Source organism: Streptomyces sp. Ru73, from assembly GCF_002920575.1.
Classification (GTDB): Bacteria; Actinomycetota; Actinomycetes; order Streptomycetales; family Streptomycetaceae; genus Streptomyces.
On record NZ_PQSQ01000068.1, the window covers coordinates 1 to 44,233 of the forward strand.

The following is a 44,233-nucleotide window of genomic DNA, read 5'->3' on the forward strand; positions in this document are numbered from 1 at the left end:
GTCGGTCGTCGCCAACCTCGTCGCCTCCCTGCGCGCCCAGGGCGACGGCGGCCTGGACCACTCGGCCCTCCTCCGCGGCGTCGAACGCCTCTCCGGCCTCCCCGTCCAGAGCTGACGGCCGAAAGAAGGACTACGGAACGCCGCCCGGTTGCGTGGCCGGGCGGCGTTCCGCTGCGTACGGGGACGGGTGCCCCCGCCGCCCCCGTACACTGAGCCAACGTTCGTTCAGTCCGGCGCGCGCCGATCGCGCGGCCGCCGGGTTCCGTCAGGAGGGGGCGCCGGTGCAGCCTGCCGGTCAGAGGGCCATTCTCGACGCCGCCCGGCACGAGTTCGCCGGACGCGGGTACGGTGCGGCGTCCATCCGTGACATAGCCCGGCGGGCCGGGGTCAGCCTCTCCGCGATGTACCACTACTACTCCGGCAAGCAGGAACTGCTGCACGCCCTGCTGCACGAGAGCAGCGTCCAGTACTTCGCCTCCTGTGACGAGGAGCTGGCGCGGGCCGGAGAGGACGCGGGGGAGCGGCTGGCGGCCCTGGTCCGGGCCACCGTCCGCTACCGCGCCGAGCGCCGGCTGGAGAGCAGCCTGCTGCTCACCGAGTGGCGCCACCTCTCCGAGGACCGGCTGAAGGAAGCGCGGCAGCGCCAGTACGACGGCTCGCGGCTCTTCCACGAAGTCGTCGACGCCGGCGTGTCGCAGGGAGTCTTCCGTACCCCGCACCCGGAGGACGCCCGGCGCGGGGTGATCGCCATGTGCAACGCGGTGGCCCAGTGGTACCACGAGGGCGGTGACGTCGGCGTGGACGAACTCGCCGAGCGCTACGTGGAGTTGGCGCTCGTCCTGGTCGAGTACCGGCCGGCCGGCAGCCTTCCGCGCCGGGCCCGCTGACCGCCCCGGGCGACCCCGCTTAACGACCGTTCAACTCTCTTTCCCGCCCCGGTCTGCTCCTTCGCGCCGTGCCGTCTGGTCAGATGTCCGACTCGCCGGACGGTTGTTCCCGGTAGAGTCCCGCCGCGTGCGGTCAGCCGTGGGGGGAGGGGCTCCTGTGCCTAAATATGAAGAACTGGTGGCGTGGGCCGGTGCCGGACACGTCGTCCGGGCCGATCCGGACGCCGTGGCGGGGTGGCGGATACCGAAGCGGCAGAAGGAGTTACTGGTGACCACCGGCATACCGGTGGTGGACAACCTCATCGGCACGGCGTGCTTCCAGCACGAGTCCGAGCCGCAGCTGCGCACCCGTGACGGCCGGCTGCTGTACCGATTGACGCAGAACTCGCACGGCAGCCGGTCACCCGCCCTGACCTGGGCGTTCGGTGTCGATCCCGGCTCCGGCGCGGTGTACTACGTGCTGCCCGACGGGGAGGCGTGGTTCGCCAACTCCTCGATAGAGCTGTGGCTGCGCACGCTGCACCACTACGGGCTGCACGTCAGCCGGTCGGCGGTGCTCAACGACCCGCACAGCGACGAGGACGCGGCGGTCGCCGAGCTGGGGCGGCTGGCCGTACAGCTGAAGGCCATCGACCCGCCGGCCTTCGACGGCGTCGTCGGCTACATCTGGGTCGAGTTCCTGGAGAGATGGCTCTGGTGAACCGGTCCCGGTGAGCGACGGCCACGCCAGGACGCGCGGCCCCCGCCGGACCGGCCGATCAGTCTCGGACCTTTAGCGGTCCCTTTGCGCCGACTTGCCGCCAGGTGTCCGGCTCGGGCGGCAGCCGTCGCCCGAGCGCCCCGCCCCGCGGTCCGCCATGGCCGGCCGCGCGCGCAGCCCCGCCGACCAGCGGCGTCCCTCCGGGGCCGGTCCGCGTGTCCGGCCCGCCCGTGCCGTGCCCCCGCGGGGACGGCAGCGGCGGCGGGTGCGCGGGAGCCATCCGGGGAAACGGGGTGGTGCATGGGACGGATGGGCCGCTGCGTCCCTGGTCCCGGCAGGCGTGGTAGAGCGACGCGGCTCAGAGGTCCCGGAGCTGCCGCCCGCTCCCTGGACAGGACTTCGGTGCACCCGTAACTTAACGATCGTTCGTCAACAGAGGCGCCACAGGGCTACGGAAGGGGACCTGTCGTGCAGCGGACGGTGTTCAACGAGGACCACGAGGCGTTCCGGGAGACCCTGCGGAGCTTCATCGCCAAGGAAGTGGTCCCCGTCTTCCCCTCCTGGGAGGAACAGGGCCACCCCGACCGGGAGTTCTACCGGCGCCTCGGCGAGCTGGGCGTCCTCGGCATCCAGGTGCCCGAGGAGTACGGCGGCGGGGGAGAGGCGAGCTTCAAGTTCAGCGCGGTGGTGATGGAGGAGACCGCCCGCGCCGGCGTCTCCTTCGGCGGATACTCGGTGCACGCCAACCTCATCCTGCCGTACCTGCTCGCGTACGCCACCGACGAGCAGAAGCGCCGCTGGCTGCCCCGCTTCGCCTCCGGCGACATGATGACCGCCATCGCCATGACCGAGCCCGGCACCGGCTCCGACCTGGCCGGCATGCGGACCACCGCCCGGCTCTCCGCGGACGGCCGCCACTACGTCCTCAACGGCGCCAAGACCTTCATCACCGGCGGCGCCCTCGCCGACCTGGTGCTGGTCGTCTGCCGCACCTCGCCGCCCGACCCGGACGACCGCAGGGCCGGCCTGTCCATCCTGTGCGTGGAGTCCGCGAGCGAGGGGTTCGCCGTCGGCCGGAAGCTGGACAAGATCGGCCTGAAGTCCTCCGACACCGCCGAACTCTCCTTCACCGACGTCCGCGTGCCGGCGGAGAACCTGCTCGGCGAGGAGGGGCGGGGCTTCACCTACCTCACCCACAACCTCCCGCAGGAACGCCTGTCCATCGCGCTGGGCAGCACGGCGGCGGCCGCCGCCGCGGTGCGCTTCGCCACCGAGTACGTCAAGGAGCGCACCGTCTTCGGGAAGAGCGTCGCCTCGTTCCAGAACACCAAGTTCGTGCTCGCGGAGTGCGCCGCCGAGACCGAGGCGGCGCAGACCCTCGCGGACCGGGCGCTGGAGCTGAACGACGCGGGTGAGCTGAGCGCCGCCGACGCCGCCAAGACCAAGCTGTTCTGCACCGAGGCCGCCGGTCGGGTGATCGACAAGTGCCTGCAGCTGCACGGCGGTTACGGCTACATGACCGAGTACCCGATCGCGCGGCTGTACGCCGACACCCGGGTCTCGCGCATCTACGGCGGCACCAGCGAGGTCATGAAGACGATCATCGCCAAGTCGCTCGGCCTCTGAACCGCCGCACGCCCCCTACCGGAAGGCACCCGCATGCAGACCACCGGAATCTCCGCCGTCGTCACCGGCGGCGCCTCGGGCCTGGGCCGCGCCACCGCCGAGCGGCTGCGGGCCGGCGGCGCCGAGGTCGTCCTGCTCGATCTGCCCGCCTCCGACGGCGAGTCCGTCGCCAAGGAGACCGGCGCCGTCTTCGTGCCCGGCGACGTGACCAGCGAGGACAGCGCCGCCGAGGCCGTCGCAGCGGCCGCGGCCCGCGCCCCCCTGCGAGTCACCGTCAACTGCGCCGGCATCGGCGGCTCCGTACGCGTCGTCGGCAAGGACGGCACGGTCGACACCCTCGAACGCTTCACACGGATCGTCCAGGTCAACCTCGTCGGCACGTTCAACGTGCTGCGCCTGGCCGCCGCCGAGATGGCACGGAACGAACCGGTCGACGGCGAGCGCGGCGTCATCATCAACACCGCCTCCGTCGCCGCGTACGAGGGCCAGATCGGCCAGCACGCGTACTCCGCCTCCAAGGGCGGCATCGTCGGCATGACGCTGCCGCTCGCCCGGGACCTGGCGGCGCGCGCTATCCGGGTGATGACCATCGCGCCGGGCCTCTTCGACACCCCGCTGCTCGGCCGCGCGCCGGAGCACGTCAGGGAGGCGCTGGGCAAGCAGGTGCCGCATCCGCGGCGGCTCGGCACGGCCGGTGAGTACGCGCAGCTCGCCGAGGCGATCATCGCCAACCCGATGCTCAACGGCGAGGTCATCCGCCTGGACGGCGCCATCCGCATGTCCCCGAAGTAGCCGCTCACCAGCCCCCCTTCCCCCTCCTTATCGTCAGGACGGAGCTCCCCATGCGCGACGCCGTCATCGTCGACGCCGTACGTACCCCCATCGGCAAGGGCAAGCCGGGCGGTGCGCTGTCCGGCGTGCACCCCGTCGACCTGTCCGCACACGTACTGAACGCGCTGGCCCGGCGTACCGGGCTGGACCCGGCCCTGGTCGACGACGTGGTCTGGGGCTGCGTCTCCCAGGTCGGCGAGCAGGCGGGGTGCATCGGCCGGTACGCCGTGCTCGCGGCCGGCTGGCCCGAGTCGGTGCCGGGCGTGACCGTGGACCGGCAGTGCGGGTCCTCGCAGCAGGCCGTGCACCAGGCCGCCGCCGGCGTCATCGCCGGCCAGTACGACATCGCGGTGGCGGGCGGCGTCGAAGCGATGTCACGGGTCCCGATGGGTGCAGCGCGGGCCGGGAACGAGTACGGCAGGCCGTACGGGCCGCTGGTCGCCGAGCGCTACGACCACGTCCGCTTCCACCAGGGCATCGGCGCTGAGATGATCGCCGAGGAGTTCGGGCTGTCCAGGACCGAGCTGGACCAGCACGCGCTGGACTCGCACGAGAAGGCGGCCCGCGCCCTCGACGAGGGCCGCTTCGCCGGGCAGCTCGCGCCCGTCACCGTCCCGGACGGGGACGGCGGCGAGCGGGTCGTCGACACCGACGAGGGCGTGCGCCGCGGCGGCACGCTGGACAAGCTCGCCGCCCTGACGACGCCGTTCAAGGAGGACGGGGTGATCTCGGCGGGGAACGCCTCGCAGATCTCAGACGGCTCGGCCGCGCTGCTGATCACGACCGGCGAGGTCGCCCGGCGGCACGGCTGGACGCCGATGGCCCGCATCCATACGGCCGTACTGGCCGGCGTCGACCCGGTGACCATGCTCAAGGGCCCGATCCCGGCGACCGAGAAGGCCCTGAAGCGCGCCGGTCTGTCGATCGGCGAGATCGGCGCCTTCGAGATCAACGAGGCGTTCGCCTCCGTGTCGCTGGGCTGGCAGCGCACCGTCGGCGCCGACTACGACCGGCTCAATCCCAACGGCGGTGCCATCGCCCTCGGTCACCCGCTGGGCGGCTCCGGCGCCCGCCTGATGACCACCCTCGTCCACCACATGCGCGACAACGGCACCCGCTACGGCCTCCAGGCCATGTGCGAGGGCGGCGGGATGGCCAACGCGACGGTGCTCGAACTGCTCTGACGCGGGCGGCCGGGCCGTGCGCGTCGTGGGCGGTCCGGCCGTTCCGGTCAGGCAGCGCCGGTCGGCGGCCCCGGTCAGTGGTCCCCGTCGGCGGTCCCGGCCGGCGGTCCCGAGTCCCGGTCAGGCCGGCGCTGCCGGTGTCCAGGTGGCCGGCCGTTCCGGGCCCGCCGGGTGTTCGGTGACCTCGCCGCGGCCGGCGAGCAGCTTGAGGTGGGCGAGGGTCTCGGCGAGCGCGAAGCGGCGCTGCTGGCGGCCGAACTCCTGCCAGGTACGGGACCACTTCAGCCGCGCGGCGACCTGCCAGGCGGTGGCGCCGGGGGTGGCGGTGACCGCGGCCAGCGTCTCGGCCAGGCGCTCGGTGTGGTGCCGCGCGATGTGCGCGAGCCGCTGGTCCAGCTGCCGGAAGCGGTACTCGTGCGCGGGCAGCACCTCGGCGACGTCGTAGCCGGTCAGCTTGTCCAGGGAGCGCAGGAAGTCCGCGAGGGGGTCGCCGGTGCTCTGCAGCAGGTACCCGATCGACGGCGTGATCCGCGGGAGTACATGGTCGCCGGAGAACAGCAGCTGCCGGTCGGGCCAGTAGAAGCAGGAGTGGCCGGGGCTGTGCCCGGGCGTCCAGACGACCCGCAGGCCGAGGCCGGGCAGGGTGATGCGCTCGCCGTCCTGGAGGAGCACGTCGGGGCGCGGCGCGCGGAGCAACCGGTCGGGGGCGATGGCGTCGGCGGTGGCGTCCGCGTCGGCGGCCGGCATGCCGTGCCGGGTGAGGTGGCCGACGTAGCCGCGCCGCCACTTGTCGTACGTGTCCAGCTCCGGGCCGGCCGTGCGGGCGTCCAGTTCGTGCAGCGCGACGTACGCGCCGGAGGCCTCGCGGACCCGCCCGGCCAGGCCGAGGTGGTCGGCGTGGTTGTGGGTGACGAGGACGGCCCGGACGTCGCGCACGTCGTACCCGGTCTCCGCCAGGCCGTCGTTGAGGGCCTGCCAGGAGATGTCGGCGTCCCAGCCCGCGTCGATCAGGGCCAGTCCGTCGCGGAGTTCGAGGGCGTAGACCAGGACGTAGCGCAGCGGATTGTCGGGAAGCGGGACGGGGAGGGACCACAGGCCGTCCCGGACGCGTTCGACGGGCGGCAGTACGCCGTCCTGCCAGGCGCGCCACTGCACGGTGCCGGTGATCTCGGCTGTTGCGTCGGCTGTCACAGGAGCCCGGTCCCTTCGATGTGCCCGAACGACGGCGAACGAGCGTTAAGTTTACAGACCAACCATCGGCTGGGGCAGGGGGCGGGATGATCTCGTCCGCCGGGAAAAGCCGGGCGGCCGACGGGCTTTGGACCTTCTGACGGGACCTGGACAGGCCCGGGCATGCCGCCTTAGCTTAACGATCGTTCGACTTCCTGCGATCTCCGTGCCCATCGCGCCCACCGTGCCGTCAGGAGCCGTCATGTCCGATGTGGTCCGCACCGAGTACGCCGACGGCATCGCCGTCCTCACCATCGACCGCCCGGAAGCCCGCAACGCGGTCAACCGGGCCGTCTCCGAAGGCATCGCGGCGGCCCTGGACGAGCTGGACGCCCGCGACGACCTGGCCGTCGGCATCCTCACCGGCGCGGGCGGCACGTTCTGCGCCGGCATGGACCTCAAGGGGTTCCTGGCCGGTGAGCGCCCCAGTATCGAGGGGCGCGGCTTCGCCGGGATCACCGAGGCGCCGCCCCGCAAGCCGCTGATCGCCGCGGTCGAGGGCTACGCGCTGGCCGGCGGGTGCGAGGTGGTGCTCGCCTGCGACCTGGTGGTGGCCGCCGAGGACGCGCAGTTCGGCCTGCCCGAGGTCAAGCGGGGGCTGGTCGCCGCGGCCGGCGGACTGCTGCGGCTGCCGCGCCGGCTCCCGTACCAGGTGGCCATGGAACTCGCCCTGACCGGCGCCTTCCTGCCGGCTCCGAAGGCACATGCGTACGGGCTGGTCAACCGGCTCACCGAACCCGGCGGTGCGCTGGCCGGCGCGCGGGAACTGGCCCGCGAGGTCGCCGCCAACGGACCGCTCGCCGTCCAGGTCTCCAAGCAGGTGATCGCCGAGGCACCTTCCTGGCCGGCCGGGGAGACGGCGGACCGCCAGCGCGCCCTCGTGGAGCCGGTGTTCGCCTCGCAGGACGCGAAGGAGGGCGCCCGCGCGTTCGCCGAGAAGCGCCCGCCGCGCTGGACCGGCCGCTGAGCCGACGCGCGACCGGCCGCTGAGCCGACCGCGCGACCAGCTGCTCGGCCGACCGCGGGGCGAGCCGCTGAGGCCGCCCCGCCCCGCACCCGAACGCACCCTCCCGCCACCGTCGGCAGCCCCGAGGTACCGCCCGCAGCCACCACCCGCAGACCGCAGAGCCCGACACCCCCGAGGAGTCGCACCGTGCCGCGTACCGCACTGGCCTACCCGTCCCTGCCCGCCGGAGCCGTGCTCGCCGGGGCCGCGCGGCGCTGGCCCGACCGGCTCGCGCTGACCGACGGGCAGCGGAGCCTGACGTACGCCGAGCTGTACGACCGGGCGCTGCGCTGCGCGCGGGGCCTGCGCGAACACGGCATCGCACCGGGCGAGACCGTGCTGCTGATGATCCCCAACACCCCGTGGTTCTCCGTCGCGTACTGGGGAACGCTGCTGGCCGGCGCGGTCGTCAGCCCGGCCAACCCGGCCCAGCCGGCGGCCCCGCTGGCCGCGCAGCTCGCGGACTCGGGCGCCCGCGCGGTGCTCGCGTACCCGGGCGCCCTGCCCTCCGTGTACGCCGCCGACGGGCCGGGCGTGCGCTTCACCGCCGTCGTACCGGGACCGGGCGGCCCCGTGGCGCCGGACGCCCTCCCCGAGCCGCCGGCCGGCCGTACCGTGCTGTCCGCCGACGACCTCCTGGCGCACGGCACGGCCGAGCCCGCGCACCGCGCCCCCGACGACCTGGCGCACCTGGCGTTCACCGGCGGCACCACCGGCCGGTCGAAGGCCGTCCGCGTGCTGCACCGCAACGTGATCGCCAACGCCGCCCAGGCCGTGTGGGTACGCGCCGCAGGACGGCTGTACGACGACGGCGGCGTGCTCGGCGTCGTGCGCGACGAGGCGGCCGCGACGCCGCACCACTCCGTGCCCGGCGCCGAGTCGACGCTCGCCGTCGCCCCGCTCTTCCACGCCATGGGCCTGATCGGAATGGTGGCCCAGACGGTCATCGGCACCACCGCCGTCCTGCACACCCGCTTCGACCCCGCGCGCTACCTGGCCGACATCGAAGCGCACCAGGTGGGATCGGTCGGCGGCTCGCCCACGATGTACCGCGCGCTGCTGGCCTCCCCGGCGAGCGCCGGGCGCCGCCTGAAGAGCGTGCGCAACGTCAACTCCGGGGCCGCGCCCATGGACCCCGAGACCCGGCGGCGGCTCGCCGGGCTCTTCCCGGAGGCGGTGTACACCGAGGGGTACGGGCTCACCGAGGCCACGATGGCGCTCACCATGTGCCCGCTGGACCCCGCGGCGCGGACGCCGCACGGCACGGTCGGCGTCGCCCTCCCGGACACCGAGCTGTCGATCCGCGACCTGCTCGACCCGGCACGCGAGCTGCCGGCGGGGGAGACCGGCGAACTGTGGGCGCGCGGCCCTCAGATCACCGACGGCTACGAGGGGCACCCGGAACTCACCGCCGGTCAGTACGCGGACGGCTGGCTGCGCACCGGCGACATCGGGCGCCTGGACGAGCGGGGCCACCTCTTCCTCTCGGGGCGCGCCAAGGACATGCTGATCTACAAGGGCTACAACGTCTATCCGCTGCACCTGGAGGACATCCTCGCCGGGCACCCGGCGGTGGCGGCGGCCGCGGTGATCGGCGCGCCCGCGGGGGAGGCGGGCGAGATACCGGCGGCGTACGTGGTACTGCGGAGCGGCGCGACGGCCACGGCGGGCGAGCTGATGGCGTACGTCGCGGAGCGCGTCGCGCCCTACCAGCGGGTGCGCGAGCTGCACTTCACGGACGCGCTGCCGGTCTCGGCGGCCGGCAAGGTGCTCAAGACGGCGCTGCGCGAACGGCATGCCGCACGCGGCGCCGAGTAGCGGCCGGCCGCTGCCGCACAGCCCGTCGCGAACTCCCGAGATCGCGGCGGCCGGTCCGCGCCGATGCGGCGGCGGTGCATGGCCGCTAGCGTCATGGCGTATGCAGACGACTCTGTACGGCGCCGACGTGGTGCTGCGTCCCGCGACGGCGGACGACGTTCCCGCCCTGGCCGCGATCAGGGCCGAGCCCGAGGTGTACGCCCGATGGCGGGGCGGTGCGGATCTGGTGGCCGCGGTCGCCGACGACCTCGCCTCGTCCGGTCAGTACTCCTACGTGATCGAGTACGGGGGCCGGATCATTGGCGCGATCCAGTGGTCGGAGGAGTCGGATCCGGACTATCGCCATGCGAATATCGACATCTATCTGACGTCCGCGCTGCACGGCCGGGGACTGGGTACCGATGCCGTGCGCACGCTCGCCCGCCACCTGCTGACGGAGCGTGGTCATCACCGGATCACGATCGACCCGGCGGCGGACAACGAAGCGGCGATCCGGAGTTACCGGAAGGTGGGCTTCCGGCCGGTCGGGATCATGCGGCGCTACGAGCGCGGCCCCGACGGCACCTGGCACGACGGGCTCCTGATGGACCTCCTGGCCGAGGATCTGACGGGCTGAAGGCTGCCTCGGGTGGTCCGGACGGGGCTGTCACCCGATGCCTCTGGCATATGCCGAGCGGCTGCCGGCCGCGGTCGGGTGTGGTCCCGATGGCGACAGGGCGTGAAATGAGCGCTGTCGACTTCGGTCGAGGAAGGGGGAATTAAGTTCATCATCGATCAGGACGAGCTGTTTCGCGGTGCTCCACGACAGATATATGCGTAGTTGAATGGAGCGTCACACCGCTCGCCGGGCGGGCGGCCACCCGGTCGGTTCGGCGTGCGCGCGCGGAACCGGAACCCGTCGGGCGGAAGTGACGTGGAGTGGCGCGAGGCAACTGCGGCAGTATGCGCGGTCATCGGCCGGAGGCGGAGAGGAACGATTTTTCCCATGCATGATGTGACACGTTCGACCCCTTCCGCTGAAACGATTCCCCGCTACGCTCGCTCCTCCCCGCACCCCGTCGGCCCGGTCGCCGGCGGACAACCGGAATGCCCCCTCGTCCCGCTGATGTCGAGAGAAACGAGCCCCGCGCGATGATGTACACCGCCAGGACCGCCTTCGGCGACTTCGACCAGGCCCTCGCCCTGGAACCCGGGCGCTACGAGAGGGCCAGGCGCCGGCACCGCCAGATCACGGCGGCGCTGAAGAACGCGGGCCTGATCGAGAGCAGCTGCCTCCAGGGCAGCTTCGCCCGCAAGACCCGCATCGCGCCGCTGGACGACGTCGGCATGGTCATGGTCTTCCACCGGCGCTTCGCCCGCCTCGTCAAGCGGCCCGGCGGTGCCTCCGACGCCATGGCGATGCTCTGCGACGCGGTCACCGAGGCGTTCCCCGGCTCCCGGTTCGGCGACGACGACCGGACCTCGCGCGCCCTCCAGATCACCTTCCCCGACCTGGACGTCACCTTCGGCCTGACCCCCGCGCTCGCCGACCCGCGCTGCACCGACCTGCTCACCGCCGACTGGGAGCGGGACAGCTGGGAGCGCTCGACCGTCCGCACGCTCAACCGCGTCATCGGCCGCCACGACCACGCCACCGACGGCCGCTTCGTCCACCAGGTCCGGATGCTCAAGGCGTTAAGGACCGCCCACCCGGCGCTGCGCGAGACGCGCGGGCTGCTGTGGGAGGCGCTCGCGTACGAAGCGGTCTCGGGCCCGCGTCAGCACACCGACGCGATCGCCACGGCGCTCGCGCACGCCGCCGAGGCCGTCTCCGGCCCCGTCCTGGACCCCACGGGGACCCAGGACCTGACCGAGGACTGGACGGCGGACCTGCGCAGCGCCCGCGCCGAGGTACTCGCCGCACTGGCCGCGCAGGCCGCCGAGGCACGCCGCAGGGAACGGGACGGCGACCACGCCGGGGCCATCCGGATCTGGCACGGCGTCTTCGGCGACCCCTTCCCGGCCACGGCAGCCGGCCGCGCCGAGCCGGCGGCCGGCGGCGGACACCGCACCACGCGCAGGCGCGGCGCCCCGAGCATGCGCATCCGTGCCTTCGGCTCCTTCACCGCGCGCCCGGTGACCTGGTCCGTCTTCGCCGGTGCCGCCCGCACGGCGCCGCCGGCGAGGTGAGGCCGGCCGGCGGCCCCTCCCCGAGAGCGGTACGCCCCGCCGGCGGTCCGGCGACCGAGGACGCGCCCTGCCGCGCCGCGCCCGGCCCGCCACCCGCGCCGACGGACCGGCGGCGGGGCACCGCGCAGGCCGTCAGCCCTGCGGCAGGTGCGCGCACCGGGGCGCCGCCCCGTGCGCCGCGGACGTGTCCGGGGCCGGTGCCGGAGCGGTCACGAGCGCCAGGTCGTTGGCGTCGGTGAAGTACGGCCGGACCCGCGCCCTGGACGCGCCCTCGCCCCGGTACGCCGACGGGTGGGAGTCGATGTCCTTGCGGGCGACGATGTCCCCGCCGATCCGCCCGATCCGTACGGCCATGCCGCCCGGCAGCACCAGCCGCAGGTCCCAGAACTCCCGCTCGCGCGGCGTCGTCCCGGCCACTCGCCCGGTGAAGTCCTCGTGCGGCAGCAGGCAGCAGAAGCGGCCCGCGCCCAGCTCGGTGGCGGGCAGCCGCAGCACCGTGGGACGTTCGCCGCGGCGCGTCGCGGTCACCACCGAGTCCGGCGTCAGCACGGCGCCCAGCAGCTCGGCCTCCACGTACGTGACCGAGGGACCGACCGCGACCCACACCGCCTCCGCGTGCGCGGCGCGCTGCCACACCCGCACCGTCAGCCGCCCGGTGTCGGTGGCGTACGGGATCCAGGACCGCACCGCGCCGCCGGCCACCTCCGGGCCCCGGCCGACCAGCGCGGCCCGCTCGACCATCGTGGACCGCACGTGCCGCTGCGCCCCGTCGGCCCGCCGCCGCACCCACACCTCCCAGTGCCCCTCGGCGAGCGGCATACGGGCCAGCCGCAGCCGGACCCGGTACGGGCCGCCCCGGCCCTCCCGGACGGGCGGCGGCAGCGGTACCCGTACCTCCTCCGCCGAATTGCGGCGGCGCAGCAGCAGATCGGCCGGGCCGGTCAGGCCCGCCGCGGGGAACGTCAGGTGCAGGGCGCCGTCGTCGGCGACCGCGCAGCGCGCCACGGGGCGCAGCTTGCGTGCCGTACCGTCGGCCCGCGCGGCAGCGGCGGGGGAGATCCGCCGCACCACACCGAGCAGCGGCACGGCAGTCACCGGCCGCTGCAGGAGGGGGCGTACCGCGCGTCCGGCGAGCGCCCGGCCGGCCCGCAGCAGCCCGCCCCGCCCCGCCGCGCCGGAGCCTCCGCGCAGCGCATGCGCCCCGTGCGGCTTCGGCCGCGCCGGCGTCCCGCAGCCCTTGCCGGTCCGTGCGGCGAGGTCCTCGAAGAGCTTGAGGTAGGCGTGTGCGACGGCCGAGGGCGCGTAGTCGAGCGCCTTGGCCCGGGCGGCGGCGGCCATCGCGGAGCGCCGCTCGTCGTCCGCGATCAGGTCCAGCAGCGCGGCCGCGAACTCCGCGGCGTTGCCGGGCTGGACGAGCAGCCCGTCCACCCCGTCGGCGATGATCTCGCCGGGCCCGAACGGGCAGTCGGTGGCGACCACCGGGAGCCCCGCGTGCATCGCCTCCACGATCGTCATCCCGAAGGACTCGCCGTCCGAGGAGACCGCGGCGATCGAGCCCTTGGCCCACTCCGGCTCGATCGGCGCGTGCGCGCCCATCATCGTGATCTGCTCGGACAGCCCCAGCTCGTGGATGCGGGCCCGCAGTGCCCGTGCCTCGGGGCCGCGCCCGTACAGCCGCAGCTTCCAGTCGGGGCGCTGTTCCACGACGCGCGCGAACGCGTCGATCAGCAGCCGGTAGTTCTTGATGCGGATCAGCCGGCCGGCCGCGACCACCAGCTTGTTCCGCCCGGTGGAGGGCGAGACGTCCGGCTGCGGCACCGCGTTGGGGATGCAGCGGATCTCCGTGGCGACGTCCGGCAGCGCCTCGCGGTAGATCCGGGCGTCCTGCCGGGAGACCGTCACGAAGGCGTCCAGGTGCGCCACCGCGGCGTTCTGCACCGCCCGCAGGTCGGCGCGGTGCATGTCGTGGGTGAGGTGTTCCTGCCCGACGAGCAGCGCGCGGGCGGGCCCGAACCGGGCCAGGTAGACGTTGATGCCGGGCCGGGTCCCGATCACCACGTCCGCTTCGGTGTCCCGCAGGTAGCGCTCGATCCGCTCGTCCACCAGCGCGCTGCACAGCTTGAAGGGGCCGTCGCAGGCGGGGTAGACGCGCGAGGGGTTGCCCTTCGGGTCGTGCGCCGGGTCGAAGCCGGGCTGGTCCCGGCGGGCCTCGACCAGCGGCACGATCCGTACGCGCGGGTGGACGGGCAGGGCCGGCGTCGCCCGGGACCGGATCATCGAGACGATCTCGACGTCGTGCCCGGCCTCCGCCAGGGCGCCGGAGAGGTTGACGGTGGAGCGGATGGTGCCGCCGATGCCGTAGAGGTTGAAGAGGAGGAAGCACACCTTCAGCCGGCGGGCCGCCCCTCCAGGGGGCGCCGGACGCGCCGCCGTTACCGGAACCATGCCTGACACGACCACGTCGTCACGCTTCTGCACAGAACTGGAGAATATGGCGCTAATTGTGACTCTATGAGTTTTCACGACTGCGTGTCGCGAACTCGACCCCCAAACGGCCGGTACCCATCGGGCCTGGTGGCGGGCGGTGCGGGGGTGTATCAGGCCAGCCGCTGGGAGAGTTCGGCGGCGGTGGTGCGCACGGTGCGGGCGATCGCGTCGAGGTGCGGCGCGATACGCGCCGTCGGGCCCGCGACCGCCAGGCAGGCGACCAGCCGGCCGTGCTGGAAGACGCCCCCGGCGGCGGCGCTCACGTCGGGCAGCGTCTCGCCGCGGTTGTACGCCACGCCCTCGGCGGCGACCCGGGACAGCTCCTCGGCCACCTCGGCGCGCCGCCCGGCGTCCGGAAGGCGGTCGCGCAGATACGCGTCGCGGCGGGCGGGGGAGCGGTGCGCCAGGACGACCTTGCCGGTGCTGGTGGGGTACAGCGGGCGGCGGGTGCGCAGCGGCGCCGAGTACCGGATGACCTGACGGGACTCCACGACCTGGAGGTAGACGACCGTGTCGCCGACCGGCCCGGCCAGCATCACCGTCTCGTCGAACTCCTCGCGCAGCCGTTCCATCGCTGGCCGGGCCAGGTCGGCGAGGGCCGGCGGCGGTGCGGACAGCAGGGCCGCCACCGCGGGCCCGAGCGCGTACCCGCCGTCGTGCTCGACCAGGTAACCGCTCGCGACCAGCCCGCCGACCAGGCCGTGCACCGAGGACTTGGGCGCGTCCAGCACCTCGCAGAGGGCGTTGAGCCGCACGCCGCTGTGCGCTGCGGCGGTCTCCAGGATCGTCATCACGCGGGTGACCGTGCGGTGTTCCTTCATCGCGGCATTATCGCCCGCCGAGGGGCGCGTGGAGCCCGTCCGGCTCCCTTGACGGCCTCGGTCCACAGTCCTACGTTGTGCTCGCATACGAACCATCGTCCGTATATACGTACGCAATGAGGGGCCGTCAGGCCCGGAAGGTGCGTGCAGGATGGATTTCGACCTCACCGGAGCGCAGCGGGACATCCGCGACGGCGCCCGCGAACTCGCCCGTTCCTTCGACCCCGCCTACTGGGCGGACCACGACGAACGGGCCGCCTTTCCCTGGGAGTTCTACCGCGCGTTCGCCAAGGCCGGCTGGCTGGGCATCGCCGTACCGGAGGAGTACGGCGGCGGTGGCTGCGGCGTGCAGGAGGCCGCACTGCTCCTGGAGGAGGTCGCGGCCTCCGGCGCCGGGATGAACGGGTGCAGCACCATGCACCTCACCATCTTCGGCCTTAACGTCCTCGCCCGGCACGGCAGCGAAGCGCTCCGTCGCGAGGTGCTGCCCGCCGCCGCCTCCGGCGACCTGCACGTCTGCTTCGGCGTCACCGAACCGGACGCGGGCACGGACACCACCCGCATCACCACCTTCGCGCGCCGCGACGGCGACCACTACGTCATCGACGGCCGCAAGATCTGGATCACCAAGGCAGGCGACAGCCAGAAGATGGTGCTGCTCGCCCGCACCACCCCGCGCGACCGGGCCGCGAAGCCCACCGACGGTCTCTCCGTCTTCCTCGTCGACATCGACCGCACCGCCATGGACATCCGGCCCATCCCCAAGATGGGCCGCAACGCCGTCACCTCCCACGAGATCGCCATCGACGGGCTGCGGGTCCCGGACGCCTGCCGCATCGGCGACGAGGGTGCCGGCTTCCGGTACCTCCTCGACGGGCTGAACCCCGAACGCATCCTCCTCGCGCACGAAGCCCTCGGCCTCGGCCGCGCGGCGCTGGACGCCGCCACCCGGTACGCCAAGGAGCGCGTCGTCTTCGACCGGCCCATCGGCCGCAACCAGGGCATCGCCTTCCCCCTCGCCGAGGCGCTGACCCGGCTGGACGCCGCCCGGCTGATGGCCCGCAACGCCGCCTGGCGCTACGACCGGGGACTGAGCTGCGGCCGCGAGGCCAACATGGCCAAATGGCTGTGCGCGGACGCCGGTTTTCAGGCCGCCGACCGGGCCGTCCAGACCCTCGGCGGGATGGGGTACGCGAGGGAGTACCACGTCGAGCGGTACTTCCGGGAGGCGCGCCTGCTGCGGCTCGCGCCCGTCAGCCAGGAAATGGTCCTCAACTACGTCGCCGAACACGTCATGGGCCTGCCGCGCTCCTACTGACCCGACCCGCCGCGTCCCCCGTGACCCCCTGGAGGCATCCATGCGTCCGCTGGACGGCGCCACCGCGCCCCTGGCCGGCATCACCGTACTCAGCGTCGAACAGGCCGTGGCCGCACCGCTCGCCACCCGCCACCTCGCCGACCTCGGCGCCCGCGTCATCAAGATCGAGCGACCGGACGGCGGGGACTTCGCGCGGCATTACGACGCGGCCGTGCACGGCCAGGCAGCCCACTTCGTCTGGCTCAACCGCGGCAAGGAATCCGTCACCCTCGACCTGAAGACCGACGCCGGGCGGGACGCGCTCCTGCGCATCGCCGCACACACCGACGTCTTCGTCGAGAACCTCGCACCCGGCGCCGCGGCACGCCTCGGCTTCGACGCGGACACCTTGCGCGCCGGCCACCCCGAGCTGGTCGCCGTGTCGATGTCCGGATACGGCAGCAGCGGCCCGTACCGCGACAAACGCGCCTACGACCTGCTCGTCCAGGGCGAGACCGGCCTCGCCTCGGTCACCGGCACGCCCGGGGCGGCCGCCAAGACCGGCATCCCCGTCGCCGACATCGGCGCCGGCATGTACGCCTTCTCCGCCGTCCTCGCCGCACTGCTGCGCAGGGCACGCGGCGGGGGAGGGGCGCACGTCGAGGTCTCGATGTTCGACGCGATCACCGAATGGATGGGCCACCCGCTCTACACGACCAAGTACACCGGCACCCCGCCGCCCCGCTCCTCCCTCGGCCACGCCGCGATCGTCCCGTACGACGCGTACCCCACCGCCGACGGCCCCGACCTGCTCATCGGCGTACAGAACGACCGCCAGTGGCGGCGGCTGGCCACGGACGTACTGGGCCGTCCCGACCTCGCGGCACACCCCGACTACGCGACGAACATCGCCCGCTGCCGGAACCGCGCCACCGTCGACGCGACCGTGGGCGAGGTGACCGCGACGCTGCCGACGGCCGACCTCGTCGCCCGCCTGGACGCGGCCGGCATCTGCAACGCGGCGCTGCACACCGTCCATGGCCTCATCGCCCACCCCCAGCTCACGGCCCGCGACCGCTGGCGCACCGTCAGCACGCCCGCAGGGCCCGTCGATGCCGTCCTCCCGCCGATCACCTTCACCGACACGGAAGCCGCGATGGGCCCGGTCCCGGCCCTGGGGGAACACACGGAAGCGGTCCTGCGGGAATTCGGGGCAGCGTAGTCGGACGGGTGTTGTATACCGGCAGTCGCTTCGCCGACGTATCGGCACGCTGCCAACAGTCATTTCTTCGCTTCTCTGGCGCATCCCTTGTTGTCTTCCTGCCCCTTGGTATACAAAGTCGCTGCCCGCCCGAAGAGCGCTCGCCAAGGAGCCACCATGTGTGCTGCACCGCTGCCGTCCCCCTCGTCCCCCGGCGGAGTGTCCCGCCGTCATGTGATCGCCGGCGCGGCCGCCCTGGCGGGCACCGCCGCCGTCGCGTACCCCTCCGCACCCGCGTACGCGGCCGCCGGCGGGAAGCCCGGCGGCACACCCGGCGGGCCCGTCGTCTTCCGCAACGTGCGGCCCTTCGGGGCCGCCACTGCCGTGGACCTGACGGTCGTCAACGGCAGGATCACGGACCGCCCGGCCCCGGCCGGCGCCGAGGTCGTCGACGGCGGCGGCCGGATCGTGCTGCCCTCCCTGGTGAACGCGCACGTCCACCCCGACAAGACGACCTGGGGCGGGCCGTGGGTGTCCCGCAAGCCGGCGGACGGCATCGCGGACTACGCCGACCAGGACGCGGAACTGTTCCGCACCCAGCGCCGACCCGTCGGAGAGCGCGCCTACGGGCTGATGGCGCGCGCGGTCGCCACCGGCACTCGTGCGATGCGCGCGCACGCGGACGTCGCGCCGGAGTACGACCTGGCCTGCGCCGAAGGCGTGGCCGCTGCCAGAGACCGGCTGCAGCACGCCCTCGACGTGCAGATCGTGGCGTTCCCCCAGCACGGCGTCATCCGGAAGCCCGGCACCGCGAAGCTGCTGGAGGAAGCCGCCCGCGCGGGCCTGGTGGACATGATCGGCGGCATCGATCCGATCGGCTTCGACCACGCCCTCGACGAGCAGCTCGACCTCCTCTTCGGCATGGCCGACCGGCACGGAGTGGGCCTGGACATCCATCTGCACGACCGCGGTGAGGACGGGCTCGAGCCGCTGCGCGGCATCATCGACCGGACCCGCGCGCTGTCGCTGCGGGGCAGGGTGACGGTGAGTCATGTCTTCTGCCTGCCGGGCCTGAGCGACCGCGAGCTCGGAGCCGTCGCGGCCGACCTGGCCGAGCTGGACATCTCGCTGACGACGGTGGCGTACTCGGAGTCGACCGTGCTGCCGATCGCGCGGCTGCGCGAGTACGGCGTCGCGGTCGGCCTCGGCACCGACGGGGTGCGCGACGCGTGGAGCCCGTTCGGCAACGGGGACATGCTGGACCGCGCACACCAGCTGGGCCTGATCACCGACATCCGCCTCGACGAGGAGCTCAACGACTGCTACCGCGCCGCCACCGACGGCGGCTCCGACGTCATGCACCTGCCGCACGCGGACCTGCAGCCCGGCGCCCCGGCCGACTTCCTCCTCGTACGCGGCGAGTGCCTGCCCCAGATCGTCGTGGACACGCCGAAGCGGGACATGGTGGTGCACGGCGGGCGCGTGGTGGCCCGCGACGGTGAGCTGGTCCACTAGCGGAAAACCCGTGGTCGGAGCGGCGGGCGTGTGGAAAAGTCCGCGGCGTGACGGACACTGACGACATATGCATCACACCGGTCGCCGAGCGGCCCTCGCTGGCCGCCCGGCTCTACGAACTGGCCGACACCTGGCCCGCGTTCGTGGCACCCGAACCCGTGGCGAACGCGCTGCTGGGCCGGGTCATCGAGGACTTCCCCGAGTACTGCGTGGTGGCCACGGACGGCGACCGGGTCGTGGCACGGGGGCTCGCCGTGCCGTTCAGCGCGGCGCTCGACGGCCGGGAGGAGGCGCCGGACCAGGGGTGGGACCGGGTGCTGGTGTGGGCGTTCGACGACCGGCGGCACGGCCGCGCACCGACGGTCGCCAGCGCGCTGGAGATCACGGTGGACACCGGGTACCTCGGCCGTGGCCTGTCGTACCGCATGCTCGCCGCCCTGCGCGACGCGGCCGGCCGGCAGGGCCACGACGTGCTCATGGCCCCGGTCCGCCCGACGGCCAAACACCGGGAACCCCGCGTCCCCATGGCCGAGTACGTCCGCCGCCGGCGCCCCGACGGCCTGCCGGAAGACCCCTGGCTGCGCGTCCACGTCAAGGCCGGCGGCACCATCGAGAAGATCGCTCCCGCCTCGATGACGGTCAGCGGCTCCCTGGCCCAGTGGCGCCAGTGGACCGGCCTCCCCTTCGACCGCGACGGCGACATCGAGGTCCCCGGCGCCCTGACCCCGGTCCACTGCGACACCGCACACGACCACGCGGTCTACGTCGAGCCCAACGTATGGGTCCGGCACGCCGTGCGCTGACGGCGGCTCTCGCGAACCGCCGCACCGACGGCCATGGCGGCGCTGACCGCGGCACCGGCCGCGCAGACCGCGATCGCCGGATTGACGTAGGACGGCACGAGGTCGTAGTGGGCGTTGCAGGGCCGGGACATCGGGAACACGGACTCGCGGGAGAACTCCGGATCCCAGTCCTGCCCGTGCTGGTGGTGGCAGGTTTCCCCGATGTCCCAGGCGAACATCGCCCACCCGCCGCGCAGTGCGAAGCCCAGCGCGAGGACGAAGAGGACGGCCGAGGCGACCGTCCAGTTCCGGGCCGTGCGGCGCGTGCCGTCGGGCGGGCGCCGTGACGGCCGGCCGAATAAGGGCATGGCGGTCATGATGCCAGTCCGCGGCCGGGGCCGGATACGGAGCGGTGCACGGGTCTGGACGTGGGCGGGATCTATCGTGCTTTGATAGCACCATTGAGCCTCAAGGCAGGGGCGGGCACGGCTCGGCCGCGGACGCCCCCTCGTGCGTCGGAAGGACTTCACATGACCGTGAACGACCGGCAGCCCGCCGGTGACGCCGCACCGCTCCGCTCCCGCGCCTGGTTCGGCGACGGCGGCAAGAACGGCTTCATCACCCGGCACGCGCTGCGCGGCATGGGCCGCGGGGGGCACAACTTCGACGGCCGGCCGGTCATCGGCATCTGCAACACCTACTCCGAACTCACCCCCTGCAACGGGCACTTGCAGCTCATCGCGGAGGCCGTCAAGCGCGGCGTGCTCCAGGCCGGCGGCTTCCCGCTGGAGTTCCCCGCCATGTCGCTCGGCGAGCCCATCATGCGGCCCACGACCATGCTCTACCGCAACCTCGCCGCCATGGAGATCGAGGAGCAGATCCGCGCCAACCCGCTGGACGCCGTCGTCCTCCTCACCGGCTGCGACAAGACCACCCCCGCGGCGCTCATGGGCGCCGCGAGCGCGGGCGTCCCCGCGATCGTCTTCACCGGCGGCCCCATGCTCAACGGCCGCTTCCGGGGCCGCGACGTCGGCTCCGGCACGGACGTGTGGCGGATGACCGAGGAGCTGCGCGCGGGCACCATCACGCAGGAGGAGTTCACCGAGTTCGAGAGCTCGCTGAACCGCAGCGCGGGCCACTGCATGACGATGGGCACCGCCTCCACCATGGCCTGCCTCACCGAAGCGCTCGGCATGATGGTCCCCGGCGGCTCCGGGCTGCCCGCCGTCGACTCGCGCCGCGGCACCCTCGCCGAGGAGACCGGTATCCGCGCCGTCGAGCTGGCCGGCAGCGACCTCACCCCGCAGCGCATCATGACCCGCGCCGCCTTCGAGAACGCCATCCGCGTCAACGCGGCCATCGGCGGCTCCACCAACGCCGTGCTGCACCTCCTCGCGCTCGCGGGCCGCCTCGACGTACCCCTCGCACTGGACGACTTCGACCGGCTGGGCGCCGAACTCCCGCTGCTCGTCGACCTGATGCCGTCCGGCCGCTTCCTGATGGAGGAGTTCGCGTACGCGGGCGGGCTCCCGGCCCTCATCAACGACCTCCGCGACCACCTGCACCGCGACACGGTCACCGTCACCGGGCGCAGCCTGCTCGACAACTGCGAGGGCGCCGAGGTGTACGACCGCGAGGTCATCCGCCCGCTCGACCGGCCCGTGCAGCCCGCCGGCAGCGGCACGGCCGTACTGCGCGGCAACCTCGCGCCCGGCGGCGCCGTCATCAAGCAGTCCGCCGCCGACCCCAAGCTGCTCAGCCACACCGGGCCCGCGCTGGTCTTCGACTCCCTGGAGGACTACCTCGCCGTCGCCGAGGACCCCGACCTCGACGTCACCGCCGACACCGTGCTCGTCGTCCGCAACAACGGCCCGAAGGGTTACCCCGGCATGCCCGAGGTCGGCAACGTGCAGCTGCCCAAGAAGCTCCTCGACGCGGGCGTCCGCGACATGGTCCGGATCTCCGACGCCCGGATGTCCGGCACCGCGTACGGCACGTGCGTGCTGCACGTCGCGCCCGAGGCGGCCGTCGGCGGCCCGCTCGCCCTCGTCCGCACCGGCGACCCCGTACGCCTCGACGTCCCCGCGCGCCGGCTCGACGTCCTGGTCGAGGACGCCGAGCTGGAGCGCCGCAAGGCCGCCTGGCAACCGCCCCGCCCGCACGCGGACCGCGGCTGGACCTACCTGTACGACCGCCACGTCACCCAGGCCGACACCGGCGTCGACCTGGACTTCCTGCGCGGCGCCAGCGACTCGACGCCGCCCCGCCGGGCGTTCTGACCCCGGCCCGCCGGAGGCCGGTGGAGGTGTGACAATCGGGCGGAGCGGCCGCGGCCCGGCCGCCCCGCACCGGTACACGAGAAAAACGGGGAGCGGCGTGGAACTTCAGGGCCTGCACGGGCAGGTGGTCGACCGCATCGGCCGGTCGCTCGCCGCGGAAGAGATCCGCGCGGGCCAGGTCCTGCGCCTGGAGGACGTACAGGAGCGGTACGGCGTCTCGCGCACGGTGGCGCGCGAGGCGGTCCGCGTCCTGGAGTCCAAGCGGGTGGTCACCAGCCGCCCCCGCGTCGGCATCACCGTACGCCCGCTCGCCGAGTGGAACCTCTACGACCCGCAGATCATCCGCTGGCGGCTGGCCTCGCCCGCGCGCGAGGCCCAGCTGCGCGAACTGGCCGAACTGCGGGCCGCCGTCGAACCGTCGGCCGCGGCGCTGGCCGCCTCCGGCGCGGCACCAGAAGCCCGCGCCGCGCTGGCCGGGCACGCCCGCGCCATGGCGGACGCCGCCCGGGCCGGTGACCGCGGGGCGTTCGTCGCGGCCGACGCGGCCTTCCACCGCGCCCTGCTGACCGCCTCCGGCAACGGCATGTTCGCGCAGCTCGCCGAGGTGACGGAGGAACTGCTGGTGGCCCGCAGGGAACTGGCCCTGATGCCGCCCGACCTCGACATGGCCGCCGTCGACCGGCACCGGGAGGTCGCCGAAGCGGTGGCCGAGGGCCGCCCCGCCGACGCCGCGCAGGCCGTCGTCCGCATCGTCGACGCCGCCCACGACGAGGTCGAGCGGCTGCTGCACGGCGGGGGCCCGTGCGCGTACCGGCGGTGAACCGGACGGAGACCGGCCCGGAAAGGGTGAACCGGGCTCAGAAGTAGACGATGCGCACGACCGTGACCGTCAGCACGCTCTCGCTCACGTAGTAGCGGATCACCACTCCCGCGACGGTCGCCTCCCGCCGCTCGCGGTCCTTGTCGATCGCCGCCGAGCCGTGCCCGTACGGATCGTCGGCGAGCCGCCGCATCCCGGCGTCGAACCGGGTGCGTAACGCGGTTTCCATGGCGTCGCGGGCCTGGTCGGCCGGCGGTGCGTACTGCAGGCGACGGCGGCTCACGCCACCTCCGGCCGGTCGTCTTCGGCCGGCACGGCACCGATGTCCTCGCCCCGCTCCAGGCGCTCGAACAGCTCCTGGTCCTCCCGGTCGGCGCCGGTGCCGCCCATGGCCCAGCGGGCCAGCCGGGCGGGCAGCTCGGCCGCCGGCACATGCGGGATCTCACGGTCGAACGCCCGGGCCTGGTCCTCGTCGAGGACGGCCCGGATGCCGGCGATGGTGCCGGGCAGCTCGACCAGCTCGCCGCCGATCACCGTCTTCAGCGTCGCTTCCACGGCCCACCTCCTCGCGCGGCTGCCACGCGCCGGTGACCACCGTACGCCCATCGGCCCCCGCCGTGTCCCGGGTACCGCGAAGACCGCGGGTACCGGTTACGGGGCTGACATGGCGGTGGGCCCGCGGTGCGGACCCACTCGGAGGACGGTGCATGCGCACGGTGCCGGTCAGCGCTGTGCGGTGATGCTCTCGGTCCAGTCGGCCATCTGATCGTCGGTGAGGTGACCGGCCAGATCGGCCTCGCTGATCATGCCGACCAGCCGCTTGTTCTGGATCACGGGGAGGCGGCGGATCTGGTGTCCCCGCATCTCCTCCAGCACCTCGCTGACGTCGGCGTCCACGTCGATCCAGCGGGGTGTGCCCTTGGCCATCTCACCCGCGGTGACCTGGGCCGGATCGTGGCCCATGGCCACGCAGCCGACCACGATGTCGCGGTCGGTGAGGATGCCGCACAGCCGTTCGTCGGCGTCGCTGATCGGCAGGGCGCCCACGTCGAGCTCCCGCATCAGCTGGGCGGCGCGGTCCAGGGTGACGTCCTCGGCGATCCACTGAGCGCCGGGGTGCATGATGTCTCCGGCAGTGGTCATGAAGTACCTCCCGTGCCGGACGGCCGGCGCGACGCCGGGCGCGCCGCAGGTCCCGGCCCTTCCATTCTGGTCACCGGTCACCGCCCCCGCATGTCCGCACGGCACGCCGCGGAAGGCCGCTCACCGGCGGTGAACCGGCTGCTCACCCGCGGTGAAGAGCCCGGAACGCCCCGCGGGGCACCGCCGTCGCCGTGACGGTGGTGCCCCGCGGAGGAGTGCAGTCGGTACGCGGCTCAGCTGCCGTTGCCGGTGCCGTTCTCCGAGAGGATCGGAATGTCGTCGACGATGTGCGACAGCGAGTCGTCGCCCTTGTTCTGCGTCGAGTTCTCGGCGCACTGCTGGTTCTGCGGGTTGGCGAGCACGTTGACGTCCTGGACGGTGATCGGGATCAGGCCGATCAGCGAGCCCACGTTGACCTTCGCCGGCACGCCGAGGCACAGGTCGTTGAGCGAGTTCTGCACCAGGCCGGCCTGAGGGCTCAGGCTGCCGGCCGTGGCCGAGTTCCCGTACGACGTCGACGCACCGTTGCCGCTCGCGTTGGTGGCGTCGGAGTCGTCGCCGGCGGCAGCGGCGCTGCCGGCACCGGCAGCGAGACCGGCGGTGGCGAGGGTGAGGGCGGCCAGGGTGGCACGGATGCGCATTTCTCTCCTATTTGACAACAAAGGAAGGGAGGAAGGCCCCAGTACACCGCCCGGCGTGTGCTGTCCTGTCCTATTCACCCGTTCATCGGCGTGTCTGTATTCGTACCCCTCTTGGTATGGCGAGGGGGACGCGTGGGCAGTGGTGACAATGTGTCTCACAGTGTCGGCCGACACCGAGACCGGGCCGGCGGGCCGACGTGCCACCACGCCACCCAGACCCCGTGACAGGTGCTCGCGCGGTCCGCCGGTCAGCCCCAGGAGACGGCCGCAGGCTCGCCCGCAACGGCCGGAATCCGCCGTACGGGCGGCCGCGCATCAGGTACTCTTGCCGGCACCAGTGATCATGCTGGACCGCGAACGAGGAGGTGAGACCCATTACCGCTGTACGAGGACGGGTCCTCCCTGCTCGCATCCGCGCGGTCCACGCGGCGCCTTCGCCGTAGCGACCGGCAGCAGGGAGCCCGCCCGGCGTCCGCCAGGCACCCGAAAGGCTTCCCATGTCGCATCTCGCTTCTCCCCGCATCACCACCCTCCGTTCCGCGGCCGTCAGCCGCCTCCGCGCGACCGGCTCGGTCTTCGCCGAGGACGAGGCGGACCTGCTGCTCTCCCACGCGGCCACCCCGGCCGACCTCGAAGCGCTCGTCGAGCGGCGTGCCGCCGGACTGCCGCTGGAACAGGTGCTCGGCTGGGCGGAGTTCAGCGGGCTCCGGGTGGCCGTGGCCCCCGGCGTCTTCGTGCCCCGCCGCCGTACCGAATTCCTCGCCGGGCAGGCCGCGGCGCTGGTCACCGCAGCCTCCGCCGGCGCCGCCCGGCCGGTCGTGGTGGACCTCTGCTGCGGCTCCGGCGCGGTGGGCGCCGCACTGGCCGCCGCCGCGCCGGACCCCGGCATCGAGCTGCACGCGGCGGACATCGACCCGGCAGCGGTCCGCTGCGCCCGCCGCAACATCCCCCGCACCGTGGGCGAGGTGCACGAGGGCGACCTGTACGACGCGCTGCCCGTCTCGGTACGCGGCCGGATCGCCGTCCTCGTCGCCAACGTGCCCTACGTGCCCACCGACGAGGTCGGCCTGCTGCCGCCGGAGGCCCGCGACCACGAGCCGCTGGCCGCGCTGGACGGCGGGGCCGACGGGCTGGACATACTGCGCCGGGTGACGGCCGCGGCCCCGCGGTGGCTGGCGCCCGGCGGTCACCTCCTCGTCGAGACGAGCGCACGCCAGGCGGCGCCGGCCGCCGAGGCCTTCCGCCGCGGTGGCCTGATCCCGCGCGTGGTGACCTCGGAGGAGCAGTACGCGACCGTCATTATTGGCGCGACCGGCTGAACGGCGCCGAGTACGTTGGCGGCATGACGCTCCCGAAGTCCGCCCTGAGCCACGACCGGCTGTGCGAGGAAATCCTCATCCAGACACGGCAGTTGCGGGACCTCGCCCGCGGTGCCGACCTGGGGCTGCGGGTGCCCTCCTGCCCGGACTGGAACCTCGCCCAGCTGCTGCGGCACGTGGGCAACGCCCACCGCTGGGCCGAAACGATCGTGCGGACCAGGGCGACCGAGCCGGTCCCTGAGGACGTCAACGACGTGGCCGGGTACGCCGCGGCGGACCCGGCCGAGCTGGACGCATGGGTCGCCGAGGGCGCGGCACTGCTGGCCGGTGCGCTGCGGGAGGCCGGGCCCGACGCCGTGGTGTGGACCGTCGTCGACGACGAGGACGAGGTGTCACCGACGTTCTGGGCCCGGCGGATGGCGTACGAGACGGCCGTCCACCGGGCGGACGCGGCGCTGGCCGTCGGCGCCGCGTACACCCTGGCGGAGGACGTCGCGCGCGACGCCGTGGACGAGTGGATGACGTACGCGGCGCTCCCCGAGGCGTACGAGGACCGGCCGGACCTGCCCGGCCTGCTGGGGCCCGGCCGCACCCTCCGCTTCCGGGCCACGGACACGGACGAGGAGTGGGGTGTCGATCTGACGGGGGCGGCACCGGCCTGGCACCGCGGCCCCGCCGGCGAGGGAGCCGGCGCGGCCGTCACCGTGCGGGCACCCCTCACCGACCTGTTGCTGCTGCTCTACCGGCGGCCCGCCCGCGGCGACGCCCCGCGCGTCGACGGCGACACGGCCCTGCTGGACCTGTGGCTGCGCCGCGCGGGCTTCTGGCTCCAGTAGGACGCGCCCCGGCCGCCCTGCCCCGGGCGGCTGACGTGCGGTGAGAATCGGATCATGGCGGGAACCCTCCACCAGAGACCCGGCCATCCGCACACGGGAGGAGGACGGACGGTCATGACCACGCACCGCTCCGCCGACACCAGCACAGCCAGCGACGACGGGAGCGCCCCCGAGGGCAACACCGAGTACGGCAGGAAGTCCTTCAAGCGGTCCCGGAGCCACTTCGCCGACCGCATCACCGCCGACGGCCGGGACGGCTGGCCCGTCGAGGCCGGCCGCTACCGCCTGGTCGTCAGCCGCGCCTGCCCCTGGGCCAGCCGCGCGCTGGTCTCCCGGCGGCTGCTCGGCCTGGAGGACGCGCTGTCGCTGGCCGTCGCCGACCCGATCCAGGACGACCGCAGCTGGCGCTTCACCCTGGACCCGGACGGCCGCGACCCGGTCCTCGGCATCCACTACCTCAGCGAGGCGTACGACGCGCGGGAGACCGGCTACCCCGGCGGCGTCAGCGTGCCCGCCGTCGTGGACGTGCCCAGCGGCAAGCTCGTCACCAACGACTACCAGCAGATCACCCTGGACCTCGCGACCGAGTGGACCGCGCTGCACCGGCCCGGCGCGCCCGACCTCTACCCGGAGCCGCTGCGCGCCGAGATCGACGAGGTCATGGACGGCGTCTACCGAGACGTCAACAACGGCGTGTACCGCGCCGGGTTCGCGACCGGGCAGAAGGAGTACGAGGAGGCGTACGAGGACGTCTTCCGCCGCCTGGAGTACCTGTCCCGGCGGCTGTCGGACCGCCGGTACCTGGTCGGGGACACCATCACCGAGGCGGACATCCGGCTCTTCACCACTCTGGTGCGGTTCGACGCCGTCTACCACGGCCACTTCAAGTGCAACCGGTACAAGATCGCCGAGGACCCGGTGCTCTGGGCCTACGTACGGGACCTCTACCAGACGCCAGGATTCGGCGACACGGTCGACTTCGACCACATCAAGCGGCACTACTACCAGGTGCACACCGGCATCAACCCGACCCGGATCGTGCCGCGCGGCCCCGACCTCGCCGCCTGGCTGACCCCGCACCACCGCGAACAGCTCGGCGGCCGGCCGTTCGGCGACGGCACCCCGCCGGGCCCGGTGCCGCCCGGCGAGGAGGTCCCGCCCGCCGGACGCCCCTGAGCCACGGGCCCCGGGTGCCGCGGCCGGCTCACGCGTGGGTGCCGGCGCACCCGGGTCCGGGCCGGCCGGGAACGGGCGCGGGATCGACGCCGGCCAGGTCCCGGCTCGCGTCCCACCCAGGGCGGGGTGGCGGGTGTGGACGACATGGTGACGGACTCCCTTGCTGGTGGCGGCGGCTGCGTGCGGGGCAGCCCGGCACCCACGGTCCCAGCGGCCACCGACACCTCGCCGACCGGTCACCGACAGCCCCGCCGCACGGCCGACAGCGCACCGGCACGGTGCCGGCCGCCCGTTGTCTGGACGCTCTTCCGCCGGAGGGGCTCAGGCGTCGTCGGCGGCGTGCACGCGGACGCCGCCGACGTACGTCTGCAGCACCCGGGTGGCCGCGATGTCCGCCGGGTCCTCGAAGGGGTCGCGGTCGAGGACGGCCAGGTCGGCGAGGTTGCCGGCCCGGATCGTGCCGGTGTCGTCGAGGTGGTTCACGTACGCGCTGCCCGCGGTGTAGGCCGCGAGCGCGGCGCCCAGGTCGAGGCGCTGCTCGGGCAGGAAGGCGGGGGTGCCGGGACCGGCCTCCGGCTGGCGGCGGTGGACGGCGGTGTGCAGCGCGGCCATCGGGTCGGGGCTGCTGACCGGCCAGTCGCTGCCGGCGGCGAGCGTGGCGCCGGAGCGGAGCAGATCGCCGAACGGGTACTGCAGCGCGGCCCGCTCGGCGCCCAGGAACGGGATGGTGAGGTCGTCCATCTGCGGCTCGTGCGCGGCCCAGAGCGCCTGGATGTTGGCCGTGGCGCCGAGCCGGCGGAAGCGGGGTACGTCGTCGGGGTGGACGATCTGCAGGTGCGCGAGGTGCGGCCGGTTGTCCGTCCAGCCGTTGGCGGCCCGCGCCGCCGCGACCGCGTCCAGCGCCTCCCGCACCGCCCGGTCGCCGAGCGCGTGGAAGTGCACCTGGAAGCCGTGCGCGTCCAGCTCCGTGACGTACCGCCGCAGCGCTTCCGGCTCGATGAAGGAGATGCCGCTGTTGTCGGAGGCGCAGCCGCATGCGGTGAGGTAGGGGTGGAGGAGCGCCGCGGTGTGGTTCTCGGCGATGCCGTCCTGCATGATCTTCACGGTCGCGGCGCGCAGCCGGCCGGCCGTCAACTCCTCGCTCCGGGCGAGAAGTTCGGGAAGCTGCTCGGTGCCGCGTGCCCGGTCCCACCACAGCGAGCCGGTGACCCGGGCGGTCAGCCGGCCGGCCGCGACGGCGGCCGCGTAGGCGGGTGCCGGGTCGGCCATCCCGGCGTGGTTGCCGAGCAGGGCGTCCTGCCAGGCGGTGATGCCGTACGCGTGGAGCAACCGCTGTGCCCGCAGCAGCCCTTCGGTGAGCGTGGCGAGGGACGGTTCGGGGACGACGGCGGCGACCAGGGTCATGGCGCCTTCCTGGAGCATCCCGGTCGGGTGCCCGTCGGCCTCCCGCTCCAGCCGCCCGTCCGCCGGGTCCGGGGTACGGGCGTCGAGCCCGGCGCGTGCGAGCGCGCGGGTGTTGGCCCAGCCGCCGTGGTGGTCGCGGTTGACCAGGTACACCGGACGGTCGGGCACCAGCGCGTCGAGGAACTGGCGGGTGGGCGTGCCGCCGGGGAACGCCTCCATGGACCAGCCGCCGCCGGTGATCCACTCGGCGTCGGGGTGCGCGTCGGCGTACGCGCGGATGCGGCGCCGGTAGTCCTCGGCCGTGACCGCGCCGCTCAGATCGCACTGGCCCAGCTCGACGCCGCCGCCCACCGGGTGGACGTGCGCGTCCTGGAAGCCGGGTACGAGCAGCCGGCCCCGCAGATCCACCACTTCGGTGCGCGGGCCGATCAGCTCGCGCACCTCGTCGTGGCCGACGGCGATGATGCGTGCGCCGCGCACGGCGACGGTGGTGGCGCGGCTGCGCGCCGGGTCGACGGTGTGCACGGGGCCGCCGGTGAAGACGAGGTCGGCGGGGTGCGAATGCGGCATGACCGGGCTCCTGGGTCGGTGGGTAACGGGGGAGGGACGGGGTGCGGGCTCAGCGGGCGGGTTCGGGTGGTGGCGCGGCCGGGTCGCCGTCGTCGTCGCGGTCGCGGTCCCGGTCGCCCGGCAGGGTGAGCGCCTCCGCGTCCGTACCGCGTCCCGTGACGAAGTACGGGGACCTCAGCGCCCACTTGGCCCGAGCGGCCGCGACCAGTCCGGAGGCGAGGATCAGGCCGGGCACGAGCAGCATGAACCAGCCGTTGTCGGGGCGGGCCGCGAAGTGGTCGCTCATGGTCGCGTAGTGCCAGGCGAGCGAGGCGCCGAGCGCGAAGAGGGCGAGCCCGGCGGCCGCGGGGACCACGACGCCGGTCAGCGCGGCACGCCATCCGGCGCGCAGGTCGGCGCGGAAGCGCAGTGCGCAGGCCAGCGCGGTCAGGCCGTAGTAGAGCGAGACGACCAGCCCGATGGAGTTGACCGCGGCCAGGATCATTTCGTTCAGCTTCGGGATGCCGAGGGCGAGGACGGCGACGGCCGCGGCGATGGCCATGATGAGGACCGTACCCACGGCGGGCGTGCCGAAGCGGGGGCTGACCCTGGTCCAGACGGGGCCGAGGGTGCGGTCGCGGCCCATGGCGAGCGCGCCCCGCGCGGTCGGGATGACGCCGGCCTGCAGCGAGGCGAAGGCGGAGCACATCAGCGCGGCCAGCGGCAGGGAGGCCCAGGGCTCGGGCGCGAGGCGCGTGCCGAGGAAGGTGAGCGCCTGCGGTCCGTTGCGCACCAGCTCCCCGTCGCCCATCACGCGCTGGAAGGAGACGGCGGCGAAGACGAACAGCGCCAGCATGACGGTGAGCGCGATCAGTCCGCCGCGCGCCGCGTCGCCCGCGCCCCTGGTCTCCTCGTTCACGGTGAACGCCGCGTCCCAGCCCCAGTAGAGGAAGACGGCGAGGACCAGCCCCTGCTCCAGCGAGGTCGCCGAGCCGATCCGGAACGGCTCGAACCAGGTGAGCGAGAAGGGCTGGTCGCCGGCGGCCAGGCCCCATGCGCAGAAGACGAGCAGTACCGCGTACTCGAAGACCAGCAGCCCGAACTGGAGGCGGGTGGCGGAGCGGACGCCGGTGACCGCGGTGACCGTCACGACGACCAGCACGGCCAGCCCGATGACGGTGCTGGTGGCGGCGGAGTTCGGGTCCAGCGGGACGCCGAACGCGGTGCGGGCGCCCAGCTTGTTGAGGAACTGCAGGACCACCGAGCCGGTGACGGCCCCGGTGTACGCCATGAAGATCACGTTGCCGACCAGGACGACCCAGCCGGTGAGGAACCCCGGCCAGGGGCCGATGGAGCGGCCGACCCAGGTGTAGCCGTTGCCGCAGTTGGGCTCGGAGCGGTTGAGACGGGCGTAGGCGAGGGCGATGCCCAGGATCGGCAGGAACGCCAGCACCAGAGCACGGGCGTCTGCCGGCCCGCGTACACGGCGAGGGTGCCCATCCCGATGCCGATGCTGGTGGTCGCGGCGGTGCTGGAGGCGGCGAGGGCCACGCCGTCCTTGACGCCGAGCGAGCGGCGCATACGGGTGCCCGGCGGAGCGGGCGGCACTGCTGGGGGCACGGGACACGCTCCTGGGATGCGGCGGGGGAGGGTGCGGCCCGACCGGGCCGGCGCGGCGGGCACCGCGTGCGCCGATGAAACAGCCGCCGCGGACTGTATGTCAATGGCGTTGACGTAAGGTGTCCGCAGGTCTCCGGGGAGGCCATTCGCGGATCCGCGGTGAGGTCATGAGCGAAAGCGCGGGGAGGTCCCTTCCGGAACCGTGGGGAGGCCATTCGGGGAATCAGGGGAAGGTGATTGACTGGGCCCGCACTGTGCAGCCGCACACCGTGCACCGCACTCCGCAGCCGCACCCGGCGCCGGGCACTGCCCCGCCCCGACGACGAAGGGCCGACCGTGGCATCAGCCGACCGCGTCACCGCCGAGCGCAGGCGCCGGCGCCCCACCAAGAGCGGCGTGGTCCTGTCGGCGGAGATGATCCTCGACAAGGCGCTGGAACTCCTCGACGAGCAGGGCGCCGAGGCCCTCACCATCCGCCGCCTCGGCACCGCGCTCGGCGCCGACCCCAGCGCGGTCTACCGCTACTACCGCGGCGCCGAGGACCTGCTGCTCGCCCTCGGCGACCGCCTCATCGGCGAGGCCCTGGACGCCTACGAGGCCGCCGAGCACCCCGACTGGGCCGAAGCGCTGCGGGAGCTGGGCCGCTGCGCCTACCGCGCGGCGCTGCGCCACCCGCGCGTCGCCGTCCTCAGCACCTACCGCGTCACCCGCCGCCCCAACGAGCAGCGCGCGGTGGAGACGGGCGTCGGCCTGCTGCGCCGCGCGGGCTTCGACGACGCCACCGCCGTACGCCACTACCACGCCTTCATCGACACCGTCCTCGGCCACGCCGCGCTGGACGCCGCGGTGCTGCGCCTCCCGGACGACCAGCGGGCGGGCGACGCGCAGGCATGGAGCGAGGCGTACGCCGAACTGCCCGCCGACGACTTCCCCCACCTGCACGCGGTCCGCACCCACCTGCCCACGATGGCGGGCCCCGCCTTCGAACACGCCCTGGACCTGCTGCTGACGGCCCTGCGCACGCAGGCTCCGGGCTAGCCGAGCATGCCGCGAATTCGCCATTGTCGACCAGTTCAGATGTTCACATGCAAGCAGTGGAGGCCGTGAATGTGCGGGGCGTCTTCAGGCGATTCACCTGAGGGGATGTGGCGGACTCCGCCGGTGCCGCCGATGCTCGGTGGCCATGAGTCCTTCGTGGGGCTGGACGGCGTGACGATCGCCGACTTCTGGCGCTTTGCGCTGCCCGACTTCAAGATGAACAACGCACGCGGCTACCTGGCCGAGTTCCTGGTGCATCGGGCCCTTGGGTCCGCGCGGTCACGGGGGGAGTGGCACAGCCATGACGTGGAGACCGAGGACGGGCTGTGCATCGAGGTGAAGACGAGCGCTTATCTCCAGGCTTGGGAGCAACGACAGCTTTCGGACATCAGATTCACCGGTCTCCGCAGCAAGCGGTGGAATCCGCGCACCGGCTACGCCGATGAGGAGACGTACAACGCGCATGTGTACGTCTTCGCCGTGCAGACGGCGCGCAGTCACGAGGAATACGACCCGCTGGACGTCGGTCAGTGGGAGTTCTTCGTCCTCGGCCGCCCGGTGGTGGAGCGGCTGGGCCGGAAGAGCATGGGTTATGCGACGGTGCGCCGCCATGCCGGGGGCAGCGTGGCGTACAGCGGCCTGGCGGAGCGCATACGGGCAGCCGATCCGCGCCGGGTACCCGGGCAGCGATGCGCTACGGACGAATGACCGTCCAGGCACTCCGATCGGCATCTGCTCGGCGCTGCTCGGGCTGGACGCAAGCCCCAGGCTCCGATGGTGAGCTGATCCACTCCGCTGCTGGAGCTCTCAAGGACTCCGGAGCTGCCCCGGGGGCAGGAGTGAGTGCCAGAAGCCGATCTGATCACTCTGTTACGGGCAGGCATTCGGCGAGCAGACCGACGATGTCGCGCCAGGCCCGCTGTGCGTGTCGTGGGTGGTAGCCGACACCCGGGGGTGTGGTGTGGTCGACCGGTGGGTGGTGGAAGGCGTGCAGGGCTCCGCCGTAGACCACGCAGCGCCAGTCGACGCCCGCGTCCCGCATTTCGGCGATGAACGCTTCCCGTTGCGCGGGCGGCATGATCGGGTCTTCCGATCCGACCCCGGCCCACACGGGGCAGCGGATGCGTGCCGCCTCGCCCGGTCGGCCCGTGGTCAGTGCGTTGACCGTACCGATCGCGCGCAAGTCGGCTCCGTCGCGCCCGAGTTCCAGCACGACCGCGCCCCCGGTGCCGTAGCCGATCGCGGCGACCCGGTCGTGGTCGGTCCGCGGTTCGGCGCGCAGCACCTCGAGTGCCGCATGGCCGATGCCCCGCATCCGGTCGGGGTCTGCGAGCAGCGGCATGCAACGGGCCAGCATCTCCTCGGGGTCGTCCAAGTAGCGCCCGCCGTGGAGGTCAAAGGCCAGCGCCACGTATCCCAGCTCGGCCAGGGCATCGGCGCGGCGGCGCTCGACGTCGCTGAGCCCCATTCCCTCGGGCCCGATCAGGACTGCGGGCGCACGCTCCTCACCGGCGGGGAGCGCGAGGTGCCCGGTCATCGTGAGGGCATCTGCCGGGTATTCGACCGTACGTGTGGTGATCGTCATGAGGCTGGACCGTAGTGACCATCCAGCCGGGTCGGGCCGGTGTTCACCGTCGGCGGAAGGTGGTCAGCGGTGCAGTGCGGCCCGCAGTGCCGAGTACGCCGCGTCGTTCGCCTCGGCGGCGGCCGGGAGTTGGGCCGGCATGCCGAAGAAGCCGTGGAAGACCCCGGCGTAGCGCCGTACGTCCACCGTGACGCCCGCCTCCCGCAGTCGCCGTGCGTACGTCTCGCCCTCGTCGCGCAGCGGGTCGTACTCGGCGGTGAGCACGTGGGCGGGCGGCAGGCCGGAGAGGTCGGGCGCGGCGAGCGGTGAGGCGTACGGATGCCCGCTGTCGGCCTCCGTGCCCAAGTACTGTTCCCAGTACCAGCGCAGATGGTCGGCGGTGACGAAGTAGCCGCGGGCGTTCTCGCGGTAGGACGGGGTGTCCCGGGCGGGGTCGAGCATCGGGTAGACCAGCAGCTGGAAGACGGGCATCGGGCCGCCGCGGTCGCGGGCCATCAGGGGGAGCACCGCGGCGAGGTTGCCGCCCGCGCTGTCACCGGCCACCGCGATGCGGGCCGGGTCACCGCCCACCTCGGGGGCGTGCGCGGCGGCCCAGCACAGCACCGCGTAGGCGTCCTCGGCCGCTGCCGGGAACCGGTGCTCGGGCGCCCGGCGGTAGTCGACGGAGACGACGAGCGCGCCCGTGGCGTTGGCCATCTCCCGGCACATCGTGTCGTGCGAGTCGAGGTCGCAGATCACGAAGCCGCCGCCGTGGCAGAACACCACCACGGGCAGCGCGCCGTCGCCGGCCGCCCGCGGCCAGTACAGGCGGACCGGGACCTCCGGGGCACCGGCCGGGCCGGGCAGCCGCCGGTCCTCGACCCGCGCCACCGGGACGGTTGCGCCCGCCGGGGCGGGCCGGGCCGCGAGGAGGCGGCGCGCCTCGGCCGCGTCGAACACCTCGGTGCCCAGGCGCGGGAAGTGCGCCTCGGACAGGTCGATGATGGCCTTGGCCACGGGGTCCAGCGGCACGTGCGGTCTCACCTCGTCGTGGTCGAGCCGGCAGTGGCGTCCGGTGCAGTGTTTTCACTGACCGGCATTTCGATTAGAAATACGCCTGATCGAAATGTCAATGCTGCAGGGGGCACGACGTGGTGGCGGTGCCGTGCGTCAGTCCGTCTTCTTGCCGCGTCCGCGTGGGGCCGGCCCCGGAGCGGGCTGCTCGGCCGCGCGTACCGTCGCCGCCACCTCGTCCAGGTCGCGCAGCGCCGACTCGGCGAACTCCCGCTCCGCTTCGTAGTACTTCTCCGACCACCGCAGCACCAGCTCGGTGTACGCCCAGGACGGTTCCTTGGCCGAGCCCTCGGCCGTGGCGCGGGCCCGCTGGGTCATCTTCTCGGCGTACGCGCGGTGCTGTTCGAGGATGCCGCGCAGCTGCTCGGGCTCCGTCATGTGGCCGAGCCAGAGCCGCAGCATCACGCCGTGCTTCAGTACGGGCGGCTCCACCGGGGCCTCGCTCACCCACCGGGCGGCGGCCTCCTTCCCGCGCGGGGTGATGCTGTACATGCGTTTGCCCCGGACGCCGTCCTCCTGGGACACCGTCCGCGACGTGACGTAACCGTGCTTCTCCAGGCGCTTGAGCTCGCCGTACACCTGGCTGGCCGACGGGCTCCAGTAGAAGAACTGCAGGCTGGAATCGGCCCACTTCTTCAGGTCGTACCCGGACAGCTCGGCCCCGAAGGAGAGCAGCCCCAGCACGGCCCAGCTGGTGGGCGGCAGTTCGGCGGGGTCGAAGGGTGCGGTGGACTCGGTCACGGGCGTGAGTATAGGACCGATGCCGCAGGTGAGCGGCGGTGCGGTCAGGCCGGACCGGACTCGCGGCCCAGGCCCTCCCTTGCCGCTCGGCGCAGTTCGGTCTTGAGGACCTTGCTCGGCAGTTGCCAGCGACAGCCGCGTGCGCCGCTCTGCCATCGTGCGCCCCATCGCGCCCACTTGGCGCTCCTTTCGTGCAGTTCCTACGGTGAAGCCATCGTGTCATCGGAGATGCCGGTGACCGGATGGATGTCAGGGCGCGGCCGGAAGGGTTGAGCTCCTGGGGACCTCGCCGGCCTTGCGCCGTCTTGGGCGCTGAGGGGGGACCGGTGGCAGATTCGTGGTTGCAGCGACTCGTTTCGGAGTACGGCGCCGAGTGCAAGGACCGCATTGGGAAAGGGGACCCGGAAGCCGCCATCCGCGGTCCGGTCGAGCGGCTTCTGGTGGCGGTGGGGGAGCGGTGGCGCCTTCAGCCCCGTCTCTATCCCGAGGTGCGCCGACCGGAGTTGGGAGTGCGCCCCGACTACGCGATGAGCGCGAACGGTCGTACCGCTGGATATGTAGAACTGAAGCGGCCGGAGAAGGATGTCACCCCCGGCGGCTTGAAAGGGCGTGACCGGAAACAGTGGGAGTTAATGCACCAGCTGCCGAACGTCCTCTACACAAACGGCCGCTCATGGATTCTATACCAAGGCGGACCTGAACCCGTACGGACTGTTCATTTCGAAGGTGACTTGACACGGGCAGGGCGCCGGCTGCGCGCGCCGGGGCCGGGTGGCGTCGAGTTCGAGGAAATGTTGCGGAGCTTCCTTCTCTGGTATCCGCAGCCGATCGCCAGTGTTCGGCAACTCGTTCGGTACGTGGCACCGTTGTGTCAACTACTACGGGAGGAAGTGGTCGAGCGGCTGGCGGAAGAGGAGCGGGGGTCCCGGGGGAGGTGCAGCCGTCGCCCGGGGCCTTTCACGGCGCTGGCAAAGGATTGGGAACAGGTCCTCTTCCCGGGGGCGAACGTCGATCGTTACGAACGCGCCTTCGCGGATCGCTATGCCCAGACCGTGACGTTTGCTTTGCTGTTGGCCAGAGTCGAAGACATTCCGGTTTCGAATCGAACCCTCCACGAAGTGGGTAGGCAACTCGGTGCGGATCACACCGTCATGGGCCGAGCACTGCAGATCCTCACGGACGATGTCGGTGAACGATTCGGTCACTGCCTCAACATGCTGGTGCGTATTGTCGGGGCGGTGAATTGGGCTCCTATTCGGGAACGCGAACCGAATGCTCACGTCGATCTCTATGAGCACTTCCTCCAGGCGTACGATCGTGACCTGCGTCGACGATCTGGCACTTACTACACGCCCAAGCCGCTCGTGGAACACATGACGAGGCTTGCGGACGAGGTGCTGCGGACGAATCTTCACTGCCCGGAAGGATTCGCTGACGATCGGGTCACCATTGTTGATCCAGCGATGGGGACCGGAACCTTCCTCAGTGAAATAATCGACCTCGTGGCTGACCGGCGGGCGCTACGTGGCGACGGGTTCAGAGGAGAGGCCATCGAGCAACTCGCGCGTCGACTGATCGGTTTTGAGCGGCAAATGGGCGCGTACGCCGTTGCGCAAATGCGCATCACTCAGACGCTGAGGCAGCAGGACACGCATGTCAGACTCAGAGACCTGCGGCTCCACCTCACCGATACGCTCGCCGACCCCTGGCAGAAGGGGGCGGTACTTGATCTGGGGGCGACGTACGCGCCACTGGTATCCAACAGTGCCGCGGCAGACGAGATCAAGCGGGACTGGCCGGTAACCGTGATCATCGGTAATCCGCCTGACCGGGAGAAAGCAGAAGGTGACGGAGGCTGGATCGAGAAGGGCTCGCCGGGGCGTGGACGGCCACTGCTCGACAGCTTCCGGCTCGGCGGCAGCAATGGGGCGCACGAGCACAAGCTCAAGAACCTCTACGTCTACTTCTGGCGCTGGGCCACGTACAAGGTTTTCGAGCAACACAAGCCCGAGCATCAGCAGGGCATCGTCTGTTTCATCACCACGGCCGGTTTCCTACGCGGCCCTGGCTTCCAGGGCATGCGGGAATATCTGCGACGTATGTGCTCCGATGGCTGGATCATCGATCTGAGCCCAGAGGGAATGCAGCCGCCGGTCCGCACTCGTATCTTTCCAGAAGTGCAGCAACAACTGGCGATCGCGTTGTTCGTGCGACGTCCGGGAGTGGATACTGACGAACCAGCGGCGATTCGCTATACGGCACTTGCCGGCCACCGTGACGAGAAATACCGGAAGCTCGCGGATTTAGGCATACGCAGCGAGGGCTGGGCAACGGTACGTAGCGATTGGCGGTCCCCCTTCACGCCGGAGGCGCAGACAGGCTGGGACGAATTCCCGGCGCTGGGGGAGATATTTCCTTGGAAGAAGCCCGGGGTGCAAGCCAATCGGACCTGGGTGTGTGGGCCGGACAAGGAGAAGCTGCGTGAGCGGTGGGAGCGTCTGCTGGCTGAGCCGGAGGAAGCGGTACAGCGGGTCTTGTTCAAAGAGACGCGCGACCGCGGTGTGGGAACAGTTGTAGACCCTCTGCCCACCTATCCGCAGCGACCACTGCCGATTCGGGAGGAGACCGAGGAGTGTCCGGATCCTGTAAGAGTTTCCTACCGCGCTTTCGATCGGCAGTGGATCATTCCGGACAACCGGTTGCTGGACACGCCGCGCCCCGATTTATGGGCCGCTTCAATTCCGAACCAACTGTATGTCGTCGAGCAGCACTCACAACCGATAAATTCCGGACCAGCATTGGTGTTCTCGCCGCTTCTTCCAGACAAGCACTGCTTCAACAGCAGAGGTGGCCGCGTACTGCCCCTCTGGCATGCGGACGGCTCCCCCAACGTCGCACCAGGACTCCTGCAACACCTTGCTAATTCCTTCGGCGGGCTGTCGGTCACAGCTGACGCTCTCGCGGCCTACGTCGCCGCGCTCACCGCGCACCCCGCCTTCACCCACCGCTTCGTTGACGAACTCAACACCCCGGGTGTGCGTGTGCCGCTCACAGCGGACCGCGCTCTGTGGCAGGAAGCCGTAGCGTTGGGCAGAAGAGTGATCTGGGCCGCGACATTCGGGGAGCGATGCGCCGATGAGTCCGACGGTCGACCGGTGGGTGGGGATGGCATATGGGCGTCTGCCGAACCGCACATCGAATATGTGATACCAGTGGGCCGGGATCAGCTACCAACACGGGTAGATTACGACGCCTCGGACCGGACGTTGCACATCGGTTCGGGTGTCTTCACGTCCGTGACCGAGCGCATGCGCCACTATGAAGTAGGCGGGGACAACGTCCTCGACAGATGGCTGAGCCGGCGAAGCGGCCGGCCGGCCGGGCGGAGGGGCAGCCCTCTCGACGACATCCGGACCACGGAATGGCAGCCGGCGTGGAGTCATGAGTTGCAGGAGATACTCGCGGCGCTGCGGCACCTGACGGATCTCGAACCCGCGCAGGCGCAGCTGTTGGAGCGGGTCCTGGCCAGCCCGCTCATCACTGTTCAGGAGCTTTGTCGGCGCAGAATTCTGGTGGTGCCGCCCCAGGCGGCCAAGAGGCGGCCCGTGCCGCGCCCTGAAGACATGCTTCCTGGACTCGAAGGGATTGACGGGCAGACACCACACGCCGTACAGCCGATAGAAGTGCGGCCGGACGCGGGTGAAACCGGTGCCACGCCCAGGCGTCATCACCACAAGGAGCGCCATCCTGACCAGCATTCGTGACAATGGCGAGGGCCGGTCAGGGCGTGCATGGATACCGCGGGTGGGTGCATTGCGTCCGTTACACAGGGGAGCAGTCGAGCGGTTGGCTGGTCACCATGTTCCTTCGCCTTCCTGGGCTCCCGGTCCCTCCCGGGCCGCTCGGCGCAGTTCGGTCTTGAGGACCTTGCCGCTCGCGTTGCGGGGCAGTTCCGGTACGAGGTGGAAGCGGCGCGGCACCTTGAAGTTGGCGAGCCGCTCCCGCGCCCAGGCGGTGAGCGCGTCCGGCGTGGGCGGCTCCTCGGCGGGATCGGGCACGACGAACGCGACGCCGACCTCGCCGAGCCGTTCGTCCGGGGCGCCCACGACGGCGACCTCGGCGATGCCGGGATGGCCGCCGAGCGCGTGCTCCACCTCCGCCGGATAGGCGTTGAAGCCGCCGACGACGTACATGTCCTTCAGTCGGTCGGTGAGCGTCAGATAGCCCCGCTCGTCCAGTACGCCCACGTCACCGGTGTGCAGCCAGCCGTCGGGGTCGACGGCGCGCGCGGTGGCCGCCGGGTCGTCGAGGTAGCCGGCCATGACGTGGTGGCCGCGGGTGACCACCTCACCCGGCCGGCCGGGCGGCAGCACGCGCCCGTCGTCCGGCGCCACGATCCGCAGTTCGGTGCCGGGCAGCGCGACGCCGACGGTGCGGGCGACCGTCGCGGCATCCGCTCCGGCCGGGCAGATGGAGACCACCCCGGTCGACTCGCTGAGCCCGTAGGCGGTGAAGACGTCCGTGGCGCCCAGCTCCCGGCGGATCTCCTCGATGAGCGCGGTGGGGATCATGGCGGCACCGGTACCGGCCAGCCGCAGCGCCGACAGGTCGTACCGGGCGCGCTCGGGGTGGCGGACGAGGCCGTGGAAGACGGTCGGCGGCCCGAGGAGCACGCTCACCCGCTCCTCGGCCATCCTGCGCAGCACCCGCCCCGCGTCGAAGACGGGCTCGGGGAGCATCGTCACGCCGCGCAGCAGGCAGGCCAGCACCCCGGCCTTGTAACCCATCGTGTGGAAGAAGGGGTTGACCAGCAGATAGCGGTCGCCCGCGCGCAAGGTCACGGTGCGTGACCAGCTCTCGTAGACCCGGATCGTCTGCCCGTGCGTGATCATCACGCCCTTGGGGCGGCCCGTGGTGCCCGAGGTGTAGAGGATGTCGGAGAGGTCACCGGGGCGTACGGCGGCGGCCCGCGCGGCCCGTTCGGCGTCCGGGACAGCAGCGCCCGCGGCCAGGTACGCGTCCCAGGAGACGGTCCCGTACGCCGGCGCCGCGGACCCGGGCTCCTCGCGCAGCACCACGGTGGTGCGCAGTCCGCCGAGGTCGGCGCCCGAGTCGTGCAGCATCGCCACGTAGTCCGTGCCGAGGAAGCCGCGCTCGGTGAGGAGCAGCCGGGCACCGCTGCGCCGGATGATGTCGGCGGCCTCCGCTGCCTTGTAGCGGGTGTTCACCGGCACCAGCACGGCACCGGCCGAGACCGCGCCGAGCGCCGCCACGATCCACTGCCGGCTGTTCGGCGCCCACACCGCTACCCGGTTACCGGGGCGCACACCGTGCGCGAGCGCCGCCCGCGCTGCCGCGTGCACCTCGTCCCGCAGCCGTGTGAAGCTCCACCGGGTCTCGCCGTCGGCCAGCGCCTCGGCCTCCCCGTACGCGGCCGCGGCGTGGTCCACCAGCCGCGCGACGGTGTCCGGACCCGCCGGCCCCGGCTCTGCCGTCCGGCGGCCGTCCTCGCTCCTCGCCATCACGCCCTCCGCTCCGCTGCCACGTCAGGCGGCGCCCATCGCGCCGTGCGGGCATCACACATGCGGCGCCGCCGCGGCGGCCAGCGCCGGCTCCCGGCCAGTGGGAGAAGGGCCGAGCGGCGCCGGACCCGTGGCGGGAGCCGGGCGGCCGCTCCCTAGACTGCCCGGGTGGCGGAAGAGACGAACGACGGCGAGCGGCAGCGGCTCCCGGCGACCAGCTGGGCGGTGCTCGGACTGCTCTCCTTCGGCGAGGAGCTGTCCGGCTACGACCTGAAGAAGTGGGCGGACTGGTCGCTGGGCTTCTTCTACTGGAGCCCGTCGTTCAGCCAGATCTACGGCGAGCTCAAACGGCTGGAGAAGGCCGGGTACGCCGCGTCGCGCACGGTCGTGCCGGAGTCCGGCACGCGCGGCAAGCGGGTGTACCGGATCACGGAGGAGGGCATGGCGGCGGTCCGCGCCTGGACGCGGGACGCGCCGGTCGAGCCGCCCGTACTCAAGCACGGCGTCATGCTGCGGCTCTGGCTAGGGCATCTGACCGGCCCCGACCGGATGCGGGACGTGCTCGGCCGGCACCAGGAGTACGCCGAGACCATGCGGCGGCGGGCCGCGGCGGACGCCGAGGGCGCCGGCACCGAGGACGCCTGGGCCTACACCGCGCTCACCCTGAAGTGGGCGGAGCGGTACTACGCCGCCGAGCGCGACCGGGCGGCCGCGATGCTGGCCGACCTGGCCGCACTGGAGGAACGGTACGACGACGAGGCGGAGGGGCGGGGCGAGGAGTCCTAGTCGGCTTCCGGGGACGAGCAGCCCTGGCCGCTCGCCGGGCGCGAGCAGCGCTCGCCCAGCCCCAGTTCGGCGGCCAGCCGGGCCCGGTGGTGCTGTGGCGGGCCGAAGAGCTGACCGGTGCCGTGCGCGCGCTTGAAGTAGCGGTGTGCCGGGTGCTCCCAGGTGATGCCGATGCCGCCGTGCAGCTGGATCATCTCGCCCGCCACCGCCGAGAACGCCTCCGAGCAGACCGACTTGGCGACGGCCGCCGCCCAGGACAGCCCCTCCGTACCGGCCGCCGCCGCGAACGCCGCGCCCAGCGCGGCCGACCGGGCCGACTCCACCAGGACGTACGCGTCCGCCAGCCGGTGCTTGACCGCCTGGAACGAGCCGATGGGGCGGCCGAACTGCACGCGGTCCCTGGCGTGCGCGACGGTCAGCTCCAGACAGCGTTCGGCCGCGCCCACCTGCTCGGCGGCCAGCGCCGTACAGGCCATGTCCCGTACGTGCGACAGGACCCGCTCGCCGTCGCCCTCGGCGCCGATCAGCCGCCCCTGTGCACCGTCGCACACCACCGTGGCGAGTGGCCGGGTCTGATCCATCGTCACCCCTGCCGCACGCCGGACGCGCGGGTCATCCACCGCCACCTGGAACAGCGACACCCCGGCACCGGTACGGGCCGCCACCAGCAGCACATCGGCCGCCGCCCCGTCCAGCACGTACTCCTTGGCGCCGGTGAGCCGCCACGTTCCGCCGGAGCCCGGCACCGCCTCCACGCTGACCGCCGCCGGGTCCCACGCGCCCCGCTCCGCCCAGGCCAGCGCCCCGACGGTCCGCCCCTCGGCCAGCCCCGGCAGCAGCTCCTTGCAGGCCGCCCGGTCACCGGAGGCCAGCAGCGCCCCCACCGTCAGCACTGCCGACCCCAGGAACGGCACGGGACTCAGCGCCCGCCCCAACTCCGCCATGACCACGTGCACTTCGCGTGCGCCGTACCCCGAGCCGCCGTACTCCTCGGGGACGGCGAGCCCCGCGACACCGATCTGCTCCGTCAGCGGCCGCCAGGCCGCAGCGCCCTCGTGACGTGTGAGCAACACCCGTACGGCTGCCCGCAGTTCTTCCTGCTCCTCCGTCAGTGACAGTTCGCTCATGCCCCGGCCCCTTCCAGCACGCGGGTGCGGCAGGCGGCCGGAGTCCCCCAGGCCGACCGCAGCGCCCGGGCCTTGCGGATCCAGAGGGACAGATCCAGCTCGTCGGTGTAGCCGAGGGCGCCGTGCAGCTGGAGTGCGGTGCGGGCCGCCGCGTACGCCGCCTCGCCCGCCGCGACCTTCGCCGCCGGTACGTCGGTGGGATCGTCGGCCGCCAGCCCCAGCGCCGCCGCGTACAGCAGCGGCTCGGCGAACTCCACGCCGATGAGGGTGTCCGCCAGCCGGTGCTTCACCGCCTGGAACGACCCGACCGGCACCCCGAACTGGGTCCGCTGCCGGACGTACTCGACCGTGCGCGCCAGCAGCGTGCGGGCCAGACCCAGCGCCTGCGCCGCCGTGGCCAGCGCGGCGACGTCGGCGGCATACGCGGCGGCGGCCCGCACCTCGGGCCCGCGCGCCAGTACGTCCCCGCCGACCGGCCTGGCCAGCCGGCGTGCCGGGTCGGCGGACGGCTGCACGGGCCCCGCCGAGGCGGCCTGCCGCACGCAGTCGTCCCGCACGGCGAGGACCAGGTCGGCGGCGTCGGCGTCCAGTGCGTACGGGCTTCCGTCGATGCCGGGGGCGGGAGAGAGCAGGCAGAACGAGGCGACGGTCCGGCCGGTCGCGATGCCGGGCAGCAGCGCGGCCGCGGCCGCGTCGTCCCCCAGCCGGTCCAGGAAGGCCGCGGCCGCCACCGTCTCCACGACCGGCCCCGGCACCGCGTGCCGCCCCAACTCGCGGAAGGCAACTGCCAGTTCGACCGGCAGCGGGCTCACGCCTTCGTACTTCTCCGGCACGGCCAGGGCGAACACGCCGGCGTCGGCGAGCCGGGACCACAGTGCCCGGCCGGGGCCGCTGTCGCCGGTCGCCCAGGCGCGTACCACAGCGGGCGTGCCGGCCGCCGTGAGCAGGGCGTCCAGGGAGCGCGCGAAGTCCCGCTGCGCCTCGTCGAGGAGGAACCGCATCACCGGCGTCCTTTCGGCAGACCGAGCAGCCGCTCGGCG

Annotated in this window: 37 protein-coding genes and 2 pseudogenes; 23 read left to right on the forward strand and 16 right to left on the reverse strand. The window is 72.7% G+C overall.

The features are described from left to right. The 6 genes and pseudogenes from C3486_RS38215 to C3486_RS25210 all read left to right on the forward strand — a co-directional run. A pseudogene (locus tag C3486_RS38215) lies at positions 1-115 on the forward strand (2-hydroxy-3-oxopropionate reductase); the annotation flags it as partial. Positions 116-281: 166 nt separating this feature from the next. Continuing rightward, entirely contained in the window at positions 282-887 is a 606-nt protein-coding gene (locus C3486_RS25190; RefSeq protein ID WP_181138686.1) for a TetR/AcrR family transcriptional regulator, read from the forward strand. 157 nt (positions 888-1,044) lie between these two features. Then, a complete protein-coding gene (locus tag C3486_RS25195) occupies positions 1,045-1,587 on the forward strand; it encodes an SUKH-4 family immunity protein (protein WP_103835053.1) in 543 nt (180 codons plus the stop codon). A gap of 468 nt (positions 1,588-2,055) precedes the next feature. After that, complete coding sequence (locus tag C3486_RS25200; protein WP_103835054.1) at positions 2,056-3,213, forward strand: acyl-CoA dehydrogenase family protein; 1,158 nt, start codon at positions 2,056-2,058, stop codon at positions 3,211-3,213. Between the two features lie 33 nt (positions 3,214-3,246). Continuing rightward, positions 3,247-4,005: an SDR family NAD(P)-dependent oxidoreductase gene (locus C3486_RS25205; RefSeq protein ID WP_103835055.1), complete on the forward strand. Its 759-nt coding sequence runs from the start codon at positions 3,247-3,249 to the stop codon at positions 4,003-4,005. A gap of 50 nt (positions 4,006-4,055) precedes the next feature. Next, positions 4,056-5,228, forward strand: a complete 1,173-nt coding sequence (locus tag C3486_RS25210; RefSeq protein WP_103835056.1) for a thiolase family protein — start codon at positions 4,056-4,058, stop codon at positions 5,226-5,228. Between the two features lie 120 nt (positions 5,229-5,348). Here C3486_RS25210 and C3486_RS25215 read toward each other — a convergent pair whose 3' ends face one another. After that, the gene (locus tag C3486_RS25215) at positions 5,349-6,419 is read right to left on the reverse strand and encodes an MBL fold metallo-hydrolase (RefSeq protein WP_219822247.1); all 1,071 of its coding nucleotides are present in this window, start codon (positions 6,417-6,419) and stop codon (positions 5,349-5,351) included. Between the two features lie 241 nt (positions 6,420-6,660). Between C3486_RS25215 and C3486_RS25220 the strand changes: the two genes are divergently transcribed. The 4 genes from C3486_RS25220 to C3486_RS25235 all read left to right on the forward strand — a co-directional run bounded on the left by C3486_RS25220 (position 6,661) and on the right by C3486_RS25235 (position 11,451). Then, the gene (locus C3486_RS25220) at positions 6,661-7,425 is read left to right on the forward strand and encodes a crotonase/enoyl-CoA hydratase family protein (protein ID WP_103835057.1); all 765 of its coding nucleotides are present in this window, start codon (positions 6,661-6,663) and stop codon (positions 7,423-7,425) included. 186 nt (positions 7,426-7,611) lie between these two features. Further along, a complete protein-coding gene (locus C3486_RS25225; RefSeq protein ID WP_103835058.1) occupies positions 7,612-9,282 on the forward strand; it encodes a class I adenylate-forming enzyme family protein in 1,671 nt (556 codons plus the stop codon). A 100-nt stretch (positions 9,283-9,382) separates the two neighbouring features. Beyond that, on the forward strand, positions 9,383-9,898 hold the full coding sequence (locus tag C3486_RS25230) for a GNAT family N-acetyltransferase (protein WP_103835059.1): 516 nt from the start codon (positions 9,383-9,385) through the stop codon (positions 9,896-9,898). Positions 9,899-10,413: 515 nt separating this feature from the next. Further along, the gene (locus C3486_RS25235; protein ID WP_103835060.1) at positions 10,414-11,451 is read left to right on the forward strand and encodes a nucleotidyltransferase; all 1,038 of its coding nucleotides are present in this window, start codon (positions 10,414-10,416) and stop codon (positions 11,449-11,451) included. Between the two features lie 132 nt (positions 11,452-11,583). On the opposite strand, the gene C3486_RS25240 is transcribed toward C3486_RS25235, so the two are convergent. Then, positions 11,584-13,929, reverse strand: a complete 2,346-nt coding sequence (locus C3486_RS25240; protein WP_258052983.1) for a glycosyltransferase family 4 protein — start codon at positions 13,927-13,929, stop codon at positions 11,584-11,586. Positions 13,930-14,048: 119 nt separating this feature from the next. Further along, positions 14,049-14,759, reverse strand: a complete 711-nt coding sequence (locus tag C3486_RS25245) for an IclR family transcriptional regulator (protein WP_103835061.1) — start codon at positions 14,757-14,759, stop codon at positions 14,049-14,051. A gap of 151 nt (positions 14,760-14,910) precedes the next feature. Between C3486_RS25245 and C3486_RS25250 the strand changes: the two genes are divergently transcribed. From C3486_RS25250 to C3486_RS25265, 4 genes are all read left to right on the forward strand, one after another. Then, positions 14,911-16,077, forward strand: a complete 1,167-nt coding sequence (locus tag C3486_RS25250; protein WP_103835062.1) for an acyl-CoA dehydrogenase family protein — start codon at positions 14,911-14,913, stop codon at positions 16,075-16,077. A 40-nt stretch (positions 16,078-16,117) separates the two neighbouring features. Beyond that, entirely contained in the window at positions 16,118-17,278 is a 1,161-nt protein-coding gene (locus C3486_RS25255; protein ID WP_103835063.1) for a CaiB/BaiF CoA-transferase family protein, read from the forward strand. A gap of 156 nt (positions 17,279-17,434) precedes the next feature. Next, on the forward strand, positions 17,435-18,772 hold the full coding sequence (locus C3486_RS25260) for an amidohydrolase (protein WP_103835064.1): 1,338 nt from the start codon (positions 17,435-17,437) through the stop codon (positions 18,770-18,772). 47 nt (positions 18,773-18,819) lie between these two features. Beyond that, positions 18,820-19,575, forward strand: coding sequence for an N-acetyltransferase (locus C3486_RS25265; RefSeq protein ID WP_103835065.1), 756 nt, complete (start codon positions 18,820-18,822; stop codon positions 19,573-19,575). On the opposite strand, the gene C3486_RS25270 is transcribed toward C3486_RS25265, so the two are convergent. Then, a complete protein-coding gene (locus tag C3486_RS25270; protein ID WP_103835066.1) occupies positions 19,533-19,931 on the reverse strand; it encodes a hypothetical protein in 399 nt (132 codons plus the stop codon). The genes C3486_RS25265 and C3486_RS25270 overlap by 43 nt on opposite strands. Positions 19,932-20,084: 153 nt before the next feature. Here C3486_RS25270 and C3486_RS25275 point away from each other — a divergent pair, with 153 nt between their 5' ends. Together C3486_RS25275 and C3486_RS25280 are read left to right on the forward strand one after the other, a co-directional pair. Next, positions 20,085-21,833: an IlvD/Edd family dehydratase gene (locus C3486_RS25275; protein ID WP_103835067.1), complete on the forward strand. Its 1,749-nt coding sequence runs from the start codon at positions 20,085-20,087 to the stop codon at positions 21,831-21,833. Between the two features lie 97 nt (positions 21,834-21,930). After that, entirely contained in the window at positions 21,931-22,653 is a 723-nt protein-coding gene (locus C3486_RS25280) for a FadR/GntR family transcriptional regulator (protein ID WP_103835068.1), read from the forward strand. A gap of 37 nt (positions 22,654-22,690) precedes the next feature. Here the strand turns inward: C3486_RS25280 and C3486_RS25285 are convergent, their stop codons facing one another. The 4 genes from C3486_RS25285 to C3486_RS25300 all read right to left on the reverse strand — a co-directional run bounded on the left by C3486_RS25285 (position 22,691) and on the right by C3486_RS25300 (position 24,437). After that, complete coding sequence (locus C3486_RS25285; protein WP_258052985.1) at positions 22,691-22,882, reverse strand: hypothetical protein; 192 nt, start codon at positions 22,880-22,882, stop codon at positions 22,691-22,693. Positions 22,883-22,932: 50 nt separating this feature from the next. Further along, complete coding sequence (locus tag C3486_RS25290) at positions 22,933-23,208, reverse strand: hypothetical protein (protein ID WP_103835070.1); 276 nt, start codon at positions 23,206-23,208, stop codon at positions 22,933-22,935. Between the two features lie 168 nt (positions 23,209-23,376). After that, positions 23,377-23,796 carry a CBS domain-containing protein gene (locus tag C3486_RS25295; RefSeq protein ID WP_103835071.1) on the reverse strand — a complete coding sequence of 140 codons (420 nt, stop codon included), beginning with the start codon at positions 23,794-23,796 and terminating at the stop codon, positions 23,377-23,379. 233 nt (positions 23,797-24,029) lie between these two features. After that, positions 24,030-24,437 carry a rodlin gene (locus tag C3486_RS25300; protein ID WP_103835072.1) on the reverse strand — a complete coding sequence of 136 codons (408 nt, stop codon included), beginning with the start codon at positions 24,435-24,437 and terminating at the stop codon, positions 24,030-24,032. Positions 24,438-24,934: 497 nt separating this feature from the next. On the opposite strand from C3486_RS25300, the gene C3486_RS25305 reads away from it, so the two are divergent. From C3486_RS25305 to C3486_RS25315, 3 genes are all read left to right on the forward strand, one after another. Next, a complete protein-coding gene (locus C3486_RS25305) occupies positions 24,935-25,756 on the forward strand; it encodes a putative protein N(5)-glutamine methyltransferase (protein ID WP_103835073.1) in 822 nt (273 codons plus the stop codon). A 23-nt stretch (positions 25,757-25,779) separates the two neighbouring features. Beyond that, on the forward strand, positions 25,780-26,592 hold the full coding sequence (locus C3486_RS25310; protein WP_103835074.1) for a maleylpyruvate isomerase N-terminal domain-containing protein: 813 nt from the start codon (positions 25,780-25,782) through the stop codon (positions 26,590-26,592). Between the two features lie 114 nt (positions 26,593-26,706). Then, on the forward strand, positions 26,707-27,768 hold the full coding sequence (locus C3486_RS25315; RefSeq protein WP_103835075.1) for a glutathione S-transferase family protein: 1,062 nt from the start codon (positions 26,707-26,709) through the stop codon (positions 27,766-27,768). Between the two features lie 321 nt (positions 27,769-28,089). Here the strand turns inward: C3486_RS25315 and C3486_RS25320 are convergent, their stop codons facing one another. Then, on the reverse strand, positions 28,090-29,742 hold the full coding sequence (locus C3486_RS25320) for an amidohydrolase (protein ID WP_103835076.1): 1,653 nt from the start codon (positions 29,740-29,742) through the stop codon (positions 28,090-28,092). A gap of 49 nt (positions 29,743-29,791) precedes the next feature. Next, positions 29,792-31,302 (reverse strand): annotated as a pseudogene (locus C3486_RS25325) (APC family permease). 375 nt (positions 31,303-31,677) lie between these two features. Between C3486_RS25325 and C3486_RS25330 the strand changes: the two are divergent. Further along, entirely contained in the window at positions 31,678-32,379 is a 702-nt protein-coding gene (locus tag C3486_RS25330; RefSeq protein WP_103835077.1) for a TetR/AcrR family transcriptional regulator C-terminal domain-containing protein, read from the forward strand. A gap of 156 nt (positions 32,380-32,535) precedes the next feature. Further along, positions 32,536-33,087 (forward strand): hypothetical protein, encoded by a 552-nt coding sequence (locus C3486_RS25335; protein WP_146075056.1) that lies wholly within the window; start codon positions 32,536-32,538, stop codon positions 33,085-33,087. Between the two features lie 154 nt (positions 33,088-33,241). Here C3486_RS25335 and C3486_RS25340 read toward each other — a convergent pair whose 3' ends face one another. The 3 genes from C3486_RS25340 to C3486_RS25350 all read right to left on the reverse strand — a co-directional run bounded on the left by C3486_RS25340 (position 33,242) and on the right by C3486_RS25350 (position 35,758). Then, positions 33,242-33,964 (reverse strand): dienelactone hydrolase family protein, encoded by a 723-nt coding sequence (locus tag C3486_RS25340; protein WP_103835079.1) that lies wholly within the window; start codon positions 33,962-33,964, stop codon positions 33,242-33,244. Between the two features lie 63 nt (positions 33,965-34,027). Continuing rightward, positions 34,028-34,975: an alpha/beta hydrolase gene (locus tag C3486_RS25345; RefSeq protein WP_103835080.1), complete on the reverse strand. Its 948-nt coding sequence runs from the start codon at positions 34,973-34,975 to the stop codon at positions 34,028-34,030. A 138-nt stretch (positions 34,976-35,113) separates the two neighbouring features. Continuing rightward, positions 35,114-35,758 carry a PadR family transcriptional regulator gene (locus tag C3486_RS25350; protein WP_258052984.1) on the reverse strand — a complete coding sequence of 215 codons (645 nt, stop codon included), beginning with the start codon at positions 35,756-35,758 and terminating at the stop codon, positions 35,114-35,116. A gap of 326 nt (positions 35,759-36,084) precedes the next feature. On the opposite strand from C3486_RS25350, the gene C3486_RS25355 reads away from it, so the two are divergent. After that, the gene (locus tag C3486_RS25355; protein ID WP_181138687.1) at positions 36,085-39,522 is read left to right on the forward strand and encodes a type ISP restriction/modification enzyme; all 3,438 of its coding nucleotides are present in this window, start codon (positions 36,085-36,087) and stop codon (positions 39,520-39,522) included. A 90-nt stretch (positions 39,523-39,612) separates the two neighbouring features. On the opposite strand, the gene C3486_RS25360 is transcribed toward C3486_RS25355, so the two are convergent. Then, complete coding sequence (locus C3486_RS25360) at positions 39,613-41,280, reverse strand: FadD3 family acyl-CoA ligase (protein WP_103835082.1); 1,668 nt, start codon at positions 41,278-41,280, stop codon at positions 39,613-39,615. Positions 41,281-41,448: 168 nt separating this feature from the next. On the opposite strand from C3486_RS25360, the gene C3486_RS25365 reads away from it, so the two are divergent. Then, positions 41,449-42,066 carry a PadR family transcriptional regulator gene (locus C3486_RS25365; RefSeq protein ID WP_103835083.1) on the forward strand — a complete coding sequence of 206 codons (618 nt, stop codon included), beginning with the start codon at positions 41,449-41,451 and terminating at the stop codon, positions 42,064-42,066. Here the strand turns inward: C3486_RS25365 and C3486_RS25370 are convergent. Together C3486_RS25370 and C3486_RS25375 are read right to left on the reverse strand one after the other, a co-directional pair. After that, a complete protein-coding gene (locus C3486_RS25370) occupies positions 42,063-43,184 on the reverse strand; it encodes an acyl-CoA dehydrogenase family protein (protein ID WP_103835088.1) in 1,122 nt (373 codons plus the stop codon). The two genes, C3486_RS25365 and C3486_RS25370, sit on opposite strands and share 4 nt — an antisense overlap. A gap of 5 nt (positions 43,185-43,189) precedes the next feature. After that, positions 43,190-44,194 (reverse strand): acyl-CoA dehydrogenase family protein, encoded by a 1,005-nt coding sequence (locus C3486_RS25375; RefSeq protein WP_103835084.1) that lies wholly within the window; start codon positions 44,192-44,194, stop codon positions 43,190-43,192. Positions 44,195-44,233 lie beyond the last annotated feature (39 nt).

Excerpts from the sequence above, each read along its gene's own strand:
- C3486_RS25360 (WP_103835082.1), bottom strand. The coding sequence starts at position 41,280 with ATGGCGAGGAGCGAGGACGGCCGCCGGACGGCAGAGCCGGGGCCGGCG.
- C3486_RS25310 (WP_103835074.1), top strand. The coding sequence starts at position 25,780 with ATGACGCTCCCGAAGTCCGCCCTGAGCCACGACCGGCTGTGCGAGGAA.
- C3486_RS25245 (WP_103835061.1), bottom strand. The coding sequence starts at position 14,759 with ATGAAGGAACACCGCACGGTCACCCGCGTGATGACGATCCTGGAGACC.
- C3486_RS25205 (WP_103835055.1), top strand. The coding sequence starts at position 3,247 with ATGCAGACCACCGGAATCTCCGCCGTCGTCACCGGCGGCGCCTCGGGC.
- C3486_RS25340 (WP_103835079.1), bottom strand. The coding sequence starts at position 33,964 with ATGACGATCACCACACGTACGGTCGAATACCCGGCAGATGCCCTCACG.
- C3486_RS25305 (WP_103835073.1), top strand. The coding sequence starts at position 24,935 with ATGTCGCATCTCGCTTCTCCCCGCATCACCACCCTCCGTTCCGCGGCC.
- C3486_RS25255 (WP_103835063.1), top strand. The coding sequence starts at position 16,118 with ATGCGTCCGCTGGACGGCGCCACCGCGCCCCTGGCCGGCATCACCGTA.
- C3486_RS25210 (WP_103835056.1), top strand. The coding sequence starts at position 4,056 with ATGCGCGACGCCGTCATCGTCGACGCCGTACGTACCCCCATCGGCAAG.
- C3486_RS25285 (WP_258052985.1), bottom strand. The coding sequence starts at position 22,882 with ATGGAAACCGCGTTACGCACCCGGTTCGACGCCGGGATGCGGCGGCTC.
- C3486_RS25260 (WP_103835064.1), top strand. The coding sequence starts at position 17,435 with ATGTGTGCTGCACCGCTGCCGTCCCCCTCGTCCCCCGGCGGAGTGTCC.
- C3486_RS25230 (WP_103835059.1), top strand. The coding sequence starts at position 9,383 with ATGCAGACGACTCTGTACGGCGCCGACGTGGTGCTGCGTCCCGCGACG.
- C3486_RS25375 (WP_103835084.1), bottom strand. The coding sequence starts at position 44,194 with ATGCGGTTCCTCCTCGACGAGGCGCAGCGGGACTTCGCGCGCTCCCTG.
- C3486_RS25300 (WP_103835072.1), bottom strand. The coding sequence starts at position 24,437 with ATGCGCATCCGTGCCACCCTGGCCGCCCTCACCCTCGCCACCGCCGGT.
- C3486_RS25270 (WP_103835066.1), bottom strand. The coding sequence starts at position 19,931 with ATGACCGCCATGCCCTTATTCGGCCGGCCGTCACGGCGCCCGCCCGAC.
- C3486_RS25295 (WP_103835071.1), bottom strand. The coding sequence starts at position 23,796 with ATGACCACTGCCGGAGACATCATGCACCCCGGCGCTCAGTGGATCGCC.
- C3486_RS25250 (WP_103835062.1), top strand. The coding sequence starts at position 14,911 with ATGGATTTCGACCTCACCGGAGCGCAGCGGGACATCCGCGACGGCGCC.
- C3486_RS25220 (WP_103835057.1), top strand. The coding sequence starts at position 6,661 with ATGTCCGATGTGGTCCGCACCGAGTACGCCGACGGCATCGCCGTCCTC.
- C3486_RS25315 (WP_103835075.1), top strand. The coding sequence starts at position 26,707 with ATGACCACGCACCGCTCCGCCGACACCAGCACAGCCAGCGACGACGGG.
- C3486_RS25320 (WP_103835076.1), bottom strand. The coding sequence starts at position 29,742 with ATGCCGCATTCGCACCCCGCCGACCTCGTCTTCACCGGCGGCCCCGTG.
- C3486_RS25275 (WP_103835067.1), top strand. The coding sequence starts at position 20,085 with ATGACCGTGAACGACCGGCAGCCCGCCGGTGACGCCGCACCGCTCCGC.
- C3486_RS25235 (WP_103835060.1), top strand. The coding sequence starts at position 10,414 with ATGATGTACACCGCCAGGACCGCCTTCGGCGACTTCGACCAGGCCCTC.